Genomic DNA, 57,596 nt, shown 5'->3' on the forward strand with positions numbered 1-57,596 from the left:
GTTGCTGTGCGTTTTTGTAATTCGCATAAGTACCCGTCTGAATTGTGAAGAAGCCGGCATCAGTTGATGCATAGTCTCCTGGCAATTCAAGTATCTCTACTTTTACATTGCCAATGCCTTTGCCGCGGAATTGCAGCTTTCGTGCCGCTGCCTCTGAAACATCAATGATACGGTCACCTACAAAAGGGCCTCTGTCGTTGATGCGCACAATAACTGATTCGTCATTGTCGAGGTTAGTGACTTTCACTTTCGTGCCGAAAGGAAGTGTTTTGTGAGCGGCGGTCATGTCGTTCTTGTTGAAGGGTTCACCGCTGCTGGTTTTTCTACCGTGATATCTGCTTCCGTACCACGAAGCTTCTCCGGTTTGGATGTCCTGGTTCTGTGCGAAAATTGGTTGATGAATGCCAATAAATAGAAGAATGATTACTGTAAATAGGTAGCACTTTCTATTATTTATCATATCATTAATTAGTTGATGAAGCCGCAAAGTTACGGAATATTTTGCAAACGAGGCGTTTTAGGCGATTATTGCATGCAGGATGTGGGGGGATACAGGTGGAGATGCAAAATTTGCTATAAGTCAGATTTTTGTAAAAGCTGCTTTTAAAGCATTTAAGGCTATTTTTTTTAATGATTTCTGTATAGAAAATAGCCTATAAAAAATAATTAAATTTTTTTTTATGACCAAGGGAAAATCAGTTAAAAAAATCGAATATTCCTGAATATTTTGAAAACGGAGACCGTAACACCGTACAGTTTTGCTCCTATGCTTAAGCAGGCTCGTATAGACTCTTACAAATTAAAGGTATGGATTTCGGAAAGCTACAAGATGTCAGCCACGTAGACTTTAAGCTGCCCCCAAATCACCCTGATACACTGCCGTTGCTAAAGCGCTCCGGTAGTTATCTGAAGCCCCAGGCTTATGTAGGGTTGCCTGTGTGGGTGAACAAGGCTTGGGTGGGAAAATACTACCCTGTTGGGATGCCAGAAAAGGAGTCTCTACTATGGTATGGCAAGCAGTTCAATACCATTGAACTTAACAGCACGCACTACCACATTCCCAGCCCCGACACAATTGACCGCTGGCGAAACATGGTGCCGCGGGGATTTAAGTTCTGTCCAAAGTTTCCGCAGCTCATCAGCCACGAGGCTGCCTTGCGCAGCACACAGGATGTAACGGCTGCTTTTTGTGAGTCCATTGCGGGGCTGGAGGAGAAGCTGGGAAGTTCTTTTCTGCAGTTGCCGCCATACTTTGCGCCTAGTCAGCTACCCGACCTGGAGGCTTTCCTTACCTTTATCCCTGAAAGCATACCTGTTACTGTTGAGCTGCGCCACCCCGATTGGTTTGTGGATAACGTGGCAAGCCTGGAGCTTTTTGAGGTGCTGGAGAAGTACAGAGTTGGAACCGTACTAACGGATGTGGCCGGACGCCGCGATGTGCTGCACATGCGCCTCACCACGCCTTCTGCCATGATACGCTTTGTAGGCAATGGTTTACATCCAACGGATTACTCCCGCATTGATGCCTGGGTAGAGCGCCTGAAAGTATGGTTTGATAGTGGCTTACAGCAACTATACTTTTTCGTGCATGAGCCTGATAATACCTTAGCCCCGGAACTGGCAGCTTACCTGATTGAGAAGCTGAATAAGGCTTGTGGTTTTGATCTGATCCCTCCCAGGAAGATTATACAACCGGTGCAGGGAGAGCTGTTTTAGAGGGTGGCTTGGCTATAGTGCACCATAATGCACTATAGGTGTTATTGGGCAGCGTTTTGTTTAACCTGCTATAAGCTTTGGCATCTGCCTAGAAGCTCTAGCAAATAACATAGATTTTCCTTCGGTATAAACTATAGTTTAAAGATGTTTCTAATGAAGGAATTTATTCTGCGATCTATAACTAAGTTGAAGTAGTGTGGCAGTAACACAATGGTGCGATTATAACTCCAATCCTCAATAGGCATGATAGCCATCATTATAGACTCAGCACATATATAAGGAACCACCACGATTAACAGTAAAGCTTTAATATATACCCACACCCATGCTTTAGCATGAAGTGGGGTTCCCATGAACCTATTATATAGGCTGTGAAACCTATAATGATAAGCATAATAGAAAACCAGCATTGTGATTATGTGTAAAACTAAAGCCATAGATTAATTTAGTTTAAATGTCTTTTACTGAGCTATGTTAAATTTCATTACTATGCATTTTGATTGCAAATTCAGCTCAACTAGTAGGTTGTCAACTTATATCGCAGATTATAAGTGAAGTGGAGTACCTAAATTCTGAGTTAAATTTTCAATGTTTTAAAAGAATGTCACATTAAGCCCTAATTCTTACTTCAAAAGGCTTATGTGTATTGATTCACTTTCTGGTTGATAAAATTTCTTGCTTGAGCATCGCTTGTAGCGCTCCCCATAAAGTATGATGTCTTGATGCCGCACCGGAACACCATTCATGGTAAAGTCAGTTAGAGAAAAGTCTTTTACTTTGGTTCCGGAGAAGCGTAACCGGATGTAAGCCGTGCCATCCGGAGGGGAGAGTATTTTAGTAAGTTTCTCTTCAGGCAATAGTTGTGTTGCTTCGTAGTCTATTAGTTCCTGATCCTCATTCAGGTAATTAATAGAAAGTTCTACTCCTTTCTTGGCCTGATAGGTATTTAGGGTGCTGTAGGAGGTCGTACAGGAGATCCTGAGGGTGTTGCCCTGTAGCAAATCGCGATGTCTTTCCTTGTCCAGCTCCAGTTCCATGTTGAAACCATACAGCTTCCTGACCTGAAGAGGAGTGGATTCTCTGATGTAGAAAACTCCATCAAAGGCTTCTGCCAGATCTTCAGTGCGAGAGTACATGGGTGCGGGAGAGGCAATACCCATCGAGATGGTGTGACTTCGGTTAAAGAACTCCCTTAGCGCTGGCGTCGCATTCAGGTGCAGCAGGCCGGCAGGAGAGTTTGTTGCCTTGGCTATGGCTGTACCTATCTTACCCATTTTTTTAGCAATGGTAGTAACCTCCTCTTTCTCAGAATAGATGTATCTCCCTTTCCAAGCTTCAGTGCCGATGACCGCATACTTATCCCGGTGATGTTGGTTGAGGTGCCATCCTAGACGAGCAATACCAGGAGAAATATCTTTGTAGCCAACCTTCTTCGCAATGTGCACATTATGTGCGTACACAAGCATTTTCGCCTCCGGCCTTTGCTTCAAAACCCACTTTATGTTACTGTACATAGTAGAATCCCTGAAGGAGTCTTGCGAATGGCTTGCAGCGTAGTAGGACCTAAGGGCATGATTTAGGTTAGTGATGCTTTGGTACAGCCATAGTTGTTTCAGGTTTAGGCTATCCTGTTGGTGGTTGCCTTGCTGTATCAACCTGTAAAGCGGTTGTATCTTGTTCAGGATATCCTCCAAAGGGGTTATCTGACGAGTGTGTTGTGATACGCTATATAGCGGGAACTCCTTGACAGCTGTCAGCGCCTGGTGTGTTTCGGAGGGGAGAGTGATATTGTTCTCTTCACAGTACAAGAGTGCGTTACGAGCCGCCTCATTGGGCGTATTCACATCCGCTCCAAGGAACCACACCTTTTCGTGCGGCGGCTTATCGCTGTTGTAGGCACGAATCCATTCTATCAGCTGTATCCTGTCCTCCTGCAGGAATGCGTGTGGCGTATGAAGTCCTGCTTCGTCTCCTTCTAGGTTTTGCAGTACGTAGTGGTTGAGTGCCCACGTATCGGCGAAGTTCATCTCCGCAAATACCACCACATTAAATCCCTTCTCCCGGATAAGCTTTTTAGTGATGAGGGCAAAGGCTCTTTCAAATTCTGCCGTCCCGTGCGTAGCCTCTCCAAAGCCTAAGATAGACTTATCGTCCACGATCTTGTACAAGGATTCGTGAAAAGCTGCTGTATCCCTGCTGGTGCCCGAAAAATCTAACGGGGCAATGTGTGCAGCTATTTGTGGCGCAATCTCCCGCTGCAGGTGTAGCACCCACATTCTCTCAAAAAAGAATGCAACCAATGCGGCAAGCAGGACATACAGTGTCCACTTTACCGTCTTTTTAAGTTTGCTCATACTATATCTATGCAGTGCAGTCTTTATACAATAACTCTAAAAAAGTAGGAATCTCTTCTAGATTTGATTGCCCCTCGTGTTGGTATATTACTGGCTTTTTGCCTCTACCGCCATCTTAGGTGCAAACAGGCCGCTACTGATTATATTCCAGTCGGCCTGGCTGGCGGTTCGGGTAAATACAGTACCGCCGAAAGCTTTCCTGGCTCCAAAGTATAAACCAGACTGCTCTTTTCGGGTTAGGTCTACCTTCTTAAGTCTCTTGACATATTCTAGGCTAACAACAAAGTCTTCGTTTACCACAAGGTTGTAGGGTTGCAGGTTTATATTTGCTTTCCCTTTCTTTCCGGTAAACTTGAGGTAGACAGGCTCGTGTAGGATGTTATCTTTTGGCAAGCCATTTTCTACAGTATAAATGTTCAGCCTAAAGAAAAGTGTGTCGTAGTCATTCAGGAAGATGTCCACGTTAAATTCCTCCAAGTACGTTGTTTTGCCTTTTACCTTGCACAGTAACCCAATTTCATTGCCCAGGTTGCTGAACTTAAAAGGAGTCATGCCGACACCGGCTGGAGTAGCTTTGTTGCCCAGCGTTACGGTTCTTAGTTTCTTGCTTGTTACCTCAACCTCATTTAAAGTATAAGTCGCAGCCTCCATGGGTATTTGTGGGTTGGCCTTGAGCAGCTGAGACAGCTCTTTCACGGTGTACCGTAATTGCATGTACCCTACCATGGAAATTACGACTGTGTCTGAGACGTGTTTTTCAGCTACAGATAACTCAAATTCGCCGTTGCTAGTGCTAACAGTGCCAAGGTCGGTGCCTTTCAGGCCCAAACTTACAAAAGGTAAAGGTATATGGTTGGCAGCATCAACGGTAATGCCTTTTAGTTTGATTGTGTTGGGTTGTGCCAGTGCGATAGCAGGAAGTAGAAGTAAGCCTGCAATTAATAACCAGAAGCCTTTCATGTTTGTGTTTTATCAGGTGATAAAGAAGTATAATCACACAAACATAACAGGTACTAATCTCAAAGAAAGCTGTTTTCAAAGCCAGTATAGCCCATTTTCTGAAAGTGATACTCTTAAAACACCTGCTTCAGGTGCTGCTCGCGGTATGCCTTCGGCGATGTGCCCTCCATCTCTTTAAAAACTCTGTTAAAGGTCGCTTTTGAGTTGAAGCCGCAGTCTTCGGCTATGGCAATGATGGTCAGGTGTCGGAACTGCTCATCCAGAATGCGGCTCTTGACTTCTTCTATTCTGTAGGTGTTGATAAAACTGGTGAAACTGTGGCCTGTGCGAAGCTTAATAAGTTGCGAAACATATTTCACGTTAGTCTGAAGTAAAGATGCTACTTCATTAAGTTTAAGGTCGCTTTTGCGATATAGTCTCTCCTGCTTCATCAGGCGCAGCAGGTTGTTAAAGTATAATGTTTCCTGTTCAGGGCTTAACGTATAAGGAGCTTCTTTTTGAATGGTGTGGATTTCATGCATGTGCTTAAAACTGAAAATGCTGATAGCAAACACAGCTATAAAATCCATTAGAGCAAAAAAGCTAATAACCTCAGGTGTGTACTGTATTACTTCGTAAGACTGGACAAGTACAAGGACAAAGTATAGCGACCAGAACACAAATCGCCCCATAAAGTAGTATAGAATATACTTCAGCCACCTCTGTTTTATAGCAGACAGACCTGCAGAGCTCTTAATGAGACTCAGGGAGCGGAATGTAAAGTAGATAGAAAAAAGACTGGCTGCGAAGCTGTGAATGGCTGCTCCCCAGGTAAAGTATTCGTTGTAAGCAAGTTTGAAAAGTTGCTCGGTGCCTAAGCTCAGGAGTATGAAATTGCCAAGCAGTTCCGCTGCTGCCGGAACAAACCACCAATTGTAGGAGCGTTTCCAGGTAAAATTATTCGTGGCAACTGAACTAGTGTAGAAGTATAACAGTGGCCCAAACCAAAACACAAATAGAGATGGGAAACCAAGCAGCCATTTATGTTGATCTACTAGCCCCGAACTTAGGAAGAAGCTGTGAAGCGAACCAAAGTTAAACAAAAGCAGAAAAAGGCCGAGCAAAATATTGGCATGTCGGTTCCCTTTGGAGTTGCTTAGAAAAAGTATTCCAAGGAGCACCCCCTGTGAAAAGGAAAGCAGATCGGCAATGGCAAGTAAATTCAGGCTCAAGGTTTGTTTCCGAAGATGTATTAAAAGTATAAAGCTACGAAATAGCAGGTGATATTACGGTTAGCTCCAGGAAAAGCAGCCAATACTAGTTCTTTAAACAAAAGAGGCTAACCAATCTGGCTAGCCTCTTCTAATATCAAAGTATAAAATTATACTTACAGCTTAAACGTATCGTCGCTCAGGCCTTTGTTTACTTCAACTTTTTGTACTTCAGCTTTAATCACTTGCGGGCCAACAGTAGTCTCAACCACATAAGGAAATTTCACTCCATTCACCTCTTTGTAGTTGCTGTAGTTCTTCGTTTGAGTCACTACCCCCTGTGGTCCTTGAAGGTTATTTACTTCTTTCAGGCGCAGGCCGGAATCCTTAGCAAAATAGTGAGTTGATTTTTGTCCGTTTGGCGAAGTTACCTCAACGGCATAAGCATCTTTACCATCTACTTTCTCCATACCCTTCAACTCTGTTTTGATGCCTAATTTGTCATACTGCAAAGCTGAGAACAGGTTTGCCTCCAGTTTCTGGGTTTTCAGCTCTTCAGCTGTCATTTCCTTATTTACGCCCTGCATTGGCGCTTCCATCTTGCCTTTATCACCATTGATGATCACACGCTGCATCGGGTTGTTGTTCATAAGTACCTGAATGGCAAACTTGTCATTGCCCTTCTGCTGCTGAATAAAAGTAAGTGGCATACCCTGAATAGAGGCGTTGCTGGTAACGGTAATGTCTTTCAGCTTCTCGATGTTTGCTTTGCCGCCAATTGCTTTAATGTAATCCAAGATTACCTGGTCGGCTGTTAAGCCGGCAGGTACGCCCATGGCTGCACGATCTACTTTCTCGCCAGTTGTGCTGTAGTAGTCGATCTTACCGTCTTTGTCGAACTTCTGTAGTTTATCGGCTACCTCACCTGCATTACCTACTGCCAGAATGTACATATTGTCCGGCTGGATATATTTCTGAGCCACGCGCTGCACATCTTCTGCAGTTACCGCCTCTACTTTTTTCAGGTAGTTTGCATAGTAATCCTCTGGAAGGCCATAGCGTGCCGTATTGATCGCATAAACAGCTACAGTGGCAGGATTCTCCAGGCCACGCCCAAAGCTACCCATCACATAAGCTTTAGCATCACGTAGTTCTGCATCAGTTACACGCTCGTTTCGCATCTTGTTCAGCTCCTTCATGAACTCTACCACAGCGCTATCTGTCACAGCGTTACGCACATTGGCTGAAGCGTTGAACCGGCCCAGGATTTCGTCGTTATTGATCGAAGAGTAAGCCCCATAAGTATATCCATGGGTCTCGCGAAGGTTCTTGAAAAGACGAGAGTCCATGCCACCGCCTAAAATGTTATTCATCAATGAAGCTGCTACAGCATCTTCAGCGCCAGGCTTTAGTTCAGCTGGGTTAGTTAATATCAATGAACTTTGCACTGAGCTAGGACGATCTACAATCACTACCTGTGTCTGCTCTGGCTTCTTGGGTAAGTCGTAGTTAACATCTTTTACCTCACCCTTCTCCCACTTTGCAAAGGACTTTTTCAGGAGCTTTTTAACCTCTTTTGGCTTTACATCTCCTACCACAGCCAGGTAGCCAATATTTGGCTTATAATAAGTGTTGTAGTAGTTCTGAATGTCCTGCAGCGTGATGTTGTCTACAGTCTCTTCTGTCATTATTTCGCCGTAAGGATGAGACTCGCCATAAAGCACCAGATTACGTGTGCGGCTGGCAATAGCATCAGGATTATCCTTAGACTGTGCCAAATTTGCCTTCATCTGTTTTTTGATCTTATCCAGTTCCTCCTGTGTGAACTTTGGGTTCATCAGAGCGTCCGTTGTGAGATCCAACAATGTAGGCAAGTGTTTCTTAAGCGAAGACGCGGTAAAACCAGTAGAAGAAAAGCCGAGGTTAGCACCGATGAAGTCTACCTGCTCGTCAAACTGATCTTTGGTGCGGTTCTTGGTGCCGGTGCGCATCATTTGGCCGGCTGCCTGTACATAACCTGCTTTATCGCCCTCCAGGATGGGATCTCTGTCTAAAACCAAAGACATGGATACCACCGGCATCTTATGGTTTTCTACTACATACACTTTTAGCCCATTCTTTAGCGTAAAGTGCTCATATTCGCCCAACTCTATTTTAGGGGCAGGCCCTGGTGGTGGCGGGGTTTGTTTTGTTTGGGCTGGCGCTACATAAACAAATGCCAGAGCCAGAATTACGGTACTATATAATTTCTTTATCATGATTCAGATGGAGTCTTAGTTATTTGTTTTGTGCTGATTTTGGCAGGTAATGCAATACCACACGGTTATTTTTGGTCAGATACTCATTGGCAACGCGCGTGATGTCTTCTTTAGTCACGTTCATGTAGCGCTGAAGTTCCGTGTTGATGAGGTTGGCATCTTTAAAGTAAACGTGGTAGTTAGCTAAACTTTCGGCACGGCCAGCCACAGTGCTGTTCTGCTGCACAAAATTGCTTTCTATCTGGTTGCGTAGTTTTTGGAACTCACGATCAGAAAGCTGTTCCGTTTTCACGCGCTCAATCTCCTTGTTCATAGCTTTTTCCAGTTCATCAACTTCTACACCCATGTTGGCAATGGCGAAAGTTAAAAACAAGCCTGGGTCTTCCGTTGGGAAGGGAACAGAACCTGCTGCAACAGCCTTCTGCTGTTTGTCAACCAATGATTTTGGCAAACGAGCGCTTTCACCACCAGAAAGAAGGGTAGTAAGCATAGATAAGGCGTAATAATCCTCAGTACCCTGTGCTGGGATATGGTAAGCCTGAATTACAGCAGGTAGCTGTATATTATCATAAACTATCTTGCGGCGCTCTTCCGTCTGCTTTGGCTCTACCACATTTGGGCGAGGAATCTCTTTAGTGCCTTTCGAGATGCCGCCAAAGTACTTCTCGATCATCTTCTTGGTCTCCTCAATGTTGATATCGCCGGCCACGGAAAGTGTAGCGTTGTTCGGCACATAGAAGGTTTTGTAGAAATCACGGAATTCATCTATGCTCGCGGCGTTCAGGTCCTCGAAAGAACCAATCGGCATTGTTTTGTACGGGTGCTCTTTGTAGGCAAGGGCAAATACGTTCTCACCCATAGAGCCGTAAGGCTGGTTGTCGATGCGCTCGCGCTTTTCTTCCTGCACAACTTTCCGCTGTGTTTCTACGCCTGTTTCATCAATCTTAGCATGTTTCATGCGCTCAGCTTCTAACCACAGGCCCAATGCTAATTGATTAGAGGGTAACAGCTCATAATAGTATGTGCGGTCGAAAGATGTATTTGCGTTCAACGCCCCACCGGCTTTCTGCACAAGAGAACTGTACTCACCGCGGTCAATGTTTTCGGTACCCTCAAACATCAGGTGCTCGAAGAAGTGTGCAAAGCCAGAGCGGCCTTCCACTTCATTTTTGGAGCCTACATGGTAAAGCACTGATACAGCCACGTTAGGCGTAGACTTGTCCTGGTGAAGAATAACGTGCAGTCCGTTCGGGAGGGTGTACTCTGTAAATTCAATCTTATTGCCTTTGGTTTGTGCTACTGCTGCAAAGCTGGTAACACACCACAAAAGGCAGAAAAAAAGCTTTCTTTTCATGGGGTAATTATTTGTTTAGGAAGTGTTCTGAATTAGTTTTTCCGATGTTAGCAAGATGAAATCATCTCTACTTACTGCCAAGATATCACTTTAGTGGCTGCAAAACCTGTAGATTCGGCAGAACTGGTATGTATGCAGATGAACTTAGCTATTTTGTAGACGAAAATATGCAGGTTCAATAGCTGACGATAATATGAAGAAACAGAATGTGCCGGAGCAATCAGAGCATCTGTTTAAAGTGGCTCAGGATGTACTCTTTAGGTAAATTGAGCAGTAGGGATAGGATGAAGAAGGCAAAGACCATGTATTTTGCCCATACTATAGTTATGTGTTGCTCTGGCAGAGTAACTAAAATATTGATCAAGGCTATAATTACTAAAAAGGAAGCGGGAGAGAGCAGCCTGTAGTCCAAGTCATCAAAGTGGGATATCTGGCGTAATGTAAGTATGGTAGTAAAGTATAAAGCAGCTATAACAAAGCAAATAAGTGAGAAGCTGTTGAAAATATATCTAAGGTCTCCAACCTTCTTAATACTATTATAGATGTATAGTAGTACTGTTAGCTGAATGGCTGTTGTTAAATAAAAGAGGAAATCAGGTTGACTGGCGCTTCTGAACTTCCGGATTATGAAAAGTTCGTTAGTAAGTCCCTGCAACAGCATGAGCAAAAAAATAGTTGTATTTTCTGTCTCCTCTGCGAGCCTATTAATCCCTGTAATGTAGCCACTAAATTTATAGTTTATATACAGGTAAGAAGCCGCAAATATGACTAATAAAGTTGTTGCTGTTCCAAATACTATTCCTACCCTTGGTTGTCGCTTGTAAAGGAAGTGCAGGCTAAGCAGAGCAGGTATACTAAAGGAGAAAGCACCAACGTACCGTGTCAGAAACAAGAAAAGACAGCAGAAGAAAATATATATTACTAGCCGCATACTATGAGGTTTTCGCAATACCTGATCAGTTAAATAAGCCAGCATTAGAACCCCTAATAGAAAGGGAGCTTCAGACCAGCTAAAACTGTAGACTTCAAGAAAAGTATAAGCACCGTACACAGATGCCAAAATGAATGAATAAGGGCGATAGGTCTGGCGGAGTAACAGAAAACCACAGCCTAATAAGATTAAATTTAAAACTTTAGAAGCCCAAAAAACAGTAAGTCCGCTTGCCTTGGCGAGTATAAAAATGAGAACAGGGTAACCCACAGGCCATATAGTAAAGTAGCGCCAGTTATTATCGTGCTCACTAAGGGTGTAAAAGCCAGGCCCATCTAAGAGACTTTGAGCTAGCCCCAGATAAGCTCTGGAGTCGGGACTGAGATAGCCTGTACTTTCTATGCCTACTCTAAAAAGTATAGCAGCAGCAACAGCAAGGTAAAGCAAGAAAAGCAGTAAGTCGGAAACTCTGTCCGTTGCTGATAGATTTTTTTGCTTTGACAGTCTCCGCACTTCTTAGCTCAGTTTAGACAGAAGATAAACCTTTGGCAGGTTCATTAGCAACGAAAGCAGGAAAAAAACAAAGAGAACATATTTTGCTCGCTTTGCTCCGTTAATTCCATCAGGCAAGGCCACAACATAATTTACTACTGCAAATAACATAAGGAATGTAAAAGGAGACAGCAGGCGGTAGTTAGGTGGGTCAAACTGTGAAATGGTTCTTAAAAAGACCAGCACCACCAGGTATGCAGAAGCTGTCAGTATAGCCAAGTGAGATAATAAATTGCCTTTGAATGCAGCAGTTATAGCGTTAGTCTGCTTTCTTAGACTGTATAGAATATAACCGAATACTGAAAGCTGCAAGGCCATAAGAATCAAAGTAAGCGCATCAATTGTATTTTGCAGGTAGTATTTCCGGATCAAGAACAATTCTATAGTTAATCCTTTTAGGGACATCCAAATAACTTCCGGCGGGCTTTCCATGTCTGCAGTCAGTCGCTGTGCATCTGTGTCATAACCAGCTATCTGGTAATTGCTAAGAACATAGCCCCATACAAAGGCTACATTTAAGAGAAAAGCTGTAAAAAGATGATTGCTCAGGTTTTTCCTATTTTCTAACCTGGTGAGGATGGCGAGCATTAGAGTAAGACCACCCACAAAAAAGCCAATGTACCGGTTCAGGAATAAAAAACCTGCTACAGCTAAAAGCAAGTATACTAAAAGAAGATTGCTGGTGGTGTAAATCTTGTAAAGAAGAACTACAAACAGCAGGCAGCCGAATAGAAAAACGCACTCTGACCAAGTGTAGGAGTACATTTCCAAAACTGTGAAGGCGGCATAAACAGATGCCAGCACAAACGAGTATGCTCTGTTTAAATAACGCATTAGACAAAAACCCAGCCCGGCAAATAGCAAATTAACTGCCTTAGATGCCCAGAACAGGTTTAGTCCACTTACCCAAGATACTGAAGCAATTAAAAAAGGATATCCTATAGGCCACTGAGCAAAATATACTTTGGCGTCTACTATACCTCTGTGTAGGCCATAAAGATCACGAATTATGAACTTCTCTCCAGCCATAAAACTCCGGGCCGCCTCTAAATAGTACTCTGAGTCTGGACTAATGTATCCTGTTGCCTCCACATGAACTCTAAGAACAACAGCGGCACAACAAGCAACAAAGAATAGTAATAGAAGCAGGTCAGCTCTTTTGAGTTTATCTTTGAACATGCTGTTTCACTAGTACATCTTTGGCAACTCTATACCTTTAATTTTTCGATATAGTCCCAGTGCGGCCTGATCGGTAAGGCTAGTGACGAAGTCTGTTATGTGGATGATGCGGTCATAGTCTGTGGCCGTATCAGGCAGCTCCAGGTACTGAGGTGGAATAAGTGCAGCTAGCTTCCGGTGGTGTTTAGAGTCAGGTTTGAATACTGCTTTTATGCCTGCATCCAGTAAGCCGCCCAATACTTCAAAACCTGCAGCTTCTATTTCCAGCACCGGCCTGTTCTGATAAATAAGTCTCACAGACAAGTCTCTGATCTTATCGAGCACAGGCTTACAATCCAGTTCATTGATGAGAGGTTTGTCGTATGTGCCCGCTAAAATCTCCTGCTCATGTTGCAGGAAAACCGAAGTTGTCTCGTCTATCAACTTCCCAATTATTCGAGCCCTCAGATAACCTATTTCCTCGCGCCAGTCATAAAACGTAAGGCTTGATTTACGTTCCGGATCATCATTCAGAATCTGGCGCAACAGGTTTAAGCCTTCTTCCTGCGGCACCAGCCCCAGCTTAAGTCCATCCTCAAAGTCTATGATGCGGTAGCAGATATCATCGGCTGCCTCGACTAAGAAAGCCAAAGGATGCCGGTGGTAGAACACTTCTCCGGCTTGCCCTTTTTTGAGCAGGCCCAGCTCCTGTGCAATATTCTGAAACCAGGCTTTCTCGGTCTGAAAGAAGCCATACTTCTTTTCGCTGGTGCTTTTAGTGTTGAGGATGATAGGTAGTGATTCTTTTGGATACTTGGTAAAGGTGGCCAGAGTGGTATAGGTAAGGCTAAGGCCGCCGGGTAGGTTGCAGTGTGTAGGATACGTGTAAGTTAAAACCCTGAAACCTGCCGCATTACCTTCGTACCGGTGCAGGTCTGCTTTTTCAGCTTCGGAAAGAGTGGCTAAGTATGGCTGTGCCTCATCGCTCTGGAAATAGGAGGAAATGGCATCTTCGCCGGAGTGGCCGAAAGGCGGATTGCCTATGTCATGCGCTAAACAAGCTGCCGCCACTATGTCTCCGAAATCAGCTTCCTGTATATTTTTCTCCTGAGCTAGCTGAGGGTGTCTCTCCAATATGCTCTTGCCTACAATCCGTCCCAATGATCGGCCCACTACCGATGCCTCCAGACTGTGCGTGAGGCGGGTGTGCACAAAATCACTCTCGGGCATAGGCATTACCTGTGTTTTATTTTGCAGTCTTCGGAAAGCAGATGAAAATACAATCCGGTCGTAGTCCCGTTGGAATTCCCCTCGTACCGATTCATCAGAAGTGTATTTTGCGTCTGTTGATTCGAAGCGCTTCTTGGAAATAAGTTTGTTCCAGGTGGTGGTTTGCATAAAAGTATAGGTGAAGTGCTAGCTTAATAGAATGCTAATGGCGAGTGTTCCCAGTAAGAAAATTGTAAGGGTTAAAACATAGGTAAAACTTATCGGGATAAGTTTTAGGAATGTGCCCACATACGATGTCTTATAAACCTGCTTTAGAGCAAAATACAGGTAAAGCAGCATGATAAAGATAACCACTCCCGTCAGGTCTAAGTCAGGGAAGATAAAGGCTGTCACGACTGCAGCTATGATCAACAGGAAGTAGAATGTGTGCAGGTGAATGGAGAACATCAGGTGCTCTACATAGTTCCGGCGTTTTTTATAGTAAAACAGATAAAGCAGATAAGCGAAGAATGGCATCAGGAGAAACATCATAAAGGAGGTATTCTTCAAAAGCTTCTGTTTAGATGCTTCGCCCCCCTCTGCAAATTTTTCGACTTGAGCTTCTAGTTCTGCCCATTTAAGGTTTTCCTTGCGAGCTGTATTTAAAGCAGCTGCTTTATTAACTAGTTTGGCAGTAGCTGAGTCCTCTAATAATCTTGCTGCAACGGAATCTTTTATAACAGCAGCCACATCAATGTTTCTTAAGCTGTCTGGTGCAGTAGAGCCAATATTTACACCCGGGAAAGGAGTTAAAGTAGTAGCGCCTTCTTGTTGCTTTGTTACTGTGCTTTTGCTTAACGCCAGTACAAAAAAGAAAATTAAGCTGATGAACACGTATAGCCTGAAAGGCGGAACATAGGAAGCCCGTTGACCAATATTAAACTTCTCAGTAAGCAGGCCAGGCCTCAGTATCAGGCACTTTAACGTGCGCCATGCCTTCGTGTCGAAGTGCAAAGTGCCTTCAAAGAACTCTGCTATCAGGTGCTTTACAGGTACATTCAGGTCATGATTCTCCTGTCCGCAGTTGGGGCAGTAGTTATTGGCTTCTTCAAAGGTATAGCCACAGTTTGGACACTGTGTAAACTTGCGTCTTTTTTTCGCCATTTGTGTAGGTGTTCTTTTTTCAGGCTTAAAACCAAGTTCAAATATAATCTTATGCTAATAACAAACCCAATAAAAGAGGTGCTGCTTCTCAAATCTCTGATAAAGTGCAGGAGTGGTTTTTACAGTAAATCATAAACGTTACTTATTGAATGTTCTGTTGTATATGTCTGGCGTGTTTGTATTTATTTAAAGTATCCTAATTGATTTAGTGAAAATAAACCTTTGAATTGCATAAGTTACTAAAATGTACAAATTAGGCTTGTGTAAGGAGTACGTTACCTTCATATTTGTACTATACGCTACAAACCTTTCCAAGCTATCAAAACAAAATTGCCCCTGCTACAATCAAGTGCTGTAAAACTTTACAGCACTTGATTGTAAATCTAATCTTTAGTTGTTTGTGAAAAGCTAGTAAGAGCATCTGTAAAAGGTGCTCTTACTTCTTTTTTAAAATAGCTCTCCTCTTAGTTATTTAAAAAGTTAATGAAGTGTGATGACATAGGTTAAAAGTAATTTTAACTGAGTAAGCTGCTGTTTTCTTATAGTTAAAAACGAATGTTAGTGACAACACCCTCATTTCTAGAGCGTAAAAAAGTTTGTGTAAGTTCTTCTTGCATAGTTTATACTATTGATTTTTTGCAACAATCATAAACAAGGAGGAAATTATGGCAAACTTAACAAGAAGGAACGGTGGGGCTTCCACACCAACCCGTTCCACATTTTCGAATTTCTTTAGCGACATGGATCGCTTTTTTGACAACGACTTCTGGGGAATGCCCATGCAAATGAACCGGCAGATGATGGCTAATATGCCTGCCACTAATATTCGTGAAAACGAAAAAGACTACAGTATTGAGGTGGCAGCTCCTGGTATGAAGAAAGAAGACTTTAACATTGATGTGAACGAGGGGATGTTAACCATCAGCTCGCATAAAGAAGAGGAGAAGAAGCAAGAAGAAGAAAACTATACTCGCAGAGAGTATAACTACAGCTCTTTCAGCCGCTCTTTCAGATTGCCTGAATCTGTGAATGAAGATGACATAAAGGCTAGTTATAAGGATGGGGTGCTGCACCTTTCTGTGCCTAAAGGGAAGGAGCAGGAGAAGCCTAAGAAGAAGATAAAGGTTGATTAGCAAAAGGTTGTTCTTGTCTAAAATCAAAACAGCCGGGGGAGCATTTTGCACCCCCGGCTGTTTTATTCTTTAGGTCTTATAACCTTATTATTTTAAACTCTCCGCTGTTAATCTTTTCCTGCCAGCGCGCGATGTACATACCTGAGGCAAGACCTTGCAACGGCAGGTCAACTGGTGTATTTACATCAGTCAGCTCTATTGTATACTCTCGTACCAATTTTCCGGTAGTATCATAAAGGTGAACAGTCATGGTAGTACTTGCATTCACCAAATAAAGCAACCTAACAGAGTGTCTTTCTGGTGGAATTGGGTTAGGGTAAATGCGAAGTACGCGTAATGAGGCAGGATCCAGTACGCGGACGCGTGGAGAAAGCCTGGAGGCCCCGTCTACATACACTACTTTAATGCGGTAGTAGCTTATATCAGGTAATGGATTTGCATCCGTATATGTATAGTCAAGAGTGCCGGTGCTTGGTCCTTTTGCATCCACTGTGGCTATATCTGACCAATCATTACTGTTTTCGCTGCGCTGCACTACAAAAAAATCAACTGCGAGTTCTTCATTTGTTTGCCAACTTACCAGAACCCGTTGGGCCTGAAAAGCAGCGCTTAAAGTAAAGATTTCCGGAGCTAAATCGCAGTCTCCCTCCGGTTCTGGTACCATGGGTGATTGTCGGCAAACGCTGGTACCTGTGCTGTTTGCCAATACAAAGGTACCGCCTCTCACGTCTGCTGCACTTAAGTCCCGAAACAATTGTTCGAATGCAATAGCATAGTGCATAACAGCACGTGGAAGAATAACATGCCCTAACTGATGCGCGTGACCTAACTCGTGCAGCATAACAGTTTCAAAATCGAATTGCCGTGAGGAAGGTGCGGGTGGTGCAGGGCCATACTGCCAATTTATACTGTTGTTTATCTGCATGTCAAATTCTGAAAGATAAAAGAGAGTATCTGAGCTACTGGCACAACCTTCGTAGCGACTGATTGTAGAAGCAAGTACCATTTCACCTAAATCGCTGGGGGCAACAAATCGGATAATATTTCTATTATCCTCAGCTGTTGTCTCAGAAGTTGAAGGTGACCCGATTTCCCAGTTTACCTCAGTAGCACAGACCCAGCTGTTGAGGGCTCTTAGGAAACCCTCTCTCGCCGCAGCGCGATTCTGTATGCTAGGAGCAAGCTGTATTGTGTATCCTCCTTGGCCGTTATCATTAATAAGCTTCGGCTGAAAAGGCTTATTTTCAAAGGAAAGATTTGAATATACGTATTCAATAACTAACTCTTGTGAGGTTGTGATACTGGTGCCGTCATTCGATGTAACGCGAATAGGGCCTGTGCCTGCAACACCCCGATCAACACCAATTGAAGGAATATATAATTTAATCTGTGTATTGCTCCAGGAAATGTAGTGAGAAGGAAGTGGTGTCATGAAAAGGAGCCCAGTTTTATCTCTGCCTCCTCGTTGAGCATCCAAGAACTGAACCATACCATTGCCACGTGTGGCGCCAAAGCCAGTGCCATTTATAGTAAGCACAGTACGCGTTCCGGCTGTGGCCAATGTTGGAGAGAAGCTGGTAATAACAGGGATAGCCAGTGAACTTTGCTCCTGTGTTTGGGAGTTATTGGCATTTTTTTTTAGCTTTTCATTTTCTGAAATCACCCTGATCTGTGTGTTTGTAATAGACTTGATCTTTCTATAAATATCCTGCACAGAGCTATATTCATTAAACACGTCCTTTACAGGGCCTCCAGTCAAGTTATAATCTATAAAACCCTGTGGTCCGGCATAAGCTCGTGTTTTCAACCTTTGCCCCCCAGGTGTATTTTGAATAGGCTGATTCTTGTTAAGGAAGAATATACCCTGTTCTCCCTTGTCCAGCTCAAGAGCAGTCGAATGCACATGCATTTTCAAGCCTACTGTACCTCCCTTAGTAATCAACTCAATCTCTTCGGCTTTAACTTCGCCTTTAAACACTTTGTACACTCGTATGATATTTGAGGTGTAAATGTTCTCATGTCTGCTGTCCCAAAAAGACTTTTGAGAGATAACTTCCCCTTCTATAATTATGTCTGAGTTTTGGGTTCGTTCTTCGAGGGAAACGGGCTCCATGTGCTGTCTTTCGTCTGCGAAACCGCTTACTGACAGAAGAAGCAGAGTTATAAGGAGTAGGTGTGTTTTGATACACATAGTGGTAATTTTGGCAGCGTATAGTTTTATCATACAAACTGTTACAGTTTAATTTGTAGTGTTTGGTACAGCAAAGGCTACAGGTTAACTGCAGCGTGTTATACTTACGGAAAATAACTTATTAAAGTATACATTGTTTCATGTAATAAGACAAAGCTATACAACAAGTTAAAAAATAACCTGCCGAAATCATATTCCGGCAGGTTATTAAGGTATCAGCAGTATAGTTCTACTTGAGGTTGTACTGGAAGTTATAGTTTCCTTCGCCTTCAACTTTCACATCTAGCAGTTTTTTATATTTTTCGAAAAGCTCCTGCGATTGCTTCTCTCCATTAACATAGAAGCTGTCTTTGGTCATGCGGATGTCTATCTCACCTGTGTCCTTTTTCAGAAGCCCGTCTTTCACCATTTCTTTCTTAAGCTGCTGCATACGCTCCTGGTGTAGCTTGGCCATTTCCTTGTGTTTAACAGCCATTTCTTCATGGCGCCTTGCCATCCCCCTGCTATGCTCTGCCTGTAAAGCGGCTCTTTCATCATGGCGTTGTACCTCTTTAACAGAACGCTGCACCCGTTGCTCAAACTCCTTTATTTCCTTCTCATACTGCTTCATTGCTTCGCTATAGCGCTTTTGAGCTTCTTTGTCGCCAGAGAGTGGAGGAGCAGGTGGTGCCGGAGGCATGGGCGGCATAGGAGCCATAGGTGTCATAGGAGGCATGGGTGGTGCTGGTGGGTAGCTTAATGAGTCACCCTGACCTGCATAGAACCGGAAGCTGTAATCATAGTTTTCCTGCTGCCTGCGCTCTGCCTTAGCAACAGCATTACGTTCCTCTGTCATTGCTTTTGCAACCTCAGCAGCACTTGCTTTCGGAGCGTTCTCTATTGCCTGTAAGCGTTGCTCAATCAGATTGTTATAAGCAGCTATGTCTTTTTTAGGAATGCGTTTTCCATCCACATATAACTCCTTCACTTTACCTTTCTTGTTTTGAATGATCACCACATCGCGTTTCTGACCTGTTGAATCCTGTGCAGTGAAAGAGAAGGCGTTCGTTTCCTCTGAACCGGCAGTTATGGCAGGAGTGGTTTCCTTGCTAAAGGTAGCGGCCTCTACCTTTTCAGAAATTTTATTTTCAGGTTTTAAGCTGGCCATGGCTCCGAAAGAAAATGCGAGAATACCAGCCATTAAAACGAAAGCAGCAACAAATCCTTCTGTGAAAGTAGGCCTGAAAGACTGCTGCCCAGCCAGGCGCTTAATGCGGCTTATCAGAGATCCGCGGCTACCGGAAAAAGCTACAGAAAGGGCCGGACCGGCAGGCATACGCATTGCCTCCAATTCAGCAAGGGCACGTGCATAGATCAGATTGTTGCCACAGACAGAAACAGCCATATCATCGCAGCAGTTTTCACGCTCGGCCCGTACCTGGCCTGATATCCACCACATCGCCGGATGATAGAAGAAAAGTATGTCTATTACCGACTGCAGTAAGTTGAACAGGTAATCACGACGAAGAATGTGCGCTAATTCATGTGCCAGTATCGCCTCTACCTGTGCCTGCGATAATCCTGCTACAGCACCAAGGGGCATCAGGATAACTGGTTTGGCATAACCGATTGCCATTGGAACTTTCACCATCCCTGACTCAACTAAACGGACCGCCTTAGACATGCCCAGCTCCTGGCGGAGCAATGAAAGCCTTTGCTGCCATTTTTCGGAAAGAGGAGTTGTTTTATAGTGACGCAGGCGCTGCATATAAGCCAGGCCGCCCAAAAAACGTAGCGTCATCAGCACAAGCCCCATCAGCCAAAGGGTTACCAGCAGTGGCAGGTGCTGCTCAAAGTACAGTTTGGCTGAAAAGAGCGGTGCGGTCCAGAAATAAGTATCTGCTGCCAGCGTAGTTTCCTCAAAAGGAGCCGTACTGCTTATGGCTATGGCGCCGGAGCCAGAGAAGGGTTCTTCAGATGCTCTTAAGATGTAGTGATCAAACGTTATTGCTGAAAGCAGGACTTGCACTAATAACGTACTGCCAGCAATAATATAGCGGATCCTGGCTGTATGCCGGTGCAGGAGCAGCATAATAAAACCTAATAACAGCGCTAATAAAGCTCCTTGCCACAGGGAGTGTAGCAGCGTCCAGCCGATGGCCTGCACTATTTTCTCTGAAAATAAACTCAGTACCTGGTTCATTTTTTACCTCCTTCCAGTTTGTCTAATAAGTTTCTGATCTCGTCTAATTCTTCTTTAGAAGCGCTGCTGTTGCCAAGGGCCTGCATTACCAATTTACTGGCTGACCCTCTAAAAGCAGCATCTAAAAAACGGTCAAGCAGTTGCCGCTGCGTGTGCTCTTCCTCTAACAGGGGGCGGAATATATGAGAGCGACTGGTCTTGTCTGCCTCAAGCATTCCTTTCTCGGCCATAATCTGCATCAGCTTGAGTGTGGTGGTATAGCCAACTTCTTTTGATTTGCTTAGTTGTTCATGCACAAAGCGTACGGTGCTTGGCCCATGCTGCCAAAGCACCTGCAGTATCTCCAGTTCAGATTCGGTAGGTTTAGGGGCTTTCTCCATAGTAGTAGTTAAAAGGTGTTTAGTGGTAGTGTTTGGCTCACTACAAGTATATACGAATGATTTCGTAAAAGAAAGATTTATTTACGATAAATTTCGTACAATGAAATCAAAGCGGGTGAAAAACGAAGGTAATACAGGAAAGAAGCTGTAGGCAAGGGAATTGGAGAAGGCAAAAATTAATGCATCAGCGCAGACTTTATCATGATAAATTCATTGATGTTATCTGTGTTAATTACACCGGCTAAACGACCGTTCTCAAGTACCGGGTATAAAGGGGCGCGTGTTTTCTGAAGCTCCGTGTAGGCTTCAGAGAGCTTGTCCTCCACATTGAATGTTTTAAATTCCTGCGACATCACATCCAGAACAGGGGTTGCCATTTGCTCTTCTTTAACAGCCTGGATAAGTTGGGAGCGAGTGAGGGTTCCAACCACCTGTCCGTCGAGCTCAACAATGAATTCATGTTCTGAGCCCATCAGCAGTTTATTTAGTGCATCCCGCACAGTATCAGTTGGTGCTAAGGTCACAAAGTTTGTCATCATGCCTTCGCGTACCCTATGCCCTTTTAAAAAGTCCAGGTGTTGCACCAGCATGTTCTCCGCGTATGCTCCGAAAAAAACAAATGCACCAATTAAAATGAGGAAAGGACTATAAAAGAAGCCGATGAAGATGAAGAAAATAGCCAATAACTGTCCCAGATTGGCAGCTATTTGAGTAGCCCGCACACGGCCGAGTTTAAAAGCCAGCAAAGCACGGAGCACACGTCCTCCATCCATTGGAAAGGCAGGAATAGCGTTAAATACAACTAAAATAATGTTTACGAACAGCAGTAAGTAGAAGAAGTTAGCAGGTGTAATGCGCAGGAAGAATTCCTCACCGGGTACGTTCTGAAGAGAAGGTAGCACAAGCCAGAGAATAAATGCAATCACTACGTTTACGGCAGGTCCAGCCAAGGCAATTAGTAGCTCCTGTTTCGGCTTTTCAGGCATTCGCTCAAGGCTGGCTACACCGCCTATAGGTAAAAGTGTGATCACTTTTGTTTGTATACCAAACCGGCGGGCAGTCAGCGCATGTCCAAGCTCGTGCAGTACCACGCAAAAGAAAACTGAGAGTATAAAACCAATGGCCAGCAAAGTGGTAAACAGGTCGCTACCACGCTGAGACTCGGTAAATGCAATCCACCCTAACAGTAGCGCAAAAGTCCAGTGTACCAATATTTTGATGCCAGCAATTTTCCCCAGGTTAAGAGACCATTTCATAACTGAAGGTTTTATGCTTAAGTAAACGCTAATGCGGCATGTTTGTTTACTGCTTTAGAAACCAGCTATTTATCCTTTTTGCGGCTTTCCTTCTTTTTTTCTGGCAGAGCGTGTAGTCTGAACCAACGGTACCCATAAGGGTTAATCTCCACTTGTCCATCTTTTGGTTCTTTGTATTCCCCGTTGCTGAATACTTCAGTCATATAAACGCCTTCTTTGTTCAGGTCATCAATCAGGATCTGTACTTTCTCTCCACTAAGGTTATGTGCAGCAATAAGCTTGTACTGAAGTTCGCAGTAGTGTACAAACACGCGGCTATCCGGTATTGAAATTACACCGCAATTGCCATTGCCGAGTTCCGTGCATTGCCTGCGCACGCGTATCACCCGCTCCATCCAGTTTAGTAGAGAGTTAGTATCGCGCTGCTGTTGAACAACATTAACTTTTTTGTAGGAGTAGTCTCCCTTGTTTATCACAGGGCGGATCAGATCTGCCTCCGCCGATTTGGAGAAACCTGCATTTGGTTCATCTGTCCACTGCATGGCAGTTCGTACGCTGTTTCGCTCTTCTAACGACAGGTCATCGCCCATACCAATCTCTGCCCCGTACTGTATCATGGGTGTGCCAGGTAAACTGAACAGCAAGCTGTAGGCGAGCTCTATTTTACTTCTGTTGCCTTCCAGTATCGGGGGTAGTCTTCTCCTGATGCCGCGGCCATACACCCGCATGTTTTCCTTTGGTGCAAACTTCTTGAAGATGATCTCCTGCTCGTCCTGCTCAAGGTCCTCTACGTTCAGTTCATCGTGGTGCCGCAGAAAGTTTAGCCACTGCTCTCTGTAGCCATTGTCCGGAAGCATCTTCATCCCTTTTGCTATAGAGCTGCCTTTTTCTCTTGCCAGTCCCAGGAATATGTGCTGGTTCAGCAGAAAGTTGAACATCATGTGCATCCTGTTCTTCCCCTCAAAAAAGCGCCCGACAGCTTGTGGAGGTCCGGAGGCTTCAGCTAGAAGTATTCCATCACGGCTGTGCATGCCAATGTAGTCGCGCATATCCTCAATCAGGCTGTAATGTTCGTCGTTATCATACTCCTGATCACTTTGAACCAGTATGTGCGCAGCGTCTATTCGGAAACCCGATACACCGAGTGCCAGCCAGAAGCCCATTATGTGGTGAATTTCCTTACGTACCTCTGGATTATTGAAGTTCAGGTCTGGCTGGTGTGCATAGAACCTGTGCAGGTAGTAGGCCTCCGCTTCTTCATCGTAACTCCAGATGCTCTCCTGGAACCCGGAAAAAGATGGTTTATAGGCTGGGTTTTCGGGTTCCTTTTCCCGCCATGTATAATAGTTGCGGTACTTGGAGTTCTTGTCTTTCCGTGCCTGTTGGAACCACGGGTGCTGATCAGAAGTATGATTTATTACCAGGTCTACGATGACCCGCATTCCCCGTTCACTTGCTTCTTTCACAAAGCCTGCAAAGTCGCCCAGAGTACCCAGTCGGCTGTCTACGTTGTAATAATCCATCACATCATAGCCATTGTCGCGGTTAGGCGTAGGGTAAAATGGTAACAGCCAAATACAGGTAATGCCTAAGGTAGCCAGGTAGTCCAGTCGTCCGGTAAGTCCTTGAAAATCGCCGATGCCATCTCCGTTAGAGTCTTGGAATGTTTCTACATCCAAGGCATATACAATTGCTCTTTTATACCATAAATCTCGTTCTCTCATAGGTGCATCAGCTTTATTTTGCTTGCTTTACCTACGGTTATACTTAAAGGAATGGTTGCGTATGATGAAATACAGTAACCTGTATCATTAGCAGACGAAGAGTAATAATGGATTTAAAAGAAAGAGACTTAGAGAAAGAACTTCAGTTTCAAGCATCAAGAAGCGGAGGGGCTGGCGGCCAGAACGTAAATAAAGTCGCCACTAAAGTGGAGCTTAAGTTTGATGTGCAGAACTCAGAAAGGTTGAGTGATGAGGAAAAGGCACTGGTGCAGGAAAAGCTGGCCAGCCGGATCAACAGCGACGGTTTCCTGCAGGTTGTGTGCCAGACAGAGCGAAGCCAACTCCGGAACAAAGAGTTGTGCTTGGAAAGGTTTTATGAACTGCTGCGGCAGGCGCTCACGAAACAAAAAAAGCGCAAAGCTACCAAGCCATCCAGTGCCTCTGTGCGTCGGAGGCTGGAGAACAAGAAAAAGCAGGCCGAAAAAAAGGCGAGCCGCGGCTACCGGGGGAGCTTCTAAAGTTCGTGCTGTTGCCTTACTTATTTTGTTTCATCGTCCCATGCCATAGAGGAGATCAGCCATTTCCCATCCACCTGTATGAACTGAATGCAGTTAACACCTACCACTAAAGGTTCAGGGTGAGCCTCATCGAAGCGAGCCTCATAGGTGCTGAACCGCTGCGCTACTTTGCCAAACACTTCTGTTTTATGGGAAACCTCCTGCTCATGAAAGGCCTCTATTTCTCCTTTCTCAATTTGTTCTCGAACTTCTTTTGCAAACTGCTCTGATGTGAACTCCTTTGGTTCACTGCCGCTGTTATTTATTAGTTTCCCGCTGCTGAAGAAAAGAGTTTTAAGCTTTTTAAGATCAGGCTTTTCGCCTTTTTTAAAGCACACGCAGCTATAGAGTTCCTGTGTCAGTTGATCGAGCTCTTGCATGGTTGATTCCTTGTTTGTGTTAGTAATGAAGTGTTTGAGTCCGCCAGGCAGTTACTATGCCTTGCCTGGCAGACTTAAGTATAAGCTACTACTTTTGGCTACCAGAGTTGGCAGGAGTTGGTTTGCCTTTCAGGTAAGTGTCTAAGAAAGCAAGGATAGCGCTGTAACCTTCTATCTGGTTTTCCTTCTTCACAAAGCCATGTCCTTCATCGTCGAATACCACGTACTCTACAGGAACGTTGTTCTTCTTAACTGCTTCCACAATCTCATCAGATTCTACTTTTAATACGCGTGGATCGTTGGCGCCCTGCAATACCATCAATGGCTTCTTGATCTGATGAGCAAAAAACAACGGGGACTTATTGTACAGAGCCGCTGAGTCCGTTTCAGGGTTTCCCATCTCTTTGTACAGCGCCTCCCGGAAAGACTCCCAATAAGGAGGAATGCTTTTTAAGGTGCGCAACCAGTTTGCCACACCGAACAGGTTTACCCCTACAGCAAATTCATCAGGAGTAAAAGCCAGCCCAGCCAGCACCATGTAGCCACCGTAACTGCCACCCATAATGCCGATTTTGTCTTCTGCCACATAGCCTGTACTTGCCAGATACTTCTTGGCCTCTATCACATCTTTCAGGTCTACGTCGCCATGTTTCTGATCGTCGGCAGCGAAAAAAGTTTTTCCGTAGCCGGAACTGCCGCGGTTGTTAACAGCAAGCACAGCATAGCCATGGTTAACCAGGTACTGCATCAAAGGACTGTAGTTCAAGCGAGTCTGGCCTCCTGGTCCGCCATGTATCCAAAGTACGGCCGGTACCTTATTTTTGGGGCCGGCGCTCTTAGGCTTCATCAGCAGGGCTGGTATTTCCATCCCGTCATAAGACTTATACCTGACTACCTCTGTCTTCACCAGGTCTTCCTGGTTGATATCCGGGTTCATGGTGTTAGTCAGTTGCTTAGTCTCTTTGTCTTCAAAGTCGTGCACATAAAGATTGCTCGAGGAGGTGGGACTGTTTACGTAGAAAGCCATCATGTTCTCATCATCCGAAAAGTTCACTCCTGTTATATCCCCGGCAGGTACATCAGGCAGCTGTATTTGCTTGCCTGTTGCAGTATCATACACTTTCACCTCGGTGCGGGCGTCGTTATTTATGGCTGTCACTCTGTACTTTCCGTCACGTGAGAAGTAGGTATACATAATGTCCCAGTCTGCTTTCTCAACGTTAGAAATATTACCAGTAGCAAGGTCATAGCTTTTTAATTCCATAAATTCCCCTCCCTCATCGGTCAGGAAGTATAGTTGCCTGTTATCTGGTGTAAAAGTCTCAGGAGCGTATTTGATATCTTCCTTGTGGTCCGTTAGCTTTTTCAGCTGCTTAGTTTCCATGTTATACAGATACATATCGCTGCTGTTGGTGTTAATGCTCTTTACCAGTGCAATGTGTTTCTTGTCTCTTGAAATAGCAGCAACATCCAAGCCCTGCTCGTTTTTCATCACTAGCTTTGGCGTCAGCGTTTGCAGATCCATCTCATATAGGTCAAAGTATTTTGGATCGCGCTTGTTGGAGAGAAAGAAAAAGCTGCTCTGGTCGTGGCTCCAACCTGCAAAAGATGCCTTAGCCTCCGGTTCTGGTGTCAGATTCTTTACCGTGCCATCAGGGCTGCGCATGTACAAGTGCGTAATTTCATTGCCTCCTTTATCGCTGGAGTACAAAATGCGCTCATCTTTCGGGAAATAAGATATAACAAACACGGAGTTATCCGTTGAGTTGGTGAGCTGCCGGGGTTCACCTCCTGTTACTGGTACCTCAAATGCATTGTAAACGCCGGTTTGATTGCTGGAATAAAGTATCTTTGAGTTGTCAGGCGAAAAATCACTGCCTGTAATAGAAGTGGTGTTCATGAACTGATCAATGGTATAAGTTTTTACCACCGGTTCAGTTGTCTGATTTTCACTGGATGTGTTGCTCTGGCATCCGGTAAACAGGGCCGCAACTACAAGGGCAGCAGGTGCCCATGCTAAATTTTTTTTCATGGTTTATAGTTTTAATGTGCGGTAACAGTAGGTTAAGCTACTGAATTTCAGCAATAAAACAAATAGGTGGTTCACCACGACATAAAAATTATCATTGAGGTTAGTCGCTTGTGTTATTCTAGCTTTGCAAAAAGGAAAGGTTTTTGTTTCTGAAGCTTTATTTCACCCTTTGTATATGATTAAGAGGATACTGATTATTGTCTGTTTTTTCTGTGGCATAAGTATGGTAAGCCATGCGCAGAAGTACCGTACTGCTGCCGGTGTGCGAATAGAAAGTGATAAGTTTGGGCTTTCTCTGCAACAAAAGTTGCATGAGCAGGGAACGCTGGAAGCTATCATAGCAGTAGGAGCCAGGGAATACAGTGGCACCGCCCTTTATGAATGGCATTTCCCAATATTAGGCAAAAGGTTTAACTATTATTTAGGCGCCGGAGCTCATGTGGGTAACCTGAAGGATAATGGGGTATTTACAGGTGCTGATGCTATTCTGGGTGTAGAGTATAAGGTTAATGGGCTGCCGCTGCTTTTCTCTGCTGATGTGAAGCCTGCCTTTCATATAAATCATGAAGACTGGATAAATCTTTCTTCAGGCATATCTGTGAGGTATGTACTTGTAAAAGAGAAAAAGGAGAAAAAGAGCTGGTGGCCGTTTGGAGAAAAAGAGCAGTCTAGAAAGAAGAGAAAGAAGCAGGACGAGAAGGGTAGTATTCTGGATATCTTCAAAAAGCAGGAGAACTAATCTTTTCCAAGTACAAATCTACTCATACTACAAAAGCTGAAGCCCGGCGGGGCCGGGCTTCAAAGGAAAAAGAGCACTGTTTAGCAAAGCATTTTTTGTCTAACCTATTTTCTGTTTAAGTTTGTTTTGCTACGTATCTGCAGTTGGGGAACCTCCAGCTACGCTCATGCTCGGCAAACTATAGAGGCTATGCTACACAGTAAAAGTTGGTATTATAGGGTTGTAGCTCTTTTTCCTGTTTCTTCATATATGCTATTCCTTTAGAGGTAATTCTTATGTACATTCTGGATGCCCTGTACGTAACCTCAACCAGTCCCCTGGCAGCTAAATCTTCTCCTAAGTCTAATACAAGGGTTCTGCTGAGCTCCGAAAGCTGAGGCATTGCCTCAAGGTCATGAAACTGCTGATGCTCCTGATAGGAAAAATGCAGTGCCTGGTGAGCGAGGTACAAATGAGATGTAGGGTGAGTGTACGATTGCTGTAGGGGAGGTTTCCGTAAACCTGAGTATAAAGAAGATGGTGTTATAGCGGGCACCGGGAAAAATCGGGATAGTATGGGTCTTATGTTATGCAGTGTAACCAGAAAACATTTGCTTATGCTGATTACAGTAATAACAAGAGGGTGTCTGGAAGTGTTGCTGTACGTAAAAACCCTGAAATTCATTGCCTTATCCCTTCATTTGCTGTTCTAACTGTAAATTTAGAGCAGCAAATAATAAGATAAAAGGTATTTTGAAGGTGCATTGTAACATGGGTATTCCTGCTTAATTAAGCTGTTTTTGTCATTAATATCTATCTATTGTATTTAGGCTGCTATTTTTTTGCAGGAATGACAGCAGTTTGTAACATCAAGAAGGATTAAATTAAGTGAGTGTCATGCAGGAAATGGAAGGATGTTGTTGCTCAGGCTATAACATATTTATAGCCTGAGGCTGTACAACAGTGGGTGCATTGGTTGATGCCAATAATTGCTGGCGTTGGGCCACCTGATTTTTTACATCAAATGTGTCTTTGCAAACGAGGCAGAAGCCAAGTATTATTCCGAATAAAAGGACCAGGATTTTCATAGTTGTATTTTGACTAATGGCGATAATGCAGGTCTGATTAACTTGGTAAAGCTGTGATTTTTACTTCAGGCAACAGGTTTGGATAACTCTGGTACGACTGTGTTTCAACTCTTGCACTGATTTCTTTTTGGTCAGCTGCTGATTTTTTTAGAGTAGCACCAAAACCTAGTAAGATGGCGATTAAAAGAATGATGATTTTCATAGTGTTAGTGTTAATTGGTTCTTTTTAATAATTCAGAGTTTGCTCAGGAGACTAGCTTCTCTCAGCTACAATTTCTACTTCAGGCAGCAGGTTAGGGTAAGTCTTGTATTCGTTAAGCTCTGCTCTAACTTTGATCTCTTTCAGGTCGTCACTTGATTTTTTTACAGTGGCTCCGAATCCGAATACTAAGGCGAATAATAAGATGATAATTTTCATAGTAGTAAATTTTTAAAGTTTTAAGTTTTATTGTCTTCTGTTCTAATAGATAGCAGGTTAAGTGTAAAGGTTGCTTAGGGCTGCTATAATTTTTTTTATTTCTGATTATCCTATTACATCTTGTGTGCCAAACTGCGCAAGTTATTGATAATCAAATAATTAAGTGTTGATATTTATTTTGTTAACTGTTAAAGCTGTCCGGGTGCGAACAGTTTTATGTTCGCTACCGAACAGTTTTTAAAAGCTGCTCCTGAGGCACCTTGTATTTCTGCTTTTGCTGCTCCTCTTTTCCCTGAAAACAGACTGCAACTAAACACTGGATTTTGAGGTAGCAAGGCTTATGAAATTCCTGTTCCCAAAGTTTGATAAGGTGGGTATGCCTTTGCTTGGAATGGTGGCTGCAACCTTGTTTGTATTAGAGACTAAGAGGCAGTTGCGAAAGCGAACCCGCCCCCGATCAAAAAGGTTAATTGAAAATGGTGCTGTGGCAGCTGCATCTTTACCAGCGCTACGCTTAGTACTGTTGCCCTTTATGTATGCTGCGGCAAGCTGGGCAGATAAAAGAGGCTTTGGGCTTATGCACTGGCTTAATTTCCCCCGCTGGGCTCGCTACTTAGCTGGTTTTGTGGCACTCGACTACTCCAACTATCTGTGGCACGTGCTGCTGCACAAGTCTGACCTGCTGTGGCGCTTTCATAACGTACATCATATAGATCTGGACCTGGATTTATCTACTGCGTGGCGCTTTCATGTTGGTGAAAATATTGCATCTGTGCCCTATCGTAGTGGGTTCAATGCCTTGCTTGGTGTCCCTGCCCCTCTTGTTCTTTTTTATGAGGTGATTTTCGAAGGCTGCACCGCTTTTCATCATACAAATCTGCGCCTGCCCTTCCAGGTTGAGCGCAGGCTCTGCAATATTTTGGTAACACCCCGAATGCATGGCATTCATCATTCAATTGTGGCCAGAGAGACCAACAGTAATTTTTCAGTAATATTTTCGTGCTGGGACCGCCTTCATCGCACTTTACGGCTAAACGTGCCACAGGATGAAATCACAATTGGTGTACCTTCATACCGTGATCCTGCGGAGCAATCTCCAAAGAATCTGTTTTTGCTGCCTTTTAAAGAGCAAAGGCCATGGAAGCTGCCAGATGGAAGTGTGCCGGAGCGAAATGAATTGCCTCTTAAAGAACTCTTGCTGCCTTAAATTGTTAATATTCTGTAGCTTGTATAACACAGGTTGCTTTATTCTGTTATTGCCTCAACTTAGAAAAGCGATATATAGTATAAGAAACCACTTTAAGAGTAAATGCACATATGAAAGAAGTAAAGGGAAAACTTATAGCTCTTGGTGGAGGAGATGATGATGGATTGATAAAGCTCATCCGGTCTGAGATATGCAACATTTCTTCCAACATAGAAGTGATAGCCACTGCTGGCCCAATCGCTTCCAATGCTGTAGAATCAGGACAGGCCTATAAAGAGGCGTTTGAGGAGCTAGGTTGTTCAAGCGTACGTTATATGCGTATTGATGAGGAGCATGAAGCCGATACAGCGCAAAACCTGGAGCGTATCAAAAAAGCGGATGTGATCTTTTTTACCGGAGGTGATCAGGTAAGGCTTGCAAGCTTTCTGCACGGAACAAAGCTCCTGGATCTTATGTGCCGCAGGTACGCAGAAGAAGAGATTATCATCTCTGGCACAAGTGCCGGTGCAGCGGTAATGTCAGATCGAATGATTTATGACGGGTACGGGCATTATTCCCTAATCAAAGGGGAGATGAAAACGACCCATGGCTTCTCTTTTATTAAAAATGTATACATCGATTCACACTTTGCTGAACGGGGTCGTTTTGGACGCTTAGCTCATGCTGTGGCGCATGATCCTGAGTATGTTGGAATCGGATTGAGTGAAGAGACAGGTATAATAATCAAGGAAGGTAACCAGGTAGAGGTCTTCGGACCAGGGGTTGTAACCATTATTGATGCCAGCCAAATAAAATTCTCTAACACGCGGGCGGTTGCCGAAAATGAACCGATCGCTGTAGAAAACCTTAAGATGCACTTATTGGTAAACGGCTATCGCTACTGCCTGAAGGAACACCTGTTTCAGCCTATACCAAAAGAAGAGATGCTTGATGGCAAGCAGCAAACTTCTTTTGCGGACCTTGTATCAGGAGAATAGATTCGGTGCCGGCTTACAGGCCGGCAATCTTATTTCCTTTCTTCTTTCTGTAGTTCCATGTTTATGGCAACGCCAGCCTTGGCACCCTCTGCGGCAGCCACAATCACTAACTGAACATCCCTGTCCGCGTCGCCGGCTACATACAAGCCGGGGATGTTTGACTGCTGAAGGCGACGGGTTTTGATGATTCCTTTGCTGGTGAACTCACATCCCAACTGCTCCCCTAAATCGCATTGCTGCACAGTACCTGTAGAGAAGAACATCGCTTGCTGTTCACGTTCCTCCCCATCCTGAAGAATAATACGTTGTAGCCTGCCCTCTTTCCCCTGCAAACGGGCTATGGCTTTGGTGCAGACCTCTACTTCGTTGCGGCTCAACAGTTCTAAGTCTTTTCGATTCAGTTTGCTTGTGCCATCCGTGTAAAGGGTAACCTTGTCACTCCAGTTTTTCATGGCAAGAGCCTGCCCGATCCCTTTGCGGTCCTGTCCATAAACTGCAATGGCCATGTCTTTGGATTCCCACCCATCACAATAGGGGCAATGGTGTATACTCTTGCCATACATTTCTTCAAATCCTTCCAGGTCTGGGAGGATGTCCCGTAATCCCGTTGCCAGTATTAGCTTGCGCGAACGGTGAACGGTGCCTTCTGTATCATTCACAACAAAAGCCCCTTTACTATAAGTGGCAGAGGCTACTGTTTTGTTAAAAATATCTACATTATACTTCTTCAGTTCTTCTCTTCCTTTGTCCAAAAACTCTTTTGGGCTCATCCCGTCACTGCTCAGGAAGCCGTTCATAGCCACAGCCCATCTGTTTCTGGGCTTGCCATTATCAAAGATGACTACTTTACGCCTCGAACGTCCTAATATCATCCCGGCATTCATGCCAGCCGGTCCTCCTCCTATTATAATAACATCGTACATATATGTCCTTTTCTATGAAAGTATCATAACGTAAGGCAGCTTTATAAGATAGAGAACAATAAGATAAAAAATTACACTTGTTCAATAATTGCGGGTGCTTTATAAACTGAATCGGCTTTCCAGATAAAATGTGGCGGAACTTTTAGCCAATTTCCATCATTTTCGACTCATATTAAAAAATATTTGAAAAAAGGGAAGATAGTAGGTATGCCGAGTATGATTAATTTCTATATTTGTTTAGACGTATTATCACCCTAAATTCAAAATTGCGTTTTTATGAAAAGTAAAATCTTAGCCTTACTAGGTGGTGCACTTTTATCAGGCACAGCGATGGCCGGAGGTTACCAGGTTAACCTGGCGAGCCAGCGACAAATAGGTATGGGCCACACTGGTACAGGTATTCAGACTGGTACTTCCAGCATTTTCTTCAACCCTGGTGCTATGAGCTACCTTCGTGAGAACGGAGTGACTTTGGGGGCCAGTGCGATCAACTCAAAAATAGCATTCCGTGCTTTAGAGGCAACAACCTCTACAGCTGAGGCTGATAATGACTTTGGTACTCCTTTCCAGGTTTATGCAGTTTATGGCATAAACGAAAAGTTAAAAGTAGGCCTTGGTGTTTATACTCCGTTTGGCAGTGGCGTAAGATGGGGAGATGAGTGGCGGGGGCGCTATAACCTGAATGAAATTGACCTTAAAGCCGTTTTCTTTCAGCCAACCATTAGCTACCAGATCACTGATAAGATTGGAGTGGGAGCGGGCTTGGTAATAGCTACAGGCGCCGTAAACCTGCAGCGTGTATTACCTTTACAGAATCAGGATGGCACTGAGGGTGGTATAGAGCTAGATGGTGGTGCAAACACTGCTTTTGGATTTAACGCTGGCATTTATTTCCAGCCAACAGAGAAGTTTTCATTAGGACTGAGCTACCGTTCCAAAGTGGACCTTGAAGTTGAAGATGGAGATGTTAATTTTAGCAATATACCTGATATAGCAAAGCCTCTCTTCCCGGATGGTACTACCTTCTCGGCAGAATTACCAATGCCTTCTACCATATCACTTGGTATTGGCTACAGACCAAGCGAGCGCCTGACATTGGCAGCAGATGTGAGCCGCGTTGGCTGGAGTGCTTATGAAAAACTTCGGTTTGACTTTAGCCAGGCAGTAGGGCGTCCAGCGCCTGAAGGTCTTGTATCTGAGAGCGACAGAAACTATGAAGACGCTATGATTTACCGTATAGGTGGAGAATACATGGCAACAGATGCACTTGCTGTGCGTGCTGGTGCTTACTATGACCAGACTCCTGTACAGGATGGATACCTGACTCCAGAAACTCCGGATGCTGACTCCAGAGGTCTTTCTGTCGGTCTTGGTTATACCATCTCTAATTTTGTTATCGATGCCTCTTTCCTTTATATCAACAAAAAGGAGAGAACAGACACAGCAGAATTATCAGGTAGTACTGCCGGAACTTTTAAGTCAGTTGCTTACATTCCTGGTTTAGGTGTAACTTATAAATTTTAATTTTTCAAAATAGTCATGAAAAAGTACTTATATAAATCAAGCGTACTAGCCCTGTTTGCTAGTGTGTTGCTTACAAGCTGCGACCCTGAAGTAGATGCACCTGCAGCAGTATCAGGTCAGGCAGATTTTTCTTCTTACCTTGCTGTTGGTAACTCTCTGAGCGCTGGGTATGCTGATGGTGGATTGTATCGTGAAGGACAGTTGACTTCTACTCCCGCAATACTGGCACAACAATTTGAAGTGGTTGATGGTGGAGAATTTGTTCAGCCTCTGTTCTCTGAAGCTCAAAGAAATGGCTCTGGCTATCTCCGCTTAGTCGGCTTCACTCCTCAGGGTACTCCTATTACTGCGAAAGTAACTACAGACCTTGCAGTACGTGGTGTAAATGACAAGGGTATGCCGCTTTACACTAAGTTCACTGGTACTATTAACAACTTAGCTGTTCCAGGCATTAGAGTAGCTGATGTTAAGACGCCAGGATATGGTAGTGTTCAAGGAAACCCTTTCTTTGAGCGCCTGACAGATAACCCAATGCAGACATACCTGCAATTTGTACAGGAGAAGGCGCAGGCTGTTAGCCATACTTTCTTTAGCTTATGGATGGCTGAGAACGATGTACTGGCTTATGCAACTTCAGGTGGTGCGTTTTCAGGTGGTGCATTAAATTCTGATGCCCAGAAAATTACACCGGTACCTACTTTCGATGAGAATTTCTCTGCTTTAGTGAATGTGTTAACTGCTGACGGAGAAGAAGGTATTCTGGTTACGATTCCAGATATTACTGCTATCCCTTTCTTTACTACAGTAGGAGGCTCTGTAAAGCAGTTGCTTGCTGCTAATAACATACCCGGTTTAGTTGCCCTTACAGGTTCTGGTAGCTCCCGTATTCAGATTGGAACAGCTCAGATAAATGCGGCACAGAACGGTGTTTTCTTTCCACTGACTGCCTCTACTTATGCTCCTTTGGTTGGTCAGCCAACAGGTAGATACTGGAGAGAATTAGCTCGTCAGGTTAGCCCAAGTCAGGATCCTGTTATTGTAAGAGGTACATTAGCGTCTTTGTTAGCAAACTATCAGGTTGATACAACTGCAATGTTTGGTCTTTCTGCTGGAAACCCGCTTCCAAGTGCTTTAGTGCTTGATGCAACAGAGCAGCAAAACATTAAAACAGCAACTACTGCTTTTAACAATATCATCAGAGCGCAGGCCGAAGCAAAGAATCTTGCCCTTTGGGATGCACATACGTTCTTCAATAACATCAAAGGTGGCTTCTCAAGAAACGGAGTTTCTTATTCTCCTGCTTACATTACAGGTAACCTGTTTTCTCTGGACGGTATTCACCTAACGCCTAGAGGTAATGCGATAGCTGCAAATGAGATGATAAAAGCCATCAACAGCAAGTATGGCTCTAACGTGCCTTTAGTTGATGAAACACAATACAGAACAGTGTTGCTACCATAACTTTAGCTTACACAAATTGAAAAAGCACCTCCGCAAGAGGTGCTTTTTTTATGTCCTATACCATCATATATAATCCTTAATGTGCTTCCAGCCAATTATCGCCTACGCCCAGGCCTACCTCCATTGGTACGCTCAGGGGTAGCGCATTGGTCATGAGCTCCACAATTTTTGGGGTTACGATCTCTATTTCCTCTTTGGGGGCATCAAACAGCAATTCATCATGCACCTGTAGGATCATGCGTGTTTGCAGCTTCTCCTGCTGCAGGTAGTCATGTATGTTGATCATGGCTATTTTTATAATGTCTGCAGCGGTGCCTTGAATAGGAGCGTTAATGGCGTTTCGTTCAGCAAAGGCGCGAACTGTCTGGTTGCGGGAGTTAATGTCACGCAGGTATCTACGGCGACCTAAAACGGTTTCAGCGTATTCCAACTCCCGTGCTTTTTCCACTGCTGTGTCCATATACTCCTTGATGGCAGGAAACTCCAGGAAGTAAGCTTCAATGATATCAGCAGCCTCACGGCGAGGTATAACTAAACGTTCTGCAAGACCGAAAGCAGAGATGCCGTAGATGATACCAAAGTTTACCATTTTGGCTTTACGGCGCATTTCACTGTCTACTTTATCAAGCGGGACATGAAACACTTTGCTTGCAGTAGAAGCATGAATGTCTATGCCGTTCCTAAAGGCTTCTTTCATGGTAGGATCACCGCTGAAATCAGCCATAATACGGAGCTCTATCTGAGAATAATCAGCAGAGATGATCTGGTGTTTGTTGTTGCGAGGCACAAAGGCTTTTCGTATTTCGCGGCCACGCTCCGTACGGATAGGGATGTTCTGCAGGTTTGGGTTCGTAGAGCTTAACCTACCTGTTGCAGTAACCGCCTGGTTAAAGGAGGTGTGCACCCGTCCGTCCAGCTCACAAACCAGCTGAGGCAGCGCATCCACATAAGTGGATTTTAGCTTGCTCAGCTCCCGGTGTTCGAGGATCAGGCGGATAATCTCATGTTCGTTTGCCATTTTGGAAAGGATCTCCTCTCCTGTAGCATATTGTCCTGTCTTCGTTTTCTTAATCTTGGATTTCCCGTGCAGCTGTAGCTTATCGAAAAGTATCTCCCCCAGTTGTTTCGGTGAACCTATGTTGAACTGCTCACCAGCTATATCAAAAATACGCTTTTCTATGTTGATGATCTCGCTTTCAAGTTGTGTGGAGAAATCTGCCAGTGCATCAGAGTCTATGCTTATTCCCTCCTTCTCAATACCAGCAAGCACCTGCACCAGTGGAGTCTCTACACCCTGATACAGTTTCATGAGCCCCTGTTCCTGTAGCAGTGGCTCAAAGTACTGCTTTAACTGTAAGGTTATGTCAGCATCTTCGCAGGCATAATCCTTCACCTCTGCTGGCTCCAGGTCGGCCATGGTCTTCTGGTTCTTACCTTTAGGACCAATCAATTCTGTGATCGGGATGGGGCTGTAGTTGAGGTATGTTTCTGCCAGCACATCCATGTTGTGGCGCATCTCCGGCTCCAGGAGGTAATGTGCCAGCATGGTGTCAAAAATAGGTCCCTCTACTTTTACCCCATAGCTTTTCAAAACCAGAATATCATACTTGATGTTCTGGCCGATCTTTGCAATGGTAGCATTTTCAAGTACATCCTTAAACTCCTCAACTATCCGCTGCGCCTCTTCCAGGTTATCGTGAGGTACTGGCACATAATAGGCTTCTCCCGGGCGGTAGGAGAACGACATACCAACTAAAGCGGCCGTGATAGGATCTATGCTTGTTGTTTCAGTATCAAAAGATATTTCATCCTGCATCAGCAGGTATTTTATGAGGCTTTCCCGTAAAGCGGGCGTATCGATCAGGTGGTAGTGTTGTAGCGTAGTTTTAAAGCTGCGCATTAAAGTTGGGGCTGCCTCTCCTTCAATAGCTTCTGTGGTGGCTGTTGGAGCAGCTGCAGTATCAAACAAAGAAGTCTGGTTATCTGCCGCTGCTTTACCTTTACGGGCAGGCCTGGCAGCAGGGGCTGTAGTAGCAGAGGCTAAAGTTTGTCCAAATACGCGTTGTGCCAGCTGCCGGAATTCCAATTCTGCAAAGAGCTCCGTCACTTGCTCTTCGTTTGGTCCGTCATAGTGCAGGGCATCTTCGCTAAACTGTACAGGTACATCACGGTGAATCGTTGCCAACTCTTTAGACATTAGTCCCTGGTCGGCAAATTTTTCCACGTTCTCCTTCTGCTTTCCCTTTAGCTGGTCTGTGTTGGCTATAAGATTCTCTACAGTGCCAAAGCGCTGGATCAGCGATTTAGCTGTTTTCTCACCAATGCCAGGTATGCCAGGTATATTGTCCACAGCGTCGCCCTGTAGGCCCAGTATATCTATTACCTGCTCTACACGCTCGATCTCCCACTTCTCTAATACTTTCTGCTCATCCCACACTTCGATGGCATTACCCATAAAAGCAGGCTTGTACAGGAAAATGTGTTCGTTCACCAGCTGGCAGTAGTCCTTATCGGGTGTCATCATATAAACATCGAACCCTGCCTTGTCCGCTTTACAGGCCAACGTTCCAATTATATCATCAGCCTCATAACCATCCATGATTAGTACTGGAATATTAAAGGCCTCCACAATTTTCTTGCAGTAAGGTATGGCGATCGATATATCCTCAGGCTGTGCCTGCCGGTTTGCTTTATAATCGGCAAAGCTATCGTGCCGGAATGTCTTTGCGGCGGAATCAAAGGCAACACCAATATGAGTAGGTTTTTCCTTTTGTAATACCTCCACAAGGGTGTTGGTAAAGCCTAGCGCAGCGCCAGTGTTCATGCCTTTAGAGTTGATGCGCGGATTTTTGCTGAAGGCAAAGTGCGCCCTGTAAATCAGTGCCAGTGCATCTAGCAGGAATAGTTTTTTGCGTGGTTCACTCATGTGTTAAAGGTAACTAATTTTGAGCAACCTTTTTAAAGAGATGAAGTCGCTTATGGGATTTTGGTTGTAAAAGAGGAGCCTTTGATCAAGAGATAAGTGTTTGCTGAGAGTGCCCACTTTGTAGCGCAATTCCACAAAGTGTGGAAATATTCTACACTTCTTTCAGCTGCACTATATGGAGTAAATAATAATAAAATATATAAAAGTCTAGTTTTCAATATTTTGTGATTGTGTTGTGATCTCTGGCATGGTTATGTCATATAGGTGGATGACCTTAATGGTTAAAACATCTCACTTTAAGCACGCATTAGTACAAAAAATAAAACATGAAAAAGACAATTGTATTTGCCATTGCACTAGGCACCATTGGTGCATTTTCAACAGAAGCCAAAGCTCAATCCGATAAATTAAACTCTACTCAGCAGCCACAAACTATAGAGCAGACACAGCAAAATGACAAAAAGCAGCAAATTACAGCTGAGGCATTGCCGGAGCCTGTAAAGGAGATGCTTAAAAATGATGCTCTGAAAGATTGGCAAGTTAGTGAAGTGTATAAAGTAGCTCCAGACGCACAGGTTACAGATGCTAAAGCTACTTATGAAATACATTTCACTAACGCCGAGCAGAAAAAAGCTATTGCCCGATTTGATGAAGAGGGTAAAGTGATTGCTGGCAAAGAAGGAAAATAAAATAGATATTTTTTAAAGCATTAATAAAATAGTTCATGAGAAAAAAGGATGTGTTAGCTGCAGCTTTTGCTCTTTACGGCCTCACTTTTGTGGCGGATGTTCAGGAGCAAAATGTGGCCAGGCAAAATGCTCCGCCTGGAGAGCAGGAGCAATTAGCAAAACAGGTATCAGGTGAGCAGCTGCTAAGTAAATTTAGTGCAGCCTCTACCGAAGAAAATCTGACAGTCAGGAATGATCAAAGATTTGTCTGGTAGAGCTGATTGAAGGCTAATGCCATTCTTATATAAGTTATTAAGGAAAAGCTTCTGTTGGCGCGGGAGCTTTTCTTTTTTTTTATGCTCCTTGAAGTAAGTAAAATTCGTGTGAAAGAAGAACGAACAAATCTGCGCTCTTAGTCGTTACAAAGTAGCCCTTGCAGCCAGAGTACGGGCTGTGGAAAAGTGAAAGTACTATGCCAAGAATCCTCCTGATAGATGATGATCCAGCTTTTTGCCTGATGCTGAAAGCATTCTTGCAGCGGCACCAGTACGAAGTTGAAGTAGCCTACACAGCCCATGAAGGGCTGCAAAAAGTTAAAAATAACTCCTTTGATTTAATTCTTACGGACTTTAGGCTGCCCGACAAGGATGGCCTGGAGTTAATGATGCAAATAAAGATTCTCTCAGAAGATATGCCTGTAATTCTGATGACACATTATGCTGATATCAGAACAGCTGTGAAGGCAATAAAGATGGGAGCTTTTGAGTATGTTACCAAACCTATCAACCCTGACGAAACACTGCTTCTGGTGCAGAATGCGCTTCAGAAGAGGATAAGTGAAAACCAAAAAGAACCTGCGGTAACAAGTGCAGAATTTGTACATGGACAGAGTGAGCAGGCAGCCCAGATAGAAGAGTTTATATCATTGGTGGCACCTACAAACCTTTCTGTAATCATTGAGGGGGAGAGTGGTACCGGTAAAGAGTATGTAGCCCGTACCATACACCAAAACAGCAAACGCCATGACAAAACCTTTGTAGCCATAGATTGCGGTGCCCTCTCGAAAGAATTGGCTGGGAGCGAGCTGTTTGGCTATGTGAAAGGAGCGTTTACTGGTGCCGATAAGGACAAACAAGGGCAGTTCGAGGCGGCAGAAGGGGGTACATTGTTCCTGGATGAGATCGGGAACCTGCCCTATGAAGTGCAGGTAAAACTTCTGCGGGCACTGCAGGAGCGCAAGGTGAAGAAGATTGGCAGTACCGTTGACCTGGATGTGGACGTACGTGTTATTGCTGCAACAAATGAGGATCTGGCGCAGGCCGTAAGTAACGGTTTGTTCCGAGAAGATCTTTACCACCGCCTAAATGAGTTTAAGATTAATATCTCTCCTTTGCGGGAACGTGATGGAGACATTGTGCTTTTTGCCAGGCATTTTTTGCAACAGGCAAATGAGGAACTGGAGAAAAATGTAGCGGGATTTGACGCTGCTACAGAATATGCGCTTTTGAAGTATAGTTGGCCCGGTAATCTACGTGAGTTAAAGAATGTAGTAAAACGTGCTGTGCTCCTGACAAGGAACACACATGTGGCACCAGAAGCACTCCCTTCAGAAGTAGTTAATTACAATCCCAAAACTGCGAGCCCGGAACAGGTTGAGTCAACAGGGGCCGATACTGCTGAGGGTACTAACCTGAAGAGTATTAACGAGCGTAATGAGCGTGAGCTTATCCTAAAGATGCTGGAGAAAGTGAAATACAACAAAGCTAAAGCAGCTCGTTTGCTGAACATCGACCGCAAAACCCTTTACAACAAGCTCAAGCTATATAACATAGAGGCATAGGTGACTTAAGCAGTTTCCTGTACAGTTTCTTTTATCTGCACTAGTTCGCACTGTAGCGCCAGAAGTACGGCTTTTACCTTTATGGTTGTATCGGCTACAACTTCGGACAATTTTGATTTATCAACTGTTGCTTCCGGAGAATGCAAAACCTGTTCCAGCCTCTCTAGCCCTGGAGTAACAGTAGCCGACTGCAGGTGTTTGAAGGCAGTAAGCATTTTATGGGCAACGTTTGCCACTTTTATCCAGTTCTCCTCTTTTGCGGCAACCTGTAGCTGATCAAGATTATCATTCTGGTCATTCAGCAACACCTCCAGAACTGCAGCTAATGTAAGGTTATCGTCGCCTGTAAAGAGGCGCATCTCATGCAGGCTGTAGAGCTCGCTTTGTGGCTTTGGCTGCATGTTCTGATTGGGGTCAACTTCAAGCTCTTCTGTAGGTGTTGTAGAAGGGAGCATAGAAAGTGGTAACACCTCCTGTAGCTTCTGGTGCAGCTCCATTTCAGTATAAGGCTTTAACAAATGCCCGTTAATTGACGAACCTTTAAAGAAGTCAGGGTCATTACTAAGAATATTCGCTGACACAGCAAGAATAGGCACTTCTTTATCGTACTTTCTGATAGCCCGTGCTACTGTTTTACCGCTTACTCCCGGTAGCTGTAAATCAGTTAATATAACATCATACCTGTTCTCTTTTGCCAGTTCCAGTGCTTCCTGGCCATCATTCGCTAAATGTACCAGCATGCCCCATCTGCTCAGTATAAGTTCTCCCAGGGTGCGGCTATAGGCATCATCATCAATTACCAAAGCACGAAGCCCTTGAAACGACTCCTGCGCCGGTACTTCTTTTGCCATCATACCTATTGTTTCCTGCGCTTTTTGCAGTGGTAGTACCAACGTAAAAGTAGTGCCCTGGCCTTGCTCGCTCTTTACAGTGAGTGTGCCTCCCTGCATATCCACCAGTTTCTTACTGATCGATAGTCCAAGGCCTGTGCCTCCATACTTCCGAAGAATAGAATCGTCAGCCTGGTTGAATTCCCCAAATACGTGCTGTACCTTGCCAGCCGGAATACCTATGCCCGTATCAGACACCGTGATACATGTTACAATGCGGTTACGGCGCTGTTTCTGGAGCTTAACATTAATGCTTACCTGTCCCTGGTGCGTAAACTTAATTGCGTTATCCACCAGGTTAAACAGCACCTGCCTGATACGAAGTGCATCTCCTACTAAAGTATCTGGCATACTGTCTTCCATACGGCAGAGGAAATCAACATTCTTGCTTGATGCTTTAAGCAAAAATGCCTGCTTTACCTCTGTCAGCAGTTGCTGCATGCTAAAAGTAGTGGAGTTGATGTTTAGCTTGCCCGCTTCCATTTTAGAAAGATCCAGCACATCGTTAACGATATGAAGCAGGTGCTGTCCAGCGCCATTGATAGCCTGTACATGCTCCTGTTGCTGTGCCTCTAAGGGAGCGTGATGTAATTGCTGTGTGAAACCAAGTATAACGTTCAAAGGTGTTCGCATCTCATGGCTCATGTTAGCCACGAAAGCTTCTTTTGCCCTTGCGAGCTGTACTGCTTCCTTCTGTGCCTTTATAAGGCTGTGCCTATACCTGTTGCTGCGGGAGATGTCGCGCAGGATGAGGACAATAAAAGCTAACCCGCCGCCCAGGCCGGCTACTCCGATCAGCAACAGTACCATAGAAGTATCTCTTGCCACTACACGTGCTTTAGCAGAATTCTCTACTGACTGCTCAAGTTCGTGACGCTCCAGGTCGTACATCATGTTTCGGATCTGGTCCATTATCTGCTTATCCTGCTGTAATAGTGCCAGCTCCTTTACCTGTAACTCTTCTGCTTTTTGTTCTGCTTCGCGCTGTACATTGTGTAAGATCCGCCGCACTTTAGCTAGCGGAGCCACAGGAGAAGTTGCTACACTGGTATCTACTTTTACTTCGCGCGTCACATTTATTTCTGGTATTATAACAGCAGGAGGCGTTTGTGGCTCCTGTTTGTTTTTTTCTTTGCGAGAGAAAAGTTTACCCAGAAAACTTTTCTTTTCTTCCGGCTCTTCATCTTTCGGTCTATCTTCCTCCTCTTTTAAAGAAAGTTTGTCTGAGATAGTAGTGGTGGTATTTTGTTTTATGGTGGTGGAAAGAGGCTTTTCTTCTGCTGAGGAAGCAATTTGGCGCATAGCTTTTGCAGATAGATTAAGATTTTGCTGCTCCTTCTTTAATGCGATAAAGTTTTGCAGGCTTTCTTGCTTTTCCTGCAGTAAGCTGGAAACGGAGTCCACCTGAGCAAGTTCGTGGGGATTATCATCCATTAAAGCCTCCAGTGTATCCAGCTGCTCTTCTATGGAAGTCAATTGGTTTAGGTATGCATTAAAATGCTCTTCCTTAGTAGTAAGTGTATAAGCACGAATAGAGCTTTCTGCAGCAGATATCGTAGCTAACGTGTGCTGTAAACTGCTGAGCTTCCTGTTTGGCTCTGAAAGCACATCTACTGAGTGTAGCAGCTTTGTAAAGCTGGCATAGGTAAGATATATAGCGAATACCACTATGCTTAAAGCAAGGCCAAACCCGACTATAACCTTTGCTTTAATGCTGTCTCCAAACAACTTCATGTATAACCCTTCCCTTGACTAATCGTTTTCTTGGTAAAAGATAAAATACTACAACGCTTTCCAACTTAAAATGATTACAAAACTCATAAAAAGCACCATTATTTGTTTTAACTCATATATAGTATTTAAACAATATTAAATTTATATATCCATATATTTTCTATTTACGTTTAAATATTTCGAAGATGAAATATATAGAAAGTTCCTCTGTGAGTTATAAAATGTAAAAGTGAAATATGGCTTTGTATGTAAGAAATTTACTATTAGTTGTTTTGTGCCTGATTGTGACAGGCTCATGGGCGCAGGATGTTATTGTTAAAAGGAATGGAGAGCAGGTTGTAGGCAGAATAGTCAACTTAAGCGCTGATTCTGTACACTACCGGTACTTTAGTGATCAAAACGGACCTCTTCTGGCGATGTCGAGGCAGGATGTTGCACACTTGAGGTTAACCGTGCCCGAAAATCCTGAGAAATTGGCAGAGCAGACTTATGTTGACGAGAAGACAACTGTTGTTGAACAAGCAGAATTACGACTGCAGGCCAAGTTAGACGCCAACGCCTATTATAAAGCGAGAGGCGTTTTCTGGACAACTATGGGGTCTACCATTATGCACCCGGCAGCAGGTCTGGTGACAGGTGCGGTTATCTCAGCAGTATCACCAAACATCAATTCAGACTATAATCCAAACAGACACCTTCTAAAAGAGCCTGTGTACCGTGAAACATTCCTGAAACAAGCCCGAAAACGCAAAATAGGTAAAGCTGCTGCAGGATTCGGGGCTGGTGCGGCTGTGATCAGCGTTGTGTACATGGCCGTTATTATCAGTATAATGGGAGGTTGATATACAATACTCCTTAAGAGAGATAACAAAAAAGTGCGGCAGGAATCGTTGAATCGGTTCCTGCCGCACTTTCTATTTACAACGTCTACTTATTTACCAGCTGCTACTGGCGCCTCCTCCTCCGAAAGAACCGCCTCCAAAGCCGCCGAAGCCACCTCCTCCGCCGCCGCCTCCAAACATGCCTCCGCCAGAACGGAATGTGCCAAAGCCACCTGGTACTATCACCGGACCACCAAAAGTGCGGGAGTAGCCTCTGCGGCCACCTCTTCCTCCGCCCCCTCCCATTCTGGAAAGTATAAAAACAACCAGGATCACAATGATGATTATGAATAATATAGAAGGGCCTCCTTCTTCCTCTCCGTCTCCCATCGCATTAGGGTCTGCCTGGTAAGCGCCGCTTGCTAGGTCGATAATAAGGTTGGTGGCCCGGTCAAGCCCCTGGTAAAACTGGCCTTGTGAAAAGGCCGGCTTCAAGGTGCGCTCCGTAATACGCTTTGCCAGGGCATCGGGCACATAAGCCTCCATGCCATAACCGGTTTGGATAGAAACTTTCTTTTGCTCTTTTGCTACAAGTATAATCAGGCCGTTATCATTCTTCCCGGTGCCAACACCCCACCTTTCACCAAGTTCAGCAGCATATTGGTTAGGATCATAACCACCAATAGAGTTTAATGTAACAATAGCTATCTGAGTAGAAGTTGTGTCGTTGTAATTTTTCAGCTTCTCCTCAAGCGCACTTTCTTCCTCGGCTGTAAGCATGTCCGCCATGTCGTTAACGAGGCGTGGCGGGTTGGGCCTTGGTGGGAAATCGCTGTTCTGACCAAATGCTAAAAAGCAAAAAAATAAAAAGGAGGTAAATAGAATTGAATGCTTCATGTATAGTTATTCTCCGAACGACACATCATCGTTCAGTTCATTTATATCTCCGTGGCGGTCGTAAGGGAAGTGAGCTTTCAGCTGCTCCCCGGCCATCAGAATTCCTTTAGACAGGCCTTCTGCGTACTGCTTTTGCTTAAAGTGTCTGATTACCTCTGCTGTAATGTCTTCCCAGAAATGATCAGGTACAGTGGCGTTTATTCCAGCATCACCAAGCACGGCAAATTCATGATCTTCCAGGGCTACATAAAATAGAACACCATTACGCTGCTCCGTTTTGTGCATATGCAGGTCTGCAAAAACTTCTGTGGCGCGGTCTAAAACATCGCCCTCACAGTTGCTTTCAACATGTACCCGTATCTCGCCTGATGTGTTCATTTCAGCCTCTTTGATAGCGGCCTTTATTTTTTCCTCATCAGCAGGAGTTATCGTGTCTCTAGGCATAAGTGTGGTTGTTAGTAATTACTTATTGTACCTGTGTAGCGTAACCAACAGTTGGCAAGGTAAATTAAAACTCTACAGTCGGAGCCGTCTGAGCACCGGCATCGGCCTCAAAGTAACCCTTCTTATCAAAGTCAAACATGCCAGCCACCATATTGTGCGGGAATGATCGGATATAAGAGTTATAGTCCTGCACCGTCTCGTTAAATTTTCTGCGTTCAACAGATATCCGGTTTTCTGTTCCCTCCAGCTGCGCCTGTAACTCCAGAAAGTTTTGGTTGGCTTTTAGTTCCGGATATCGCTCTACTGAAACCAACAGCCTGCTTAAGGCACTGCTAAGTTCTCCCTGTGCCTGCTGAAAGCGTTGTATGTTTTCAGGAGAAAGATTATCAGGGCTAATATTAACACTAGTTGCTTTAGCGCGCGCCTCTATTACATCTGTAAGAGTTTCTCTTTCGAAATTGGCAGCACCTTTCACAGTATTAACAAGGTTGGGTACCAGGTCGGCTCTGCGTTGGTATGCGTTCTGCACATTGGCCCATGCTGCCTCCACAGTTTCGTCCTTCGCTACCATTGTGTTGTAGCCGCAAGAGGATTGAGACGCAAGTATAACAAAGCCAATAAGGTAAAAAAAAAGTTTTTTCATGGTTAAAAGTATAGTTGTTTTGTACGTTTTGAATTGCCCGCAGGCCCTATGAGTACGAATTTAGTAAACTCATGTTAGGAAAGGTGGGTAAATATGGAAAAATTAACAGTTCCCTATGTTTATTGCGTTATAACATTAGGTGTAGTCGCTTGTTTAGCTCAATAACCCCCGGGTTAGCTTTTTATTATATGGAAGAAAATCAATATATTGCGGGAAAAGTATAGTGTATGAAAGCAATTATACCTGTTGCAGGAGTTGGTTCAAAGCTTAGGCCGCACACGCACACGCAGCCTAAATCGTTGGTGCCCGTAGCAGACAACACTATACTAGGGCATATCATTGAAAAGCTTCTGGAAGCGGGCATAGATGACTTTGTCTTCATTATCGGCTACCTGGGGGAGAAAGTAGAGCGTTATGTTCGGCAGAAATATCCGGCCATAAATGCTGAATTCGTGGTGCAGGAGCCCCGGGAAGGTCTTGGCCATGCCCTTTGGATTGCCCGCCACACTTATGAGCACGATGATAGTGTGCTGATCATGCTCGGCGATGCCATTGTAGATGTGGACCTTAAAGCTGTAATAGCAGCTCCCACTTCTGTACTTGGTGTTAAGAAAGTTGCAAAGCCGTCTCTCTTTGGTGTAACCGAAGTAGGCAATGATGAATATGTTGTTAAGGTGGTTGAAAAACCGAAGATACCAAAGTCTAACTTTGCTCTTGTAGGTTTATACAAGATACTCAACCCTAAAAAGCTTATTGCTTCTCTGGAACATATTATTGTTGAAGACCAGAGAACTCAGGGCGAATATCATCTGACAGATGCCTTGATGCACATGATCAAGAGCGGCGAGAAAATGGTGCCATGGAACGTTGACCACTGGTTTGACTGCGGCCGGAAAGATACACTTTTGCAGGCTAACGCTACATTGCTTGCCCGCCCAAAGTTTCGTGACCGGGACTACAGCAAGATGTGCCCTGGCTGCATCATTATTCCTCCCGTGAGCATTGGTCAGGATTGCACGATCACAAACTCTATCATTGGCCCTAACGTAGCGATCGGCGATAACACGACCCTTACTAGTTGCATCCTTAGCAACTCTATTATTGGTTCTTTCTCAGAACTACGGTATGCAGTTATGGAAGATTCTATTATCGGCAGCGACGCCTCCTTCAAAGGCTTTAGCCACAGCCTGAACATCGGCGATAGCACGGAGATCAATTTTGGTCAGTAAAGCTCTCCTCTATAAAAACGTAAGCTCTTTCAGCTGGTCCAGCATCCAGCCCGTAAGGCTGTAGCGGTGACGGGTGGCCGCTAAGACTTCATGCGGAATCAGGTCAGCCCGAAAACATGCTAAACGGCCTGCTATAGGTAAAATGTCTACCTCTTCCTCAGAGCCGTCCTGCTTCGGCAAGTATAAGCGCAGGTTTCCACCATGCTCCGGCAGCCAATCCTCATTCAGGTAGCAGATGAAAGACAGGCGCCGGTGATCATTTGCTTGAAACTGATCAATGTGGCGTTGGTAAACGGTACCTGGGGGGTATACTGTAAAATGGAATTCATAATCCTTCAGCCCAAGAAAGCAGGTGCGGTTAATGTAGCGCATTACCTCATTCATACGATCCAGGAACACCTGTGTAGGCGGTAATGCCTGCGAAGGCTCAATCCAGCGGATATAATCACCACGAACCTGTTTGTCCACTGTAAACTGATCTGCTGAGCCTATGCCTGCTTTTTTAAATGTACCCTGTTCCTGGTGGTGCGTTAGTACCTCCAGGAGGTTCTTTACCTCGTGTGGCTCAAGGAAATTATCTACAATAGCATATCCTTTTTCAGACAGCCTGTCAGCTATCTGCTCATATTTCTGCAGCAATCTTTCGTCTTCCAGTTCTTCTATCATAAGCCAGTGTTGCTAAGACCTTTTATACTTATATCGCCCCCCTGTGGTTCGATACAAAAGCGGGCAAAAGTACTATAATAAACTTTAGCGTAAGCTTGTTCTGGAATAAGAATTTTTAGCACGAAATTAGCTGAGTATTAACCTATACTGGGATAATTAGTGATGTCTGCCAGACTTAAGGATGTGCAACTCTTCCTATTTTTACGTAACTTGGTTAATTGCTTTATCAATACACTTAAACGTTTATAAGGCTAAGCCATCATGAAAAAAACAACAGTTTTACTGCTTGCCGGCGGCTTAACAGCTGTATCGGCTTGCAAATCATCACAAAACGATACAACTGCCACAGGCATGACTACAGAAACAACTACAGCCGCTGTAGAGGCTGAAAAAGACTTGGATTTAGATTACCCTGAAACAAAGAAAATGGATCAGGTAGATGATTACTTCGGAACGAAAGTAGCAGACCCCTATCGTTGGCTCGAAACACATACGGAAGAGGTAGATGAGTGGATAGAGGAACAGAATGAGGTAACACAGGAATACCTTAGCGACATTGACTTCAGGGACAAGATCAAGAGTCGCCTGACTGAGATCTGGAACTACCCGAAGTATGGCGCTCCGTTCAAGGAAGGTGGAAAGTACTATTTCTTCAAAAACGATGGTTTGCAGAACCAGAGTGTGCTGTACGTGCAGGAATCACTTAATGCAGAGCCAAAAGTATTCTTTGACCCGAACAAGCTAAGCGAAGACGGTACAGTGGCACTTACTGCCCTACAGTTCTCCGAAGATGGGAAGTATGTGGCCTATGGTACATCAAGCGGCGGCTCAGACTGGAACACTTACCACGTTATGGAGACTGCAACCGGTAAGAAGCTGGATGACCAGGTTGAGTGGGTAAAGTTCTCCGGCCCGAGCTGGTATAAAGATGGTTTCTTTTATAGCCGTTATGAGGCACCAACCGAAGGTAACAAGCTGGCAAATAAGAACGAGTATCATAAAGTATACTACCACAAAGTAGGCACTCCGCAGAGCCAGGACCAACTGGTGTATGAAGATAAAGCGCATGCGCTTCGTAATTTCTATGGACAGACAACTGACGATGAACGCTTTCTGGTCCTGAATGCTTCGGAGGGTGCCAGTGGTGCTAATGCACTGTATTATAAAGATCTCAAAGATCAGAAGTCGACAATCAAGCCAATTATTGACAACTTCGAGAGCGAGTACAATGTAGTGGATAACTTCGGTGATAAACTGCTGGTGATGACAAATAAGAATGCGCCGCGTTACCGCCTGGTGATGATCGACCCAAAGAAGCCACAGGAGCAGAACTGGAAGGTAGTGGTGCCTGAGTCTGACAAAGTGATTCAAGGTGTTTCCTCAGTGGGAAACAGAATTATTGTTACTTACATGAAAGACGCTACCAGCCAGGTAGTAGTGTACGACCAGAACGGGAAGCAGTTGAACGAAGTGCAGCTGCCAACGCTGGGTACGGTAAGCGGCTTTAGCGGCGATAAAAATGATAATGAGGTGTTCTTTACCTTTACATCGTTCACCTATCCACCTACTATTTACCGCTATGACATCCCGAACAACAAGGTAACGCAGTTCCGCAAAACAGAAGTGAATGTGAATACTGATGCCTTTGAAACGAAGCAGGTGTTCTATACCTCCAAGGACGGCACTAAAGTTCCGATGTTCATTGTGCATAAGAAAGGGCTGAAGCTTGATGGTAATAACCCTACTTACCTTTATGCTTATGGAGGTTTTAATATATCCCTGACACCAAGCTTCAGCATTGCCAATATGCTATGGCTGGAGAATGGTGGTGTGTATGCAATGCCTAACTTGCGCGGAGGTGGTGAGTACGGCGAAGAATGGCACAAAGCCGGTATGACGCCGAACAAACAGAACGTGTTTGACGACTTTATTGCTGCTGCTGAGTACCTGATCGATCAGAAGTATACATCTTCAGAGAAGCTGGCAGTAGCAGGTGGTTCTAATGGGGGCCTGTTGGTAGGTGCCTTCATGACACAGCGCCCTGATCTGGCAAAAGTGGCTATTCCTGCTGTAGGGGTTATGGACATGCTGCGTTTCCACAAGTTCACTATTGGTTGGGCCTGGGTGCCAGAATATGGTTCTTCAGACGAACCAGCACAATTCAAGAACCTATATACTTTCTCGCCGCTGCACAATATTAAAGAAGGCGTGAAATATCCGGCAACACTGGTAAAAACAGCAGATCATGATGACCGGGTAGTTCCGGCACACTCTTTTAAATTCATCTCTGAACTACAGGAAAAAGGAGCCCCTGGCAATCCATACCTGATAAGAGTAGATGTTCGTGCAGGGCATGGCGCCGGTAAGCCTACCTCCTTGCTTATACAGGAGTATGCTGATACGTATGCCTTCATCTATAAAAACATGGGTGTGAACCCATACCAGGCACAACAATAAACAAGTATAATCTGCCATTATACTTTAGCCGCACTGCCTGCTTGAGGTAGTGCGGCTGTTTTTAGCAGTATTGCAACTGGTTTAAATTAATATTTTTATATATTAGAGAATATTATAAAGCCACAACTTATGGAATCCAGTTTTTACGATAATAGTCCCAATTCACAATTAATACTTGTTAACAGTGACTCAGTCAGCTTTTTAAGTAGCGCAGCAAAATGGGGTAAGTTTTTGGCTATTGTTGGCTTTGTGGTGATTGGGCTTACAGTGCTCTTCGCCTTCTTTGCAGGATCGTTTTTCAGCCCAATGATGAATGAAATGGCAGGAGGTGCAGGGCTTGCCGGAGGAGTTTTCTTTGCCATGTTCTACCTGCTTCTTGCCCTGCTTTACTTTTTTCCGGTATTATACCTGTACCGTTTTTCAGCTAAAATGCAGGATGCGCTGCGCCTTCAAAGTGAAAATATAATTGCTGAGTCGTTTAAAAACCTAAGGTCACTGTTAAGGTTCATGGGCATATTAACAATTGTCTTTTTTGGGCTTTACGCTCTGGGGCTGGTATTTATGATGATAGGATACAGTGTTGGTTCTATGATATAGTTTCCGTAGCACTACAAACAAAACAAAAGGCACACCTTGTACAAGGTGTGCCTTTTGTTTTGTTTTCTTTTAACTTAGCGAGCAGCAAAAGCCAGCAGCTATGAAATCAACAGGAGGGATAACGGAATTTAAAATACGTTCCAGTGAGATAGATCATAAAGGACGATCGACTTTACCGGCTTTAGTTGGGTACATGCAGGAGGCGGCCTGGGAAAATACCTTTGACTTAGGAATTTCCATGTATGAACTGCTGGAGCGAGGCTTAACGTGGGTACTGCAGCGGATACGAATAGAAATGTTTGATTATCCGCGACATGGCGAAAGTATAAAGGTAGAGACATGGGCCTCGGGCAGAGAGCGCGTTTTTCTGCACCGGGACTTCAGGATTTATGGTTCTGGAGGAGAGCTGTTGGGGCAGGCAACTAGTGTGTGGCTGGTGATGGATGTAGTAAAACGCCAGTTGGTATCGGTGCCGGATTTTATTTTGGCAGTAGAAATAGTACAGGGAAAGGAGCCTCTGCCCTTTGCAAAGGGAAAGCTTCCGCAACTACAGGAGACAGCTTTTTCACAGAAGATGGTAGTACGCTGGCACGACATTGACCTGAACAGGCACGTGACGAATACACGCTATCTACAGTGGGTGCTGGACACCTTGCCGACAGAGATTTTAGAGCAGGACTTGCAGGAAGTAGACATTATTTTCAGGGCTGAATGCTTACTGGGTGATACTGTTCTTTCAGAGGCAGGGCCCGGGGATGGTGCAGGCGTAAATCTGCACAAACTTAGCAGCGAGAAAGCCGGTAAAGAGCTGGTTCAGGCCAAAACGGTTTGGAAGAGCCAGGGGTATGATAATTTATAAGAATCAGAGATAAAATTTAAATGATACAAATAAGAAAAGGAATCATTGATGACCTGCCTCAGGTACTGGGATTAATCCAGGAGCTGGCAGAGTATGAGCGTGCGCCGCAGGAAGTTACCATTACATTAGAAGAGCTGCAGCGGGATGGATTCGGTGAGAACCAGATTTATAAATTTTTTGTAGCTGAGTCTGACAGTGCGATTGTTGGTATGGCTCTTTACTATACCGCCTACTCTACCTGGAAGGGCAAAACTACCTATCTGGAGGATCTTGTAGTGACGGAGCAGTTACGGCGTAGCGGTATTGGCAGAAAGCTGTTTAACGCTGTAGCACAGGAAGCTAAAGAAACAGGTGCAAAACGGTTTAGATGGCAGGTTCTGGAGTGGAATGAGCCGGCGATTGCGTTCTATAAAAAGATTGGCGCTGAACTTGACGCAGAGTGGATTAACTGTACAATGACAGAGCAGCAGATACAAAACTATATTGCCTGATTATACTAAAGAAGGCTAAGATGAAGGAGCCGTTGACGCAGTTTAATAAACTATGTGTCAACGGCTCCTTCGTTTTTAATCATTACTTTTCATCAGTGCGTTCTACATTTATTCCTACAACTTCCAGCATAGTTCTGAATGATGCGTATTTGCCCGCATATCGTTCGTTTACTTTCTGCTGTAGTTCGGGAGAGTGCTCCCGCTGGTACTCCTGTAAATCCTCTACACTTCTGCAGGTGTATTGTACTGCATAGGTCATGCCTCCTGTATCCTCTTCTCCCATTACCCGGCAAATCTGATTACCTAAAAAATAGCCGGTTGCCATTACCTCTGGTATGTGAACTTCTTTCATCCACTGCAGCCACTCCTCGGCTACATTGGTGTCAATACTTACAGTTACATTATATAATATCATTCCCAAATTTAATAAATAGACTTCGCTTTGAAGGAATTACGTGTAAAATAGGGATACAGACCACTATAAAAATTTAACAGTGCCTGATACAGGGCTAATTTTGTTTATAATTCGTATAATTGCATATAATTAATCTAATTTACACTATGAAAAAAATAACATTAGTTTTCTTCCTGAGTGCAGGTATGGGCTTAGGTATATTGCAATACACTGCTGTTGCAGGTCCTGCTCAGGTAACCGCAGCTGTTTCAAACATAAGCAAACATCCTACTGAAGAGAAGTACGACAGGATTATGGAGAAGTATGCTGTAGGGCTGAAGACAGCCTTTGCCGAAAAGGACGACAAGAAAGCCATTGTGATAATTAATAAAACAACGAATGAGTTTATAACAGAAATCGAAAAGATAAAGCCGGAATTGGAGCGATGGGTAAAGGGATTGACAGAAAAGGATAAGGAAGAGCTGGAGAAGCGAGCAGGAGAAAAGGCCTATTTGAAAACTATTTTCGAAATAATGTTTGATCCGGAAGTAGGTAAGCGTTTAGAGCAGAATCCTGAGCTAAAGAAAGCCCTGGATGCTGGTAATGAGAGAATGCAGGCGCTTGGCTTTGAAGATGAAAGTACGGAGGAGGAAGAGATAGAAGAGGAAGTAATAGATTAGAATAAAGCAGAGCGGGCTGTAAGGGTGATACAGCCCGCTCTGCTTTATCGTTTACTTACAACTCCAGCGGCCAAGTGTGCCATCGAAGTATCCATCCTCAGGCTGATAGGCAACCACAATTGGTGCGGCGCTGTGGTAAGGCTTCAGCTTTATTTCCCCTTCGTTAAGCTGTAAGAAAACAACGCCTTTCTCATCATATTTGGCCTGAAGAGTACCGGAGTTGTTTATCAGGTAGTTGTTATTCGTGTTTAGTCCGGTAGCAGTTAGCTCTGTTACCTCGTAAACTTTTGTCTTGGAGATCGCTCCTGATTTACTCAGATGTACTTTGTCTGAGCTTTCCAATTTTCCTCCTAACCAGAGATCTTCTCCAAGACAGTTAGAGGTGTTGGCAATCAGGTCGAAATATACCTCATCAGATGGCCTTTCTATGGCTGCCACAGTTACAGCAGTTACTTCTTTAGATGCCATGATTTCAGTTTCTGCCTCCGCTGTTTTCACTTCCTGTTCGATATGCGTAGAGCAGGAGCTAAAGATGAGCGCAAAGGAGAAAAGAACTAATAAAGTATAATCGGAAAATTTAAGTGTAGATGTTTTGTTCATAGGCAAGTAATATTTATAGTTAAACTCTATATTATATATACTTGCTGTGCAATATTTATGTTGTATTAAGGCCCCGGCCTTTGGTGATAGATGTCATCTAACAAGATGTTTGTTATCAGTTGTTTATGGTGTTAGACTGAGGGAGGCTTTCTGGCTTGTTTGTCTTGCCATAGCTTGGCTAAACTGGCTCCATGTAGTCCAAGTCTTTTGCGTAAGTTTCTTCCAGAGAAAGTATGGAAATGAGTGCCAGCACAAGGCTGATGCCCCCTAGTATCAAGGCTCCCGGAACAAGCCCAATTCCATCTTTTAAAAAGCTGAATGAAATGGTAAGTGGCACCACAGCTCCTCGTACAAAATTGGGGACTGTGGTTGTTACAGTCGCGCGTATATTGGTACCAAATTGCTCGGCAGCTATAGTGACAAATACTGCCCAGTATCCGCTGGCGAATCCAAGCGCAACACAGATAGTATAAAAGGTGTTTAGCTCAAAAGCGTGCCCCAGCAGGTAAACACCTACAAAAACAGCTGTTAAAAGTAGAAAAGCCACTACGATATAACGCCTGCTTTTAAACCTTTGACTTAAGAAGCCACTGGCAAAGTCTCCAAAAACAAGACCGAGGTAACAGAAAGAAACAGCTTTAGCCGCAGAGACCGTCTCTTCCATGCCAAGGGCTATGCCAAATTCTGGGGAGAAGGTTATTAGTATACCTACTACATACCAGATGGGCACACCAATTAAGATACACTTCAGATATTTCCAGAAGCGCCTGCCATTCGTAAAGAGGCTTACAAAATTTCCACGTGTAACATTTTGAGTCTTTTTGAGATTGTTGAACATTCCAGACTCATACACCCCAACCCGCAGGAACAGTAACAGCAGACCAAGTCCGCCACCAATGAAGTATGAGGTTCGCCAGCCGAAATATTCCCCCACTACTCCTGCCAGTATAGCGCCTGAAATACCTATGGTTGCCACCACCATAGTGCCGTAGCCACGCTTTTCCTTTGGCAGCACTTCAGAAACCAAGGTAATTCCTGCTCCCAGTTCACCAGCCAAACCAATACCTGCTATTAGTCTCAGGAAAGCATACATGGGTATGCTACTGACAAAGCCGTTCATGATGTTAGCTACAGAATACAGAAAAATGGACCCGAAAAGTACAGAGAGTCTGCCACGCTTATCACCAAGTATGCCCCAGGCTACTCCTCCAACGAGCATGCCGAGCATCTGCATGTTTAAAAGAAGCACGCCTTGCTCTAAAAGCTCGTTCTGTCCGGTAACTCCTAAATCCTGTAAGCTCGGTATACGAACAATGCTGAACAGTACGAGGTCATAGATGTCAACGAAGTAACCAAGTGCGGCAACAATTACAGAAGTGTTGAATAAATAGTGCTTTTGTTTCTTTTCGGATATTTCTGGCATAAGCATTCAGTTGTCTGTTGCTTAAATATAGTGTTTGTTGCATAATCCGGCAAGCGCACTTGTTTAGGCTTAGGTAAATGATGATTTTTAGTAGATTAGACTGTAAAAAGATTTCGAAGCTTAAGAAAGTAAATGCTATGACGGCAATTGGTAAGAAATTACAGCTGAAGAACGGTCAGTCTCTGCTCTTGGTAAATGCTCCTGAGTGGTTCGGCCAAAGCTTAGTAGCTGAAGGGCACAACGTAACCGTTGCTGATGAGGCACCCTCCATGGGTGCTTATGACGCGGTGCAGCTGTTTGTTCGAAGCAAAGAAGAGTTGGTGCATTTCGCACCGGAGGCAATTGCTTTGCTGAAACCAGGCGCTATGCTCTGGATTGCATACCCAAAGAAATCATCAGGTATAAAGTCAGACCTTACCCGCGATGAAGGGTGGAAACCTGTAGCAGAATTAGGTTTTGCGGGGGTAAGGCAAATAGCCATTGATGAGGCCTGGTCATCTTTAAGGTTTAAGCAAACATCTGAAAGGAAAGAAGCCTCCATGTTTGGAATAGACATTCCAGGTATAGATCGTAAAACAAAAACGGTTATACTACCGGAGGACATGACAAAAGCATTGAAGCAAGCAAATCTGGTGGAGGAGTTTAATAAGCTAGCCTTTACACATCGAAAAGAGTATGTGGTGGCAGTACTTGAGGCGAAAAGACCTGAGACCCGTTCCCGGCGGATACAGCAGGCAGTCGATTATTTGACAGGGAAGAGCAAAAAGTAAAGCAAGAAGGGAGGATCATACCATAATGATCCTCCCTTCTTGCTTTACCTAATTACTATCAACCTTAATTCTGGACATCAATCCAGTAGGTAGCGTTAAATACCGTTCCGTTCATGGAGGAGTTGCCCTTACTTTTTGCAACAAACAACTCCACATTAATCGCATCCATGCCCGCGGCATCAGTTTTAAATTTGGTTTTAAAACCTAGCGGTGTACCATCTGCCTTTTTATCTATGACAGAAACATCTACCTCTATTGTTGAGGTACTATTACTGTTCGCGAAATATTTAACGGTATAATAAGCCTCTTCCCTCTTAATTGCTTCATTCTGTTCCTGACGCACACCACCTTTATCAGAGAAAAAGGTAATAGTAGCATCATAAGTGGTATTGGCCTGTAGGATTATGTCTTCACGCTTAAATGTTCCATGCTCTCTTCCTGCATTATCCATAACAGTAGTGCTCATCGTAAAGCTTTGCGAATCTCCGCCTGCTTGTGGTGTAAGGGTAACAGTCATGCCATTAACAGGCACAACACTTAGGTTGATCTCTTGCTTTTCACAGGAGGTTAAAGTAAAAGCAGACATTAGTGCCAGGCTACCGATAAGTTTAGAAAAGAGCTTCATTGGATTGGGAAATTAAGTTGATGTATATCTGTATTAGTATACACTAATATTGTGCCGGAGAGAATATCTGCTTAGGGGCTAGAGCAAAAAAAATAGGCACTTTTTATAAGTGCCTATTTCTCAGAAAAATAAAATTTACCTATTGAATAACTACCGGGAAATCAGCTTCAACGTCAGTTTCTCCCTTCGTAATATCACTAGTGTTCCCTTTCAGGCCAGGTTGGTGCTTCAGCGTTACTTTCATTGTTCCAGAGCTGGCTGCTCCAGTAACGAAGGTTGCTTCTAACCCTATCGGACGGTTATTCTTATCTAGGTCTGTCTTAGACACTGTTAAATTCAGGCCAGAAGGAACTGTATAAAATAATTCATGCTCATCTCCCTCTGCCTCTATTTCTGGAGTAAGGTTTCCTGCTCCGTTTGGACTATCATCACTCACAGTGATCGTTGCAGTGTAGGTAGTATTTGGTACCAGGTTTAAAGTGCTTACTGTTGGGTCACTGCCTCCCGGACCATCAGGATCACTAAAAGTAGCTGATACTGGCTGTCCTTTACCTGCTTCAGGCTGTAAATTAATAGTAAGGGTTGTGATCAGTTCCTGTTCTTCTACCGGCTCCGGATCATCATCGCTACAAGCTGTGGTTGTGAACATCAAAGAACCCATCATAAGTAGTGCAAGATACGGTCTGAGTAATCTTTTCATAAGTTTAATATGTGGTTTACTGTAATCTGTGAACCCTTTTAACGAATAGAAATTAATTTATGCTATAATTTAAAAGTATTTTATATGCAGTCGCTACTTCTTTAATATATAGATACTTCATGTCTCGTCCTGAAATAAGTTGACGGATTTTAGACGAAATTACTCTTTAAACTGAGACCTCCAATGCGTTTGTGTTGGAGGTTTTCTTTTTCCACTGTTTTATTTCCAGTTCCTGCTGTCGGTGC

At 44.2% G+C, this 57,596-nt stretch carries 52 protein-coding genes (1 of these 52 running past the window's edge); 19 read left to right on the top strand and 33 right to left on the bottom strand.

Features of this window, described 5'->3' with window-relative positions:
- A protein-coding gene (locus ACFSRY_RS09595; protein ID WP_377506036.1) for a septal ring lytic transglycosylase RlpA family protein crosses the window boundary here: on the bottom strand, nt 1–460 show its 5' portion. The gene continues 179 nt to the left of window position 1, outside the view; the window shows 460 of its 639 coding nt (coding positions 1–460); the start codon lies at nt 458–460; its stop codon lies off the left edge, out of view.
- 347 nt (nt 461–807) lie between these two features.
- On the opposite strand from ACFSRY_RS09595, the gene ACFSRY_RS09600 reads away from it, so the two are divergent.
- Nucleotides 808–1,716: a DUF72 domain-containing protein gene (locus tag ACFSRY_RS09600; protein WP_377506039.1), complete on the top strand. Its 909-nt coding sequence runs from the start codon at nt 808–810 to the stop codon at nt 1,714–1,716.
- 131 nt (nt 1,717–1,847) lie between these two features.
- Here ACFSRY_RS09600 and ACFSRY_RS09605 read toward each other — a convergent pair whose 3' ends face one another.
- The 10 genes from ACFSRY_RS09605 to ACFSRY_RS09650 form a co-directional block, all read right to left on the bottom strand.
- Entirely contained in the window at nt 1,848–2,069 is a 222-nt protein-coding gene (locus ACFSRY_RS09605) for a hypothetical protein (protein WP_377506042.1), read from the bottom strand.
- Between the two features lie 270 nt (nt 2,070–2,339).
- The gene (locus ACFSRY_RS09610) at nt 2,340–4,070 is read right to left on the bottom strand and encodes an erythromycin esterase family protein (protein WP_377506045.1); all 1,731 of its coding nucleotides are present in this window, start codon (nt 4,068–4,070) and stop codon (nt 2,340–2,342) included.
- Nucleotides 4,071–4,157: 87 nt separating this feature from the next.
- Nucleotides 4,158–5,030 carry a carboxypeptidase-like regulatory domain-containing protein gene (locus tag ACFSRY_RS09615; protein WP_377506047.1) on the bottom strand — a complete coding sequence of 291 codons (873 nt, stop codon included), beginning with the start codon at nt 5,028–5,030 and terminating at the stop codon, nt 4,158–4,160.
- Nucleotides 5,031–5,143: 113 nt separating this feature from the next.
- The gene (locus ACFSRY_RS09620; protein WP_377506049.1) at nt 5,144–6,241 is read right to left on the bottom strand and encodes a helix-turn-helix domain-containing protein; all 1,098 of its coding nucleotides are present in this window, start codon (nt 6,239–6,241) and stop codon (nt 5,144–5,146) included.
- Between the two features lie 155 nt (nt 6,242–6,396).
- On the bottom strand, nt 6,397–8,478 hold the full coding sequence (locus ACFSRY_RS09625) for a M16 family metallopeptidase (RefSeq protein WP_377506052.1): 2,082 nt from the start codon (nt 8,476–8,478) through the stop codon (nt 6,397–6,399).
- Nucleotides 8,479–8,497: 19 nt separating this feature from the next.
- A complete protein-coding gene (locus ACFSRY_RS09630) occupies nt 8,498–9,832 on the bottom strand; it encodes a M16 family metallopeptidase (RefSeq protein WP_377506055.1) in 1,335 nt (444 codons plus the stop codon).
- Nucleotides 9,833–10,052: 220 nt separating this feature from the next.
- Nucleotides 10,053–11,276: a hypothetical protein gene (locus tag ACFSRY_RS09635; protein WP_377506058.1), complete on the bottom strand. Its 1,224-nt coding sequence runs from the start codon at nt 11,274–11,276 to the stop codon at nt 10,053–10,055.
- A 3-nt stretch (nt 11,277–11,279) separates the two neighbouring features.
- A complete protein-coding gene (locus ACFSRY_RS09640; protein ID WP_377506061.1) occupies nt 11,280–12,494 on the bottom strand; it encodes a hypothetical protein in 1,215 nt (404 codons plus the stop codon).
- A 9-nt stretch (nt 12,495–12,503) separates the two neighbouring features.
- Nucleotides 12,504–13,871, bottom strand: a complete 1,368-nt coding sequence (gene dgt / locus ACFSRY_RS09645) for a dGTP triphosphohydrolase (protein ID WP_377506064.1) — start codon at nt 13,869–13,871, stop codon at nt 12,504–12,506.
- 18 nt (nt 13,872–13,889) lie between these two features.
- Complete coding sequence (locus tag ACFSRY_RS09650; protein ID WP_377506067.1) at nt 13,890–14,846, bottom strand: DUF3667 domain-containing protein; 957 nt, start codon at nt 14,844–14,846, stop codon at nt 13,890–13,892.
- Nucleotides 14,847–15,511: 665 nt separating this feature from the next.
- Between ACFSRY_RS09650 and ACFSRY_RS09655 the strand changes: the two genes are divergently transcribed.
- Nucleotides 15,512–15,979: an Hsp20/alpha crystallin family protein gene (locus ACFSRY_RS09655; protein WP_377506070.1), complete on the top strand. Its 468-nt coding sequence runs from the start codon at nt 15,512–15,514 to the stop codon at nt 15,977–15,979.
- 76 nt (nt 15,980–16,055) lie between these two features.
- On the opposite strand, the gene ACFSRY_RS09660 is transcribed toward ACFSRY_RS09655, so the two are convergent.
- From ACFSRY_RS09660 to ACFSRY_RS09680, 5 genes are all read right to left on the bottom strand, one after another.
- The gene (locus ACFSRY_RS09660; RefSeq protein WP_377506073.1) at nt 16,056–18,203 is read right to left on the bottom strand and encodes a T9SS type A sorting domain-containing protein; all 2,148 of its coding nucleotides are present in this window, start codon (nt 18,201–18,203) and stop codon (nt 16,056–16,058) included.
- Between the two features lie 196 nt (nt 18,204–18,399).
- Nucleotides 18,400–20,352: a M56 family metallopeptidase gene (locus ACFSRY_RS09665; RefSeq protein WP_377506076.1), complete on the bottom strand. Its 1,953-nt coding sequence runs from the start codon at nt 20,350–20,352 to the stop codon at nt 18,400–18,402.
- Nucleotides 20,349–20,732 (bottom strand): BlaI/MecI/CopY family transcriptional regulator, encoded by a 384-nt coding sequence (locus ACFSRY_RS09670; RefSeq protein ID WP_377506080.1) that lies wholly within the window; start codon nt 20,730–20,732, stop codon nt 20,349–20,351. Before ACFSRY_RS09670 ends, ACFSRY_RS09665 begins: the two co-directional genes overlap by 4 nt.
- Nucleotides 20,733–20,908: 176 nt before the next feature.
- Complete coding sequence (locus ACFSRY_RS09675) at nt 20,909–21,988, bottom strand: site-2 protease family protein (RefSeq protein WP_377506083.1); 1,080 nt, start codon at nt 21,986–21,988, stop codon at nt 20,909–20,911.
- Nucleotides 21,989–22,053: 65 nt separating this feature from the next.
- The gene (locus ACFSRY_RS09680) at nt 22,054–23,712 is read right to left on the bottom strand and encodes an alpha-amylase family protein (protein ID WP_377506086.1); all 1,659 of its coding nucleotides are present in this window, start codon (nt 23,710–23,712) and stop codon (nt 22,054–22,056) included.
- Between the two features lie 104 nt (nt 23,713–23,816).
- On the opposite strand from ACFSRY_RS09680, the gene arfB reads away from it, so the two are divergent.
- Complete coding sequence (arfB, locus tag ACFSRY_RS09685; RefSeq protein WP_377506206.1) at nt 23,817–24,230, top strand: alternative ribosome rescue aminoacyl-tRNA hydrolase ArfB; 414 nt, start codon at nt 23,817–23,819, stop codon at nt 24,228–24,230.
- A gap of 20 nt (nt 24,231–24,250) precedes the next feature.
- On the opposite strand, the gene ACFSRY_RS09690 is transcribed toward arfB, so the two are convergent.
- Both ACFSRY_RS09690 and ACFSRY_RS09695 read right to left on the bottom strand, forming a co-directional pair.
- Nucleotides 24,251–24,649 (bottom strand): hypothetical protein, encoded by a 399-nt coding sequence (locus ACFSRY_RS09690; protein WP_377506089.1) that lies wholly within the window; start codon nt 24,647–24,649, stop codon nt 24,251–24,253.
- An 88-nt stretch (nt 24,650–24,737) separates the two neighbouring features.
- The gene (locus ACFSRY_RS09695) at nt 24,738–26,681 is read right to left on the bottom strand and encodes a S9 family peptidase (protein WP_377506092.1); all 1,944 of its coding nucleotides are present in this window, start codon (nt 26,679–26,681) and stop codon (nt 24,738–24,740) included.
- Between the two features lie 175 nt (nt 26,682–26,856).
- Here ACFSRY_RS09695 and ACFSRY_RS09700 point away from each other — a divergent pair, with 175 nt between their 5' ends.
- Nucleotides 26,857–27,420 carry a hypothetical protein gene (locus tag ACFSRY_RS09700; RefSeq protein WP_377506095.1) on the top strand — a complete coding sequence of 188 codons (564 nt, stop codon included), beginning with the start codon at nt 26,857–26,859 and terminating at the stop codon, nt 27,418–27,420.
- Nucleotides 27,421–28,328: 908 nt separating this feature from the next.
- Here ACFSRY_RS09700 and ACFSRY_RS09705 read toward each other — a convergent pair.
- Genes ACFSRY_RS09705 through ACFSRY_RS09715 form a run of 3 tightly spaced genes read right to left on the bottom strand, consistent with a single transcriptional unit; the run spans nt 28,329 to nt 28,905 of the window.
- Complete coding sequence (locus tag ACFSRY_RS09705; protein WP_377506098.1) at nt 28,329–28,487, bottom strand: hypothetical protein; 159 nt, start codon at nt 28,485–28,487, stop codon at nt 28,329–28,331.
- Between the two features lie 37 nt (nt 28,488–28,524).
- The gene (locus ACFSRY_RS09710; RefSeq protein WP_377506101.1) at nt 28,525–28,689 is read right to left on the bottom strand and encodes a hypothetical protein; all 165 of its coding nucleotides are present in this window, start codon (nt 28,687–28,689) and stop codon (nt 28,525–28,527) included.
- A 51-nt stretch (nt 28,690–28,740) separates the two neighbouring features.
- Nucleotides 28,741–28,905, bottom strand: a complete 165-nt coding sequence (locus ACFSRY_RS09715) for a hypothetical protein (RefSeq protein ID WP_377506104.1) — start codon at nt 28,903–28,905, stop codon at nt 28,741–28,743.
- Nucleotides 28,906–29,245: 340 nt separating this feature from the next.
- On the opposite strand from ACFSRY_RS09715, the gene ACFSRY_RS09720 reads away from it, so the two are divergent.
- On the top strand, nt 29,246–30,112 hold the full coding sequence (locus tag ACFSRY_RS09720) for a sterol desaturase family protein (protein WP_377506107.1): 867 nt from the start codon (nt 29,246–29,248) through the stop codon (nt 30,110–30,112).
- A gap of 110 nt (nt 30,113–30,222) precedes the next feature.
- Nucleotides 30,223–31,089 carry a cyanophycinase gene (locus ACFSRY_RS09725; RefSeq protein WP_377506110.1) on the top strand — a complete coding sequence of 289 codons (867 nt, stop codon included), beginning with the start codon at nt 30,223–30,225 and terminating at the stop codon, nt 31,087–31,089.
- 29 nt (nt 31,090–31,118) lie between these two features.
- On the opposite strand, the gene ACFSRY_RS09730 is transcribed toward ACFSRY_RS09725, so the two are convergent.
- Nucleotides 31,119–32,012, bottom strand: a complete 894-nt coding sequence (locus ACFSRY_RS09730; protein WP_377506113.1) for an NAD(P)/FAD-dependent oxidoreductase — start codon at nt 32,010–32,012, stop codon at nt 31,119–31,121.
- Between the two features lie 276 nt (nt 32,013–32,288).
- Between ACFSRY_RS09730 and ACFSRY_RS09735 the strand changes: the two genes are divergently transcribed.
- Together ACFSRY_RS09735 and ACFSRY_RS09740 are read left to right on the top strand one after the other, a co-directional pair.
- Complete coding sequence (locus tag ACFSRY_RS09735) at nt 32,289–33,536, top strand: OmpP1/FadL family transporter (protein ID WP_377506116.1); 1,248 nt, start codon at nt 32,289–32,291, stop codon at nt 33,534–33,536.
- 15 nt (nt 33,537–33,551) lie between these two features.
- A complete protein-coding gene (locus ACFSRY_RS09740; protein ID WP_377506119.1) occupies nt 33,552–34,997 on the top strand; it encodes an SGNH/GDSL hydrolase family protein in 1,446 nt (481 codons plus the stop codon).
- Between the two features lie 76 nt (nt 34,998–35,073).
- On the opposite strand, the gene polA is transcribed toward ACFSRY_RS09740, so the two are convergent.
- Nucleotides 35,074–37,923 carry a DNA polymerase I gene (polA, locus tag ACFSRY_RS09745; RefSeq protein WP_377506122.1) on the bottom strand — a complete coding sequence of 950 codons (2,850 nt, stop codon included), beginning with the start codon at nt 37,921–37,923 and terminating at the stop codon, nt 35,074–35,076.
- Between the two features lie 326 nt (nt 37,924–38,249).
- Here polA and ACFSRY_RS09750 point away from each other — a divergent pair, with 326 nt between their 5' ends.
- From ACFSRY_RS09750 to ACFSRY_RS09760, 3 genes are all read left to right on the top strand, one after another.
- Complete coding sequence (locus ACFSRY_RS09750; protein ID WP_377506125.1) at nt 38,250–38,612, top strand: hypothetical protein; 363 nt, start codon at nt 38,250–38,252, stop codon at nt 38,610–38,612.
- Between the two features lie 35 nt (nt 38,613–38,647).
- A complete protein-coding gene (locus ACFSRY_RS09755; RefSeq protein ID WP_377506128.1) occupies nt 38,648–38,866 on the top strand; it encodes a hypothetical protein in 219 nt (72 codons plus the stop codon).
- 197 nt (nt 38,867–39,063) lie between these two features.
- Entirely contained in the window at nt 39,064–40,431 is a 1,368-nt protein-coding gene (locus tag ACFSRY_RS09760) for a sigma-54-dependent transcriptional regulator (protein WP_377506131.1), read from the top strand.
- A 5-nt stretch (nt 40,432–40,436) separates the two neighbouring features.
- On the opposite strand, the gene ACFSRY_RS09765 is transcribed toward ACFSRY_RS09760, so the two are convergent.
- The gene (locus tag ACFSRY_RS09765; protein WP_377506134.1) at nt 40,437–43,055 is read right to left on the bottom strand and encodes an ATP-binding protein; all 2,619 of its coding nucleotides are present in this window, start codon (nt 43,053–43,055) and stop codon (nt 40,437–40,439) included.
- A 236-nt stretch (nt 43,056–43,291) separates the two neighbouring features.
- On the opposite strand from ACFSRY_RS09765, the gene ACFSRY_RS09770 reads away from it, so the two are divergent.
- On the top strand, nt 43,292–43,897 hold the full coding sequence (locus ACFSRY_RS09770) for a hypothetical protein (protein WP_377506137.1): 606 nt from the start codon (nt 43,292–43,294) through the stop codon (nt 43,895–43,897).
- A gap of 93 nt (nt 43,898–43,990) precedes the next feature.
- On the opposite strand, the gene ACFSRY_RS09775 is transcribed toward ACFSRY_RS09770, so the two are convergent.
- The 3 genes from ACFSRY_RS09775 to ACFSRY_RS09785 all read right to left on the bottom strand — a co-directional run bounded on the left by ACFSRY_RS09775 (nt 43,991) and on the right by ACFSRY_RS09785 (nt 45,860).
- Nucleotides 43,991–44,773 carry a TPM domain-containing protein gene (locus ACFSRY_RS09775; RefSeq protein ID WP_377506140.1) on the bottom strand — a complete coding sequence of 261 codons (783 nt, stop codon included), beginning with the start codon at nt 44,771–44,773 and terminating at the stop codon, nt 43,991–43,993.
- Between the two features lie 6 nt (nt 44,774–44,779).
- Complete coding sequence (locus ACFSRY_RS09780; protein ID WP_377506143.1) at nt 44,780–45,217, bottom strand: TPM domain-containing protein; 438 nt, start codon at nt 45,215–45,217, stop codon at nt 44,780–44,782.
- Between the two features lie 64 nt (nt 45,218–45,281).
- Nucleotides 45,282–45,860, bottom strand: a complete 579-nt coding sequence (locus ACFSRY_RS09785) for a LemA family protein (RefSeq protein ID WP_377506147.1) — start codon at nt 45,858–45,860, stop codon at nt 45,282–45,284.
- Between the two features lie 227 nt (nt 45,861–46,087).
- Here ACFSRY_RS09785 and ACFSRY_RS09790 point away from each other — a divergent pair, with 227 nt between their 5' ends.
- Nucleotides 46,088–47,089: a sugar phosphate nucleotidyltransferase gene (locus ACFSRY_RS09790; protein ID WP_377506150.1), complete on the top strand. Its 1,002-nt coding sequence runs from the start codon at nt 46,088–46,090 to the stop codon at nt 47,087–47,089.
- Nucleotides 47,090–47,098: 9 nt separating this feature from the next.
- Here the strand turns inward: ACFSRY_RS09790 and ACFSRY_RS09795 are convergent, their stop codons facing one another.
- Nucleotides 47,099–47,755, bottom strand: a complete 657-nt coding sequence (locus tag ACFSRY_RS09795; RefSeq protein ID WP_377506153.1) for a 2OG-Fe(II) oxygenase — start codon at nt 47,753–47,755, stop codon at nt 47,099–47,101.
- Nucleotides 47,756–48,016: 261 nt separating this feature from the next.
- Here ACFSRY_RS09795 and ACFSRY_RS09800 point away from each other — a divergent pair, with 261 nt between their 5' ends.
- The 4 genes from ACFSRY_RS09800 (at nt 48,017) to ACFSRY_RS09815 (ending at nt 52,159) form a co-directional block, all read left to right on the top strand.
- Nucleotides 48,017–50,212 carry a prolyl oligopeptidase family serine peptidase gene (locus ACFSRY_RS09800; RefSeq protein WP_377506156.1) on the top strand — a complete coding sequence of 732 codons (2,196 nt, stop codon included), beginning with the start codon at nt 48,017–48,019 and terminating at the stop codon, nt 50,210–50,212.
- Between the two features lie 129 nt (nt 50,213–50,341).
- Nucleotides 50,342–50,809 (top strand): hypothetical protein, encoded by a 468-nt coding sequence (locus ACFSRY_RS09805; protein ID WP_377506159.1) that lies wholly within the window; start codon nt 50,342–50,344, stop codon nt 50,807–50,809.
- A gap of 100 nt (nt 50,810–50,909) precedes the next feature.
- On the top strand, nt 50,910–51,668 hold the full coding sequence (locus tag ACFSRY_RS09810; protein ID WP_377506162.1) for an acyl-[acyl-carrier-protein] thioesterase: 759 nt from the start codon (nt 50,910–50,912) through the stop codon (nt 51,666–51,668).
- Nucleotides 51,669–51,688: 20 nt separating this feature from the next.
- Nucleotides 51,689–52,159: a GNAT family N-acetyltransferase gene (locus ACFSRY_RS09815; protein WP_377506165.1), complete on the top strand. Its 471-nt coding sequence runs from the start codon at nt 51,689–51,691 to the stop codon at nt 52,157–52,159.
- An 82-nt stretch (nt 52,160–52,241) separates the two neighbouring features.
- Here the strand turns inward: ACFSRY_RS09815 and ACFSRY_RS09820 are convergent, their stop codons facing one another.
- Complete coding sequence (locus ACFSRY_RS09820) at nt 52,242–52,574, bottom strand: DUF4286 family protein (RefSeq protein ID WP_377506168.1); 333 nt, start codon at nt 52,572–52,574, stop codon at nt 52,242–52,244.
- A gap of 146 nt (nt 52,575–52,720) precedes the next feature.
- Between ACFSRY_RS09820 and ACFSRY_RS09825 the strand changes: the two genes are divergently transcribed.
- Nucleotides 52,721–53,233, top strand: a complete 513-nt coding sequence (locus tag ACFSRY_RS09825; RefSeq protein ID WP_377506171.1) for a hypothetical protein — start codon at nt 52,721–52,723, stop codon at nt 53,231–53,233.
- Between the two features lie 51 nt (nt 53,234–53,284).
- Here ACFSRY_RS09825 and ACFSRY_RS09830 read toward each other — a convergent pair whose 3' ends face one another.
- Together ACFSRY_RS09830 and ACFSRY_RS09835 are read right to left on the bottom strand one after the other, a co-directional pair.
- Nucleotides 53,285–53,833: a hypothetical protein gene (locus ACFSRY_RS09830; RefSeq protein ID WP_377506174.1), complete on the bottom strand. Its 549-nt coding sequence runs from the start codon at nt 53,831–53,833 to the stop codon at nt 53,285–53,287.
- Between the two features lie 178 nt (nt 53,834–54,011).
- Nucleotides 54,012–55,256: an MFS transporter gene (locus tag ACFSRY_RS09835; RefSeq protein ID WP_377506177.1), complete on the bottom strand. Its 1,245-nt coding sequence runs from the start codon at nt 55,254–55,256 to the stop codon at nt 54,012–54,014.
- A 137-nt stretch (nt 55,257–55,393) separates the two neighbouring features.
- Between ACFSRY_RS09835 and ACFSRY_RS09840 the strand changes: the two genes are divergently transcribed.
- On the top strand, nt 55,394–56,026 hold the full coding sequence (locus tag ACFSRY_RS09840; RefSeq protein WP_377506180.1) for a YdeI/OmpD-associated family protein: 633 nt from the start codon (nt 55,394–55,396) through the stop codon (nt 56,024–56,026).
- A 64-nt stretch (nt 56,027–56,090) separates the two neighbouring features.
- Here the strand turns inward: ACFSRY_RS09840 and ACFSRY_RS09845 are convergent, their stop codons facing one another.
- Both ACFSRY_RS09845 and ACFSRY_RS09850 read right to left on the bottom strand, forming a co-directional pair.
- The gene (locus tag ACFSRY_RS09845; RefSeq protein WP_377506183.1) at nt 56,091–56,651 is read right to left on the bottom strand and encodes a hypothetical protein; all 561 of its coding nucleotides are present in this window, start codon (nt 56,649–56,651) and stop codon (nt 56,091–56,093) included.
- A gap of 139 nt (nt 56,652–56,790) precedes the next feature.
- Nucleotides 56,791–57,351 carry a hypothetical protein gene (locus ACFSRY_RS09850; protein WP_377506186.1) on the bottom strand — a complete coding sequence of 187 codons (561 nt, stop codon included), beginning with the start codon at nt 57,349–57,351 and terminating at the stop codon, nt 56,791–56,793.
- Nucleotides 57,352–57,596 lie beyond the last annotated feature (245 nt).

This window comes from Pontibacter locisalis (genome assembly GCF_042684605.1).
Taxonomy (GTDB): domain Bacteria; phylum Bacteroidota; class Bacteroidia; order Cytophagales; family Hymenobacteraceae; genus Pontibacter; species Pontibacter locisalis.

Coding starts and splice junctions, on each gene's coding strand:
- ACFSRY_RS09600 (WP_377506039.1), top strand. CDS start 808: ATGGATTTCGGAAAGCTACAAGATGTCAGCCACGTAGACTTTAAGCTG.
- ACFSRY_RS09605 (WP_377506042.1), bottom strand. CDS start 2,069: ATGGGAACCCCACTTCATGCTAAAGCATGGGTGTGGGTATATATTAAA.
- ACFSRY_RS09610 (WP_377506045.1), bottom strand. CDS start 4,070: ATGAGCAAACTTAAAAAGACGGTAAAGTGGACACTGTATGTCCTGCTT.
- ACFSRY_RS09615 (WP_377506047.1), bottom strand. CDS start 5,030: ATGAAAGGCTTCTGGTTATTAATTGCAGGCTTACTTCTACTTCCTGCT.
- ACFSRY_RS09625 (WP_377506052.1), bottom strand. CDS start 8,478: ATGATAAAGAAATTATATAGTACCGTAATTCTGGCTCTGGCATTTGTT.
- ACFSRY_RS09630 (WP_377506055.1), bottom strand. CDS start 9,832: ATGAAAAGAAAGCTTTTTTTCTGCCTTTTGTGGTGTGTTACCAGCTTT.
- ACFSRY_RS09640 (WP_377506061.1), bottom strand. CDS start 12,494: ATGTTCAAAGATAAACTCAAAAGAGCTGACCTGCTTCTATTACTATTC.
- dgt (WP_377506064.1), bottom strand. CDS start 13,871: ATGCAAACCACCACCTGGAACAAACTTATTTCCAAGAAGCGCTTCGAA.
- ACFSRY_RS09650 (WP_377506067.1), bottom strand. CDS start 14,846: ATGGCGAAAAAAAGACGCAAGTTTACACAGTGTCCAAACTGTGGCTAT.
- ACFSRY_RS09655 (WP_377506070.1), top strand. CDS start 15,512: ATGGCAAACTTAACAAGAAGGAACGGTGGGGCTTCCACACCAACCCGT.
- ACFSRY_RS09660 (WP_377506073.1), bottom strand. CDS start 18,203: ATGATAAAACTATACGCTGCCAAAATTACCACTATGTGTATCAAAACA.
- ACFSRY_RS09665 (WP_377506076.1), bottom strand. CDS start 20,352: ATGAACCAGGTACTGAGTTTATTTTCAGAGAAAATAGTGCAGGCCATC.
- ACFSRY_RS09670 (WP_377506080.1), bottom strand. CDS start 20,732: ATGGAGAAAGCCCCTAAACCTACCGAATCTGAACTGGAGATACTGCAG.
- ACFSRY_RS09675 (WP_377506083.1), bottom strand. CDS start 21,988: ATGAAATGGTCTCTTAACCTGGGGAAAATTGCTGGCATCAAAATATTG.
- ACFSRY_RS09680 (WP_377506086.1), bottom strand. CDS start 23,712: ATGAGAGAACGAGATTTATGGTATAAAAGAGCAATTGTATATGCCTTG.
- ACFSRY_RS09690 (WP_377506089.1), bottom strand. CDS start 24,649: ATGCAAGAGCTCGATCAACTGACACAGGAACTCTATAGCTGCGTGTGC.
- ACFSRY_RS09695 (WP_377506092.1), bottom strand. CDS start 26,681: ATGAAAAAAAATTTAGCATGGGCACCTGCTGCCCTTGTAGTTGCGGCC.
- ACFSRY_RS09700 (WP_377506095.1), top strand. CDS start 26,857: ATGATTAAGAGGATACTGATTATTGTCTGTTTTTTCTGTGGCATAAGT.
- ACFSRY_RS09705 (WP_377506098.1), bottom strand. CDS start 28,487: ATGAAAATCCTGGTCCTTTTATTCGGAATAATACTTGGCTTCTGCCTC.
- ACFSRY_RS09710 (WP_377506101.1), bottom strand. CDS start 28,689: ATGAAAATCATCATTCTTTTAATCGCCATCTTACTAGGTTTTGGTGCT.
- ACFSRY_RS09715 (WP_377506104.1), bottom strand. CDS start 28,905: ATGAAAATTATCATCTTATTATTCGCCTTAGTATTCGGATTCGGAGCC.
- ACFSRY_RS09720 (WP_377506107.1), top strand. CDS start 29,246: ATGAAATTCCTGTTCCCAAAGTTTGATAAGGTGGGTATGCCTTTGCTT.
- ACFSRY_RS09725 (WP_377506110.1), top strand. CDS start 30,223: ATGAAAGAAGTAAAGGGAAAACTTATAGCTCTTGGTGGAGGAGATGAT.
- ACFSRY_RS09730 (WP_377506113.1), bottom strand. CDS start 32,012: ATGTACGATGTTATTATAATAGGAGGAGGACCGGCTGGCATGAATGCC.
- ACFSRY_RS09735 (WP_377506116.1), top strand. CDS start 32,289: ATGAAAAGTAAAATCTTAGCCTTACTAGGTGGTGCACTTTTATCAGGC.
- ACFSRY_RS09740 (WP_377506119.1), top strand. CDS start 33,552: ATGAAAAAGTACTTATATAAATCAAGCGTACTAGCCCTGTTTGCTAGT.
- polA (WP_377506122.1), bottom strand. CDS start 37,923: ATGAGTGAACCACGCAAAAAACTATTCCTGCTAGATGCACTGGCACTG.
- ACFSRY_RS09750 (WP_377506125.1), top strand. CDS start 38,250: ATGAAAAAGACAATTGTATTTGCCATTGCACTAGGCACCATTGGTGCA.
- ACFSRY_RS09755 (WP_377506128.1), top strand. CDS start 38,648: ATGAGAAAAAAGGATGTGTTAGCTGCAGCTTTTGCTCTTTACGGCCTC.
- ACFSRY_RS09760 (WP_377506131.1), top strand. CDS start 39,064: ATGCCAAGAATCCTCCTGATAGATGATGATCCAGCTTTTTGCCTGATG.
- ACFSRY_RS09765 (WP_377506134.1), bottom strand. CDS start 43,055: ATGAAGTTGTTTGGAGACAGCATTAAAGCAAAGGTTATAGTCGGGTTT.
- ACFSRY_RS09770 (WP_377506137.1), top strand. CDS start 43,292: ATGGCTTTGTATGTAAGAAATTTACTATTAGTTGTTTTGTGCCTGATT.
- ACFSRY_RS09775 (WP_377506140.1), bottom strand. CDS start 44,773: ATGAAGCATTCAATTCTATTTACCTCCTTTTTATTTTTTTGCTTTTTA.
- ACFSRY_RS09780 (WP_377506143.1), bottom strand. CDS start 45,217: ATGCCTAGAGACACGATAACTCCTGCTGATGAGGAAAAAATAAAGGCC.
- ACFSRY_RS09785 (WP_377506147.1), bottom strand. CDS start 45,860: ATGAAAAAACTTTTTTTTTACCTTATTGGCTTTGTTATACTTGCGTCT.
- ACFSRY_RS09790 (WP_377506150.1), top strand. CDS start 46,088: ATGAAAGCAATTATACCTGTTGCAGGAGTTGGTTCAAAGCTTAGGCCG.
- ACFSRY_RS09795 (WP_377506153.1), bottom strand. CDS start 47,755: ATGATAGAAGAACTGGAAGACGAAAGATTGCTGCAGAAATATGAGCAG.
- ACFSRY_RS09800 (WP_377506156.1), top strand. CDS start 48,017: ATGAAAAAAACAACAGTTTTACTGCTTGCCGGCGGCTTAACAGCTGTA.
- ACFSRY_RS09805 (WP_377506159.1), top strand. CDS start 50,342: ATGGAATCCAGTTTTTACGATAATAGTCCCAATTCACAATTAATACTT.
- ACFSRY_RS09810 (WP_377506162.1), top strand. CDS start 50,910: ATGAAATCAACAGGAGGGATAACGGAATTTAAAATACGTTCCAGTGAG.
- ACFSRY_RS09815 (WP_377506165.1), top strand. CDS start 51,689: ATGATACAAATAAGAAAAGGAATCATTGATGACCTGCCTCAGGTACTG.
- ACFSRY_RS09820 (WP_377506168.1), bottom strand. CDS start 52,574: ATGATATTATATAATGTAACTGTAAGTATTGACACCAATGTAGCCGAG.
- ACFSRY_RS09825 (WP_377506171.1), top strand. CDS start 52,721: ATGAAAAAAATAACATTAGTTTTCTTCCTGAGTGCAGGTATGGGCTTA.
- ACFSRY_RS09830 (WP_377506174.1), bottom strand. CDS start 53,833: ATGAACAAAACATCTACACTTAAATTTTCCGATTATACTTTATTAGTT.
- ACFSRY_RS09835 (WP_377506177.1), bottom strand. CDS start 55,256: ATGCCAGAAATATCCGAAAAGAAACAAAAGCACTATTTATTCAACACT.
- ACFSRY_RS09840 (WP_377506180.1), top strand. CDS start 55,394: ATGACGGCAATTGGTAAGAAATTACAGCTGAAGAACGGTCAGTCTCTG.
- ACFSRY_RS09845 (WP_377506183.1), bottom strand. CDS start 56,651: ATGAAGCTCTTTTCTAAACTTATCGGTAGCCTGGCACTAATGTCTGCT.
- ACFSRY_RS09850 (WP_377506186.1), bottom strand. CDS start 57,351: ATGAAAAGATTACTCAGACCGTATCTTGCACTACTTATGATGGGTTCT.